This is a genomic window from Brevundimonas diminuta, from assembly GCF_022654015.1.
Lineage (GTDB): Bacteria > Pseudomonadota > Alphaproteobacteria > Caulobacterales > Caulobacteraceae > Brevundimonas > Brevundimonas diminuta_C.
Genome location: NZ_CP073063.1, coordinates 2,069,924 through 2,124,667, shown reverse-complemented (window position 1 = coordinate 2,124,667; position 54,744 = coordinate 2,069,924). Strand labels below are relative to the sequence as shown.

The 54,744-nt window shown below is 61.3% G+C and carries 60 protein-coding genes, 2 tRNA genes and 1 other RNA gene (2 of these 63 only partly in view); 20 read left to right on the top strand and 43 right to left on the bottom strand.

What is annotated here, in order from left to right; all coding sequences use genetic code 11:
- Positions 1–996, bottom strand: the 5' end (the start) of a protein-coding gene (locus tag KAK88_RS10585) for an ATP-dependent helicase (protein WP_242076609.1). Its footprint begins 1,359 nt before the window's first position; 996 of the gene's 2,355 nt are visible here — the first part of the coding sequence; its start codon is at positions 994–996; the stop codon falls past the left edge of the window.
- 121 nt (positions 997–1,117) lie between these two features.
- On the opposite strand from KAK88_RS10585, the gene KAK88_RS10580 reads away from it, so the two are divergent.
- Positions 1,118–1,333 (top strand): hypothetical protein, encoded by a 216-nt coding sequence (locus KAK88_RS10580; protein WP_242076608.1) that lies wholly within the window; start codon positions 1,118–1,120, stop codon positions 1,331–1,333.
- Positions 1,334–1,352: 19 nt separating this feature from the next.
- Here the strand turns inward: KAK88_RS10580 and KAK88_RS10575 are convergent, their stop codons facing one another.
- Positions 1,353–1,577 carry a ribbon-helix-helix domain-containing protein gene (locus KAK88_RS10575; protein ID WP_039243685.1) on the bottom strand — a complete coding sequence of 75 codons (225 nt, stop codon included), beginning with the start codon at positions 1,575–1,577 and terminating at the stop codon, positions 1,353–1,355.
- A complete protein-coding gene (locus KAK88_RS10570; RefSeq protein WP_242076607.1) occupies positions 1,574–1,981 on the bottom strand; it encodes a YbaY family lipoprotein in 408 nt (135 codons plus the stop codon). Before KAK88_RS10570 ends, KAK88_RS10575 begins: the two co-directional genes overlap by 4 nt.
- A 106-nt stretch (positions 1,982–2,087) precedes the next feature.
- On the opposite strand from KAK88_RS10570, the gene KAK88_RS10565 reads away from it, so the two are divergent.
- Positions 2,088–2,972 (top strand): DMT family transporter, encoded by an 885-nt coding sequence (locus tag KAK88_RS10565; protein ID WP_242076606.1) that lies wholly within the window; start codon positions 2,088–2,090, stop codon positions 2,970–2,972.
- A 4-nt stretch (positions 2,973–2,976) separates the two neighbouring features.
- Here KAK88_RS10565 and KAK88_RS10560 read toward each other — a convergent pair whose 3' ends face one another.
- Together KAK88_RS10560 and KAK88_RS10555 are read right to left on the bottom strand one after the other, a co-directional pair.
- The gene (locus tag KAK88_RS10560) at positions 2,977–3,165 is read right to left on the bottom strand and encodes a DUF4169 family protein (RefSeq protein WP_242076605.1); all 189 of its coding nucleotides are present in this window, start codon (positions 3,163–3,165) and stop codon (positions 2,977–2,979) included.
- A 2-nt stretch (positions 3,166–3,167) separates the two neighbouring features.
- Positions 3,168–4,271 carry a patatin-like phospholipase family protein gene (locus KAK88_RS10555; RefSeq protein WP_242076604.1) on the bottom strand — a complete coding sequence of 368 codons (1,104 nt, stop codon included), beginning with the start codon at positions 4,269–4,271 and terminating at the stop codon, positions 3,168–3,170.
- A gap of 305 nt (positions 4,272–4,576) precedes the next feature.
- On the opposite strand from KAK88_RS10555, the gene KAK88_RS10550 reads away from it, so the two are divergent.
- Both KAK88_RS10550 and KAK88_RS10545 read left to right on the top strand, forming a co-directional pair.
- Positions 4,577–4,816, top strand: a complete 240-nt coding sequence (locus KAK88_RS10550; protein ID WP_039243689.1) for a DUF2171 domain-containing protein — start codon at positions 4,577–4,579, stop codon at positions 4,814–4,816.
- A 96-nt stretch (positions 4,817–4,912) separates the two neighbouring features.
- Positions 4,913–5,299, top strand: a complete 387-nt coding sequence (locus KAK88_RS10545; protein ID WP_242076603.1) for a YccF domain-containing protein — start codon at positions 4,913–4,915, stop codon at positions 5,297–5,299.
- Positions 5,300–5,362: 63 nt separating this feature from the next.
- Here the strand turns inward: KAK88_RS10545 and fumC are convergent, their stop codons facing one another.
- Positions 5,363–6,754, bottom strand: coding sequence for a class II fumarate hydratase (fumC, locus tag KAK88_RS10540; RefSeq protein ID WP_242076602.1), 1,392 nt, complete (start codon positions 6,752–6,754; stop codon positions 5,363–5,365).
- Between the two features lie 61 nt (positions 6,755–6,815).
- Here fumC and KAK88_RS10535 point away from each other — a divergent pair, with 61 nt between their 5' ends.
- Positions 6,816–7,469, top strand: a complete 654-nt coding sequence (locus tag KAK88_RS10535) for a peptidylprolyl isomerase (RefSeq protein WP_242076601.1) — start codon at positions 6,816–6,818, stop codon at positions 7,467–7,469.
- The gene (locus KAK88_RS10530) at positions 7,445–7,825 is read left to right on the top strand and encodes a RusA family crossover junction endodeoxyribonuclease (RefSeq protein ID WP_431307217.1); all 381 of its coding nucleotides are present in this window, start codon (positions 7,445–7,447) and stop codon (positions 7,823–7,825) included. Before KAK88_RS10535 ends, KAK88_RS10530 begins: the two co-directional genes overlap by 25 nt.
- A gap of 7 nt (positions 7,826–7,832) precedes the next feature.
- Here the strand turns inward: KAK88_RS10530 and KAK88_RS10525 are convergent, their stop codons facing one another.
- From KAK88_RS10525 to miaA, 3 genes are all read right to left on the bottom strand, one after another.
- Entirely contained in the window at positions 7,833–8,306 is a 474-nt protein-coding gene (locus tag KAK88_RS10525; RefSeq protein WP_242076600.1) for an SspB family protein, read from the bottom strand.
- A 111-nt stretch (positions 8,307–8,417) separates the two neighbouring features.
- Positions 8,418–8,785: a transfer-messenger RNA gene (gene ssrA, locus KAK88_RS10520) on the bottom strand.
- Positions 8,786–8,795: 10 nt separating this feature from the next.
- Positions 8,796–9,596, bottom strand: coding sequence for a tRNA (adenosine(37)-N6)-dimethylallyltransferase MiaA (gene miaA, locus KAK88_RS10515; protein WP_242078585.1), 801 nt, complete (start codon positions 9,594–9,596; stop codon positions 8,796–8,798).
- Positions 9,597–9,742: 146 nt separating this feature from the next.
- Between miaA and KAK88_RS10510 the strand changes: the two genes are divergently transcribed.
- Together KAK88_RS10510 and KAK88_RS10505 are read left to right on the top strand one after the other, a co-directional pair.
- Complete coding sequence (locus KAK88_RS10510) at positions 9,743–10,810, top strand: Mrp/NBP35 family ATP-binding protein (RefSeq protein ID WP_242076599.1); 1,068 nt, start codon at positions 9,743–9,745, stop codon at positions 10,808–10,810.
- Positions 10,811–10,886: 76 nt separating this feature from the next.
- On the top strand, positions 10,887–11,984 hold the full coding sequence (locus tag KAK88_RS10505; RefSeq protein ID WP_242076598.1) for an NADH:flavin oxidoreductase: 1,098 nt from the start codon (positions 10,887–10,889) through the stop codon (positions 11,982–11,984).
- A 19-nt stretch (positions 11,985–12,003) separates the two neighbouring features.
- Here the strand turns inward: KAK88_RS10505 and KAK88_RS10500 are convergent, their stop codons facing one another.
- The 6 genes from KAK88_RS10500 to KAK88_RS10475 form a co-directional block, all read right to left on the bottom strand.
- The gene (locus KAK88_RS10500; protein ID WP_039243695.1) at positions 12,004–12,324 is read right to left on the bottom strand and encodes a YbjQ family protein; all 321 of its coding nucleotides are present in this window, start codon (positions 12,322–12,324) and stop codon (positions 12,004–12,006) included.
- Between the two features lie 9 nt (positions 12,325–12,333).
- On the bottom strand, positions 12,334–12,861 hold the full coding sequence (locus tag KAK88_RS10495; protein ID WP_242076597.1) for a dihydrofolate reductase: 528 nt from the start codon (positions 12,859–12,861) through the stop codon (positions 12,334–12,336).
- Complete coding sequence (locus KAK88_RS10490) at positions 12,858–13,157, bottom strand: phosphoribosyl-ATP pyrophosphohydrolase (protein WP_242076596.1); 300 nt, start codon at positions 13,155–13,157, stop codon at positions 12,858–12,860. The genes KAK88_RS10495 and KAK88_RS10490 overlap by 4 nt, the downstream gene beginning before the upstream one ends.
- Before the next feature lie 4 nt (positions 13,158–13,161).
- The gene (locus KAK88_RS10485) at positions 13,162–14,016 is read right to left on the bottom strand and encodes an alpha/beta hydrolase family protein (protein WP_242076595.1); all 855 of its coding nucleotides are present in this window, start codon (positions 14,014–14,016) and stop codon (positions 13,162–13,164) included.
- An 11-nt stretch (positions 14,017–14,027) separates the two neighbouring features.
- A complete protein-coding gene (locus KAK88_RS10480; protein ID WP_242076594.1) occupies positions 14,028–14,885 on the bottom strand; it encodes a thymidylate synthase in 858 nt (285 codons plus the stop codon).
- A gap of 75 nt (positions 14,886–14,960) precedes the next feature.
- Entirely contained in the window at positions 14,961–15,506 is a 546-nt protein-coding gene (locus KAK88_RS10475; RefSeq protein ID WP_242076593.1) for a DUF924 family protein, read from the bottom strand.
- On the opposite strand from KAK88_RS10475, the gene ilvC reads away from it, so the two are divergent.
- Positions 15,505–16,539, top strand: coding sequence for a ketol-acid reductoisomerase (ilvC, locus tag KAK88_RS10470; RefSeq protein WP_242076592.1), 1,035 nt, complete (start codon positions 15,505–15,507; stop codon positions 16,537–16,539). The two genes, KAK88_RS10475 and ilvC, sit on opposite strands and share 2 nt — an antisense overlap.
- Before the next feature lie 60 nt (positions 16,540–16,599).
- Here the strand turns inward: ilvC and KAK88_RS10465 are convergent.
- A tRNA-Pro gene (locus tag KAK88_RS10465) sits at positions 16,600–16,676 on the bottom strand.
- Positions 16,677–16,877: 201 nt separating this feature from the next.
- Here KAK88_RS10465 and KAK88_RS10460 point away from each other — a divergent pair.
- The 3 genes from KAK88_RS10460 to KAK88_RS10450 all read left to right on the top strand — a co-directional run bounded on the left by KAK88_RS10460 (position 16,878) and on the right by KAK88_RS10450 (position 19,348).
- Positions 16,878–16,951 (top strand) — tRNA-Gln (locus KAK88_RS10460).
- Positions 16,952–17,036: 85 nt separating this feature from the next.
- Positions 17,037–18,740 (top strand): site-specific integrase, encoded by a 1,704-nt coding sequence (locus KAK88_RS10455; RefSeq protein ID WP_161639218.1) that lies wholly within the window; start codon positions 17,037–17,039, stop codon positions 18,738–18,740.
- A gap of 50 nt (positions 18,741–18,790) precedes the next feature.
- Entirely contained in the window at positions 18,791–19,348 is a 558-nt protein-coding gene (locus tag KAK88_RS10450; protein WP_161639217.1) for a hypothetical protein, read from the top strand.
- Here KAK88_RS10450 and KAK88_RS10445 read toward each other — a convergent pair.
- On the bottom strand, positions 19,345–20,235 hold the full coding sequence (locus KAK88_RS10445) for a tyrosine-type recombinase/integrase (RefSeq protein ID WP_161639216.1): 891 nt from the start codon (positions 20,233–20,235) through the stop codon (positions 19,345–19,347). The genes KAK88_RS10450 and KAK88_RS10445 overlap by 4 nt on opposite strands.
- Positions 20,232–20,663, bottom strand: a complete 432-nt coding sequence (locus KAK88_RS10440; RefSeq protein WP_161639215.1) for a hypothetical protein — start codon at positions 20,661–20,663, stop codon at positions 20,232–20,234. Before KAK88_RS10440 ends, KAK88_RS10445 begins: the two co-directional genes overlap by 4 nt.
- Positions 20,664–21,052: 389 nt before the next feature.
- On the opposite strand from KAK88_RS10440, the gene KAK88_RS10435 reads away from it, so the two are divergent.
- The gene (locus KAK88_RS10435; RefSeq protein WP_242076591.1) at positions 21,053–22,810 is read left to right on the top strand and encodes a DNA-methyltransferase; all 1,758 of its coding nucleotides are present in this window, start codon (positions 21,053–21,055) and stop codon (positions 22,808–22,810) included.
- Here KAK88_RS10435 and KAK88_RS10430 read toward each other — a convergent pair.
- The 5 genes from KAK88_RS10430 to KAK88_RS10410 form a co-directional block, all read right to left on the bottom strand.
- The gene (locus tag KAK88_RS10430) at positions 22,761–23,135 is read right to left on the bottom strand and encodes a hypothetical protein (RefSeq protein ID WP_161639212.1); all 375 of its coding nucleotides are present in this window, start codon (positions 23,133–23,135) and stop codon (positions 22,761–22,763) included. The genes KAK88_RS10435 and KAK88_RS10430 overlap by 50 nt on opposite strands.
- A gap of 19 nt (positions 23,136–23,154) precedes the next feature.
- The gene (locus KAK88_RS10425) at positions 23,155–23,586 is read right to left on the bottom strand and encodes a surface-adhesin E family protein (RefSeq protein ID WP_161639211.1); all 432 of its coding nucleotides are present in this window, start codon (positions 23,584–23,586) and stop codon (positions 23,155–23,157) included.
- A gap of 130 nt (positions 23,587–23,716) precedes the next feature.
- Positions 23,717–24,010, bottom strand: a complete 294-nt coding sequence (locus KAK88_RS10420) for a hypothetical protein (protein ID WP_161639210.1) — start codon at positions 24,008–24,010, stop codon at positions 23,717–23,719.
- The gene (locus KAK88_RS10415; protein ID WP_161639209.1) at positions 24,010–24,414 is read right to left on the bottom strand and encodes a hypothetical protein; all 405 of its coding nucleotides are present in this window, start codon (positions 24,412–24,414) and stop codon (positions 24,010–24,012) included. Before KAK88_RS10415 ends, KAK88_RS10420 begins: the two co-directional genes overlap by 1 nt.
- A complete protein-coding gene (locus KAK88_RS10410; RefSeq protein WP_242076590.1) occupies positions 24,411–25,793 on the bottom strand; it encodes a hypothetical protein in 1,383 nt (460 codons plus the stop codon). Before KAK88_RS10410 ends, KAK88_RS10415 begins: the two co-directional genes overlap by 4 nt.
- Positions 25,794–26,550: 757 nt before the next feature.
- On the opposite strand from KAK88_RS10410, the gene KAK88_RS10405 reads away from it, so the two are divergent.
- Positions 26,551–27,279, top strand: coding sequence for a hypothetical protein (locus KAK88_RS10405; RefSeq protein ID WP_242076589.1), 729 nt, complete (start codon positions 26,551–26,553; stop codon positions 27,277–27,279).
- A 43-nt stretch (positions 27,280–27,322) separates the two neighbouring features.
- Here the strand turns inward: KAK88_RS10405 and KAK88_RS10400 are convergent, their stop codons facing one another.
- Both KAK88_RS10400 and KAK88_RS10395 read right to left on the bottom strand, forming a co-directional pair.
- Positions 27,323–28,675 (bottom strand): ArdC family protein, encoded by a 1,353-nt coding sequence (locus KAK88_RS10400; RefSeq protein ID WP_242076588.1) that lies wholly within the window; start codon positions 28,673–28,675, stop codon positions 27,323–27,325.
- Between the two features lie 34 nt (positions 28,676–28,709).
- A complete protein-coding gene (locus KAK88_RS10395) occupies positions 28,710–28,874 on the bottom strand; it encodes a hypothetical protein (protein ID WP_161639207.1) in 165 nt (54 codons plus the stop codon).
- A 480-nt stretch (positions 28,875–29,354) separates the two neighbouring features.
- Between KAK88_RS10395 and KAK88_RS10390 the strand changes: the two genes are divergently transcribed.
- Complete coding sequence (locus tag KAK88_RS10390) at positions 29,355–29,570, top strand: hypothetical protein (protein ID WP_161639206.1); 216 nt, start codon at positions 29,355–29,357, stop codon at positions 29,568–29,570.
- A 485-nt stretch (positions 29,571–30,055) separates the two neighbouring features.
- On the opposite strand, the gene KAK88_RS10385 is transcribed toward KAK88_RS10390, so the two are convergent.
- Positions 30,056–30,223, bottom strand: coding sequence for a hypothetical protein (locus KAK88_RS10385; protein WP_161639205.1), 168 nt, complete (start codon positions 30,221–30,223; stop codon positions 30,056–30,058).
- A gap of 56 nt (positions 30,224–30,279) precedes the next feature.
- Here KAK88_RS10385 and KAK88_RS10380 point away from each other — a divergent pair, with 56 nt between their 5' ends.
- The 3 genes from KAK88_RS10380 to KAK88_RS10370 all read left to right on the top strand — a co-directional run bounded on the left by KAK88_RS10380 (position 30,280) and on the right by KAK88_RS10370 (position 31,533).
- Positions 30,280–30,639, top strand: a complete 360-nt coding sequence (locus tag KAK88_RS10380) for a hypothetical protein (protein ID WP_242076587.1) — start codon at positions 30,280–30,282, stop codon at positions 30,637–30,639.
- A 66-nt stretch (positions 30,640–30,705) separates the two neighbouring features.
- On the top strand, positions 30,706–31,014 hold the full coding sequence (bamE, locus tag KAK88_RS10375; RefSeq protein WP_161639203.1) for an outer membrane protein assembly factor BamE domain-containing protein: 309 nt from the start codon (positions 30,706–30,708) through the stop codon (positions 31,012–31,014).
- Entirely contained in the window at positions 31,015–31,533 is a 519-nt protein-coding gene (locus tag KAK88_RS10370; protein WP_161639202.1) for a hypothetical protein, read from the top strand.
- Between the two features lie 174 nt (positions 31,534–31,707).
- On the opposite strand, the gene KAK88_RS10365 is transcribed toward KAK88_RS10370, so the two are convergent.
- The 12 genes from KAK88_RS10365 to KAK88_RS10310 all read right to left on the bottom strand — a co-directional run bounded on the left by KAK88_RS10365 (position 31,708) and on the right by KAK88_RS10310 (position 47,396).
- Positions 31,708–32,046: a helix-turn-helix domain-containing protein gene (locus KAK88_RS10365; RefSeq protein ID WP_161639201.1), complete on the bottom strand. Its 339-nt coding sequence runs from the start codon at positions 32,044–32,046 to the stop codon at positions 31,708–31,710.
- A gap of 397 nt (positions 32,047–32,443) precedes the next feature.
- Entirely contained in the window at positions 32,444–34,144 is a 1,701-nt protein-coding gene (terL, locus tag KAK88_RS10360; protein ID WP_242078584.1) for a phage terminase large subunit, read from the bottom strand.
- Positions 34,145–34,254: 110 nt separating this feature from the next.
- Positions 34,255–34,530, bottom strand: a complete 276-nt coding sequence (locus KAK88_RS10355; RefSeq protein WP_242076586.1) for a hypothetical protein — start codon at positions 34,528–34,530, stop codon at positions 34,255–34,257.
- On the bottom strand, positions 34,527–34,757 hold the full coding sequence (locus tag KAK88_RS10350) for a hypothetical protein (RefSeq protein ID WP_242076585.1): 231 nt from the start codon (positions 34,755–34,757) through the stop codon (positions 34,527–34,529). Before KAK88_RS10350 ends, KAK88_RS10355 begins: the two co-directional genes overlap by 4 nt.
- Positions 34,758–34,783: 26 nt before the next feature.
- Positions 34,784–35,236: a hypothetical protein gene (locus KAK88_RS10345; protein WP_242076584.1), complete on the bottom strand. Its 453-nt coding sequence runs from the start codon at positions 35,234–35,236 to the stop codon at positions 34,784–34,786.
- Complete coding sequence (locus KAK88_RS10340) at positions 35,233–37,713, bottom strand: tail fiber domain-containing protein (RefSeq protein ID WP_242076583.1); 2,481 nt, start codon at positions 37,711–37,713, stop codon at positions 35,233–35,235. The genes KAK88_RS10345 and KAK88_RS10340 overlap by 4 nt, the downstream gene beginning before the upstream one ends.
- A gap of 5 nt (positions 37,714–37,718) precedes the next feature.
- A complete protein-coding gene (locus KAK88_RS10335; protein WP_242076582.1) occupies positions 37,719–37,925 on the bottom strand; it encodes a hypothetical protein in 207 nt (68 codons plus the stop codon).
- 65 nt (positions 37,926–37,990) lie between these two features.
- On the bottom strand, positions 37,991–40,195 hold the full coding sequence (locus KAK88_RS10330; protein WP_242076581.1) for a phage tail fiber protein: 2,205 nt from the start codon (positions 40,193–40,195) through the stop codon (positions 37,991–37,993).
- Positions 40,196–40,265: 70 nt separating this feature from the next.
- Complete coding sequence (locus KAK88_RS10325) at positions 40,266–44,108, bottom strand: hypothetical protein (protein ID WP_242076580.1); 3,843 nt, start codon at positions 44,106–44,108, stop codon at positions 40,266–40,268.
- A 90-nt stretch (positions 44,109–44,198) separates the two neighbouring features.
- A complete protein-coding gene (locus KAK88_RS10320; protein WP_242076579.1) occupies positions 44,199–46,406 on the bottom strand; it encodes a M23 family metallopeptidase in 2,208 nt (735 codons plus the stop codon).
- The gene (locus KAK88_RS16155; protein ID WP_431307216.1) at positions 46,406–46,828 is read right to left on the bottom strand and encodes a virion core protein, T7 gp14 family; all 423 of its coding nucleotides are present in this window, start codon (positions 46,826–46,828) and stop codon (positions 46,406–46,408) included. The genes KAK88_RS10320 and KAK88_RS16155 overlap by 1 nt, the downstream gene beginning before the upstream one ends.
- 52 nt (positions 46,829–46,880) lie before the next feature.
- On the bottom strand, positions 46,881–47,396 hold the full coding sequence (locus KAK88_RS10310) for a hypothetical protein (RefSeq protein WP_161639198.1): 516 nt from the start codon (positions 47,394–47,396) through the stop codon (positions 46,881–46,883).
- Between the two features lie 49 nt (positions 47,397–47,445).
- On the opposite strand from KAK88_RS10310, the gene KAK88_RS10305 reads away from it, so the two are divergent.
- Together KAK88_RS10305 and KAK88_RS10300 are read left to right on the top strand one after the other, a co-directional pair.
- Positions 47,446–47,898: a surface-adhesin E family protein gene (locus KAK88_RS10305; RefSeq protein WP_161639197.1), complete on the top strand. Its 453-nt coding sequence runs from the start codon at positions 47,446–47,448 to the stop codon at positions 47,896–47,898.
- A 121-nt stretch (positions 47,899–48,019) separates the two neighbouring features.
- Positions 48,020–48,469, top strand: coding sequence for a surface-adhesin E family protein (locus tag KAK88_RS10300; protein WP_242076577.1), 450 nt, complete (start codon positions 48,020–48,022; stop codon positions 48,467–48,469).
- Here KAK88_RS10300 and KAK88_RS10295 read toward each other — a convergent pair.
- The 5 genes from KAK88_RS10295 to KAK88_RS10275 all read right to left on the bottom strand — a co-directional run.
- Complete coding sequence (locus KAK88_RS10295) at positions 48,466–50,658, bottom strand: hypothetical protein (RefSeq protein WP_242076576.1); 2,193 nt, start codon at positions 50,656–50,658, stop codon at positions 48,466–48,468. The genes KAK88_RS10300 and KAK88_RS10295 overlap by 4 nt on opposite strands.
- Positions 50,655–51,263, bottom strand: a complete 609-nt coding sequence (locus KAK88_RS10290) for a hypothetical protein (RefSeq protein ID WP_242076575.1) — start codon at positions 51,261–51,263, stop codon at positions 50,655–50,657. Before KAK88_RS10290 ends, KAK88_RS10295 begins: the two co-directional genes overlap by 4 nt.
- 66 nt (positions 51,264–51,329) lie before the next feature.
- Positions 51,330–52,283: a phage capsid protein gene (locus KAK88_RS10285; protein WP_242076574.1), complete on the bottom strand. Its 954-nt coding sequence runs from the start codon at positions 52,281–52,283 to the stop codon at positions 51,330–51,332.
- A gap of 244 nt (positions 52,284–52,527) precedes the next feature.
- Positions 52,528–53,343 (bottom strand): capsid assembly protein, encoded by an 816-nt coding sequence (locus KAK88_RS10280; RefSeq protein ID WP_242076573.1) that lies wholly within the window; start codon positions 53,341–53,343, stop codon positions 52,528–52,530.
- A gap of 8 nt (positions 53,344–53,351) precedes the next feature.
- A protein-coding gene (locus tag KAK88_RS10275; RefSeq protein WP_242076572.1) for a portal protein crosses the window boundary here: on the bottom strand, positions 53,352–54,744 show its 3' portion. It continues 116 nt past the right edge of the window; 1,393 of the gene's 1,509 nt are visible here — the last part of the coding sequence; its start codon lies beyond the right edge, outside the window — the gene reads right to left on this strand; it ends in the stop codon at positions 53,352–53,354.

Sequence of the window (54,744 nt, the reverse complement as noted above, 5' to 3'; positions counted from 1 at the left end):
CTCGGTCCACAGGGTCTTGCCCAGACGGTCGCGGTTGGCGGCGATCAGGCCGGACGCCGCGCCCAGGATATGACTGGTCGAGCGGTAGTTGCGCTCCAGCTTTACGATCTTGGCGCCGGGGAAATCCCGCTCGAAGCGCAGGATGTTGTCCACCTCGGCCCCGCGCCAGCCATAGATCGATTGGTCGTCGTCGCCGACGCAGCAGACGTTGCCGGTCGAGGCCGTCAACAACCGCAGCCACAGATACTGGGCGACGTTGGTGTCCTGATATTCGTCCACCAGGATGTAGCGAAAGCGACGGCGATATTCCTCAGCCAGGTCCGCATGCTGCGACAGAATGGTGATGTTGTGCAGCAACAGGTCGCCGAAGTCGCAGGCGTTCAGGCTGCGCAAGCGCGCCTGATAGGCGGCGTACAGACCCTGGCCCTTGCCGTTGGCGAAGTCCTCGCCCGGCGGCAGCTTGTCCGGCGTCCAGCCCCGGTTTTTCCAATGGTCGATCAGGCCGGACAGCGACTTGGGCGTCCAGCGTTTGGTGTCGATGTTGGCCGCTTCCAGCAGCTGTTTCAGCACCCGCTCCTGGTCATCGGTGTCCAGGATGGTGAAGCTGGATTTCAGCCCGACCAGTTCGGCGTGGCGACGCAGGATCTGGGCGGCGATCGAGTGGAAGGTGCCGAGCCAGCGAAGCCCTTCAGCCGAGGGCCCGATCAAATGGGTGATGCGCTCGCGCATTTCGCGCGCAGCCTTGTTGGTGAATGTGACAGCCAGCAGCTCCCACGGCTTGGCTTGGCCTGTCGCCAGAATGTGCGCCAGTCGTGTCGTCAGGACGCGGGTCTTGCCCGTGCCCGCGCCCGCCAGCACAAGCACGGGGCCCTCGGTCGTCTCGACCGCCTCGCGCTGCTCCGGGTTCAGCCCCTTTAGATAATCGCGCGGCGCCTCGCCCTCGGGCGCACGAGCGCGCGCGAGGTCGGAAATGCGGGGGGCGGGAAGATCAGTCACAGGCGCAAAACTATCCGTCAGTCAGAATCGAACCGGAACATAAGGTGACCGCGCGACAAAGTCAGGGCCGCGTATGACGAATGCACGGAACCGTGCGGGCGAGGGTCGGTTCCTAGCTGCAATGCAGCACGACGATCACCAGCAAGGGCCGACGCGCCGCAAGCCGAACGGACGGGCGGGCTGGATCGCCTTTGCCTTGGGCATGACCGCGATGTTCGCCATCATGGCGATATGGGTGGCGGTCGTCGAAACGGGCGACGCCCCATCAGATGAGGTGCAGTTGATCAGTCGATCGGAAGCAATAGACGACCAAGGCAGGCGCGGCCGCGGCGACTAGCCGATCTTCCAGGCGCCGCTCACGTTTGACGTCCATGATCCGCCACCCAGTCCAGCGCCAACAGGCGACAGGCGGAGGCGAGCGGACGTCGGCCGCGACCGGCGTCGATTTCAGCCAGAAGCTGCGCCTTGCTGAGGCTGCGGGCAGCCGCGATTCTGTCCAGCACGGCCCAGAACTCCGGCTCCAGCGCCACCGAAGTGGCATGGCCGGCGAGCGCGACCGAACGTTTGGTAAGGCTGCTCAACGCGCGGACTTCAGCACGATCTCGGCCGACGCCGGCGCGCCGTTTGTCAGGATCGCTTGGCGAGTGTCTGTGACAAAGACCAAGGCGCCGGTCGCGTCGCGAACCTCGGCGCGCTCGGCGTAGGTGTGCTGCGGATCGATCTGAGACGTGGGAAAGCCCAGAGTGACGCGATAGGGCGGGGCGCCGGTCAGCGGCTCGCTGGTCTCGGCGAGCACCTTGGCAGGCGCGTCGGCCAGACTGACATCCTCAACCCTGACAGTCAGGACATGGCCGGGCGGCAGCATGATCCGTTCGCGATAGGTGGCGGTCACGGTTACGACCGTCGTTCCGGTCGTCATGTCCGGCGTGGCGGCGCAGGCCGCCAGGACCAGGGCGGCGGGCAGGATGAGGGGGGCGTTTCGCATGGCGATCTCCTTCGCGGCGCCCAGTGTGTCACAGTCAGGCGCAAGACGTGAGGGCGCGTGGCGTCAGAGCATGTTATGCGGGCCATCCACCGCCGGAGGTCAACCCTTGAGCCGCCCCTTTGCGATCGTCGCGATCGCCATCTGCGCCCTGATCTGGGGCACGACCTGGTACGCGATCACCCTGCAGCTGGGGCCAGTTGATTCCATCGTCTCCATCGTCTGGCGGTTTGGTCTGGCGTCGGCGGTCCTCTTTGTCTTCTGCGCCGTGACGCGACGGCCGCTGCATCTGACGCGCAGCCAGCATCTGGCCGCCATCGGACAGGGCGCCTTCGTTTTCGCGGTCAGCTATGGCTTCGTCTATGCGGCGGAGGGGCAGGTGGCGTCGGCTGTTGTCGCGGTGATCTTCGCCGCCCTGGCCTTTGTGAACCTGATCCTGTTTCGGCTGCTGGGCGGACAGAAGGCGGCCCCGGCCGCTTGGATCGGCGCAGTTCTGGGCGTCATGGGCGTCGGGGTCTTGTCCTACGGCCAGATCACGGCGGCGGGCGCCGGCCTCAATCCGGGGCTGGGCGTCATCTTCGCCCTGACCGCTGTACTGGCTTCGGCGCTCGGCAACTGGTTCGCCTGGAAAGGCCAGCAGGCGGGCGCGCCCGTCATGGCCGCCACCTCCTGGGCGATGGCTTATGGCACAGGCATGTTGGCGCTGTACGGCATGGCGACCGGCGTGACGTGGCGGATCGAGCCGACGCCGCATTATGTCCTGTCGCTGCTCTATCTGTCGCTGTTCGGGTCGGTGATCGCGTTCGGGCTATATTTCACAATCGCGCGTCAACGCGGCTATGCCCTGGCCAGCTACATCTCGGCTCTGACGCCGCCCATCGCCATGCTGGTGTCGGTGATGTTCGAGGGCGCGCGGTTCGGCTGGAGCGCCCTGGTCGGGCTGGCGCTCGTGCTGGCGGGGCAGGTCATGCTGATCCGCGCGCCCAAGTCCTGAGCCGTCAGTCGTCGGATTTCGGCTCCAGCTGCTGACCGTCCAACTGCTTCTCAGCGCGATGACGCTCAAGAGCGGACAGGGTCTTTTCGGCCTTGGAGCGTCCGTGCGCCGCGCGGTTGGCGGCAGCCAGCGCCTTGTCCTCGGCCTTGGCGCGGGCCTTTCGCGCCCGGTTCAGATTGATGATCTCGCCCATGACTACGACGTGGGCTTGTCAGCGGGGGGCGCATCGGCCGACGGTTTGGCCGAGGGCTCAGGCGCCAGCACCGCCGGCACTTGAGAATCCGAAATCGTCGTCTGGGGGATGAAGGGCTGGTCCGCCGGGCGCTCGCCCAGCCGTGTCCAGGCATCGGCGCCGCGTCCGCGCTGGCGACCCAGTTCGAACATGGCGCTCATCGTCTCCTGATCGAACTTCAGGCTGGAGGCGGCGACATTGTCTGGAATGGCCGACAGCGCCATGTCCAGCCCATTGCGCCGTGCAAACGCCGCCGTCACCGCCAAATGGATGCGCAGCGACGATTTGCTCATGCTGTCATAGGTCCGCGCCAGGATCCCCGACAGCCGGCCGGGCGTGACCCCGTCGTTGCGGCCAACCTGACCGTTGACGATGACATAGAGGGCGCCGACGCGGCCTTCTTCCTTTGGGCGCGTCCAGAGCATCAGGTCCTCAGGGATGGCCAGGAACGGCGTGTTGACGCCGCCATCGACGTGCATTTCCAGAACCAGCTTGTCGTCGTCCTGAAGCCCGGCGATCAGAACCGGAGGAAAGACGCCGGGAATACTGGCCGAGGCGACCAGCACCTCCTTGAACAGCTCTCGGGCATTCTCGTCGCCCTGGGTCGCCAAAAGGCCCATGTCCCAAATGACGGTTTCCTCGCTGTCCAGATCGGTCGTCGCCACCAGCAGGCGTCTGCCCTTGGCGTGCTCGCGCGCGACGGCCTGCATCAGTTCAGGGGTGACGTTCTCGTCCACCAGATTGCGCAGGACCTGTGACGAGAACAGGCTCGGGTTCAGGAAGGCGGCGAAACTGCGCCAGCTCAGCAAATTGCTGGCGGCGCCGCTGGTGTAGGCGTGCTGAAGTTCGTCGTCCCAATCCGATCCCAGAAAGGCGAACGGCGCGGCAAGCGCCCCGGTGCTGACGCCGGTGACCACGTCGAACGCAGGGCGATCGCCCTGTTCGGTCCAGCCGACCAGAAGCCCGGCCCCGTAGGCTCCGTTTGCGCCGCCGCCGGACAGCGCCAGGATCGAGGTTGGTTTGTCGGGCCGAAGTCGCTGACCAATTTCCTGGGTGAAGGCCTGCAAACGCGCACTGTCACTGGCGCGGATGCGAGGATCTTCCGCCTTGACGAGCGTGCCGTCGGTAATCCGAAGAGGGCCAGTCGGGCGATCTAGGGTTCCACACGCCGACAAGGCCAAGGCCATGAGGACGCCTAACAGGCCTGATCCAATCCGCCGCATGTCTTGAGTTCCGGTTCAGTGTGAACGCCGGCTTTTACCGCGTCCTAGCCAATCCTGTCATCAAGGCGATGAACAAGCGTCGCCGTTTGAAACCGTCGCAGGCCGGGGGTGTTCTCATCGGCAGGACAAACCAACTGCTGGAGATACACATGGTCGACGTTTCGCTCATCAAGGAACACCTCGAAGTCGTAGGCTCGGACGGCGGTCACGTGGGTCGGGTCGATCACGTCCTGGGCGACCAGATCGAACTGGCGAAGCTGGATTTCGCCGGCGGCTTCAAGCACCACATGATCCCGGTCAGCTGGGTCGAACGGGTCGATGACAAGCACGTGCATCTGAGCCTGACCCAAGACGACGCCAAGGCGCGCTGGACCGAGAAGCCGCACTAAGGCCGACCTGACGCCGATTTAATAAAGGCCCCGCTGCACAGGCGGGGCCTTTTGCTTATCTGAGGTAGGTCGCATTGGGCGACATTGGAGCCTGTCTTGATACGCCTGATCCTGAATATCCTTTGGCTCATCTTCGGCGGCTGGATTTCCGGCCTGCTGTGGCTGCTGGGCGGCGCGATCCTGGCGCTGACCGTCGTCGGCCTGCCATGGACGTTCGCGGCGTGGCGCATCGCCAGTTATTCGTTCTGGCCCTTCGGCCGCGAGATCGTGTGGCAGGACACGCATCCTGTCGCTGGCTGTGTCGGCGTTATGTTGAACATCGTCTGGTTCGTCGTGGCCGGCTGGTACATCGCCCTGACACATTTGATCATCGCCGTGGCGGAGTTCATCTCCATCATCGGCATTCCGTTCGCGCTGAAGGATCTCGAACTGGCCAAGCTGGCGCTGGCGCCGGTCGGGCGCACCATCCGCGACAAGGCCTGACCCAAACTAAAACGCCGACGTCAGACGACGTCGGCGTTTCGAAAGCCCCGATCTTGGATGGGATCAGTCCGGCGAGATCATCTTTTCCGGCCGCACGGCTTCATCGAACTCGGCGTCCGTCAAATAGCCGCCGCCGACAGCTTCTTCGCGCAGGGTGGTGCCGTTCTTGTGCGCGGTCTTGGCGATCTTGGCGCACAGGTCATAGCCCAGCTTGCCGTTCAGGGCGGTGACCAGCATTAGCGAGTTGTTCAGGCCGCGCGCGATATTGTCCTCGCGCGCCTCGATGCCGACGACGCAGTTGTCGGTGAAGCTGATAGCCGCGTCGGCGACCAGGCGCACCGACTGCAGGAAGTTGTAGGCCATCACGGGATTGTAGACGTTCAGCTCGAAATGACCTTGCGATCCGGCGAAGGTCAGGGCGGCGTTGTTGCCAAACACCTGGACGCAGACCTGCGTCAGCGCTTCGCACTGTGTCGGATTGACCTTGCCCGGCATGATCGACGAGCCCGGCTCGTTTTCCGGCAGCGCCAGTTCGCCCAGACCCGAACGCGGGCCGGAACCCAGGAATCGGATGTCGTTGGCGATTTTGAACAGGCTGGCGGCGACCGTATTGATGGCGCCGTGGCTGAAGACCATGGCATCGTGGGCAGCCAGGGCCTCGAACTTGTTCGGCGCCGTGGTGAAGGGCAGGCCGGTGATCTCGGCGATCTGGGCCGCAACCTTCTCGGCGAAGCCGATGGGCGCGTTCAGGCCGGTGCCGACGGCGGTGCCGCCCTGCGCCAGCTCCATCAGGGCCGGCAGTGTCTGTTCGATGCGCTTGATGCCGTTCTCGACCTGCTGCGCATAGCCGCCGAACTCCTGACCCAGCGTCAGGGGCGTGGCGTCCTGGGTATGGGTGCGGCCGATCTTGATGATGTGGGCCCAGGCCTTGGCCTTGGCGTCCAGGGCGGCGTGCAGATGTTTCAACGCCGGGATCAGGTCATTGACCACCTGTTCGGCGCAGGCGACGTGCATGGCCGTGGGATAGGTGTCGTTGGACGACTGGCTCATGTTGACGTGGTCGTTGGGGTGGACCGGCTTTTTGGAGCCCATCTCTCCGCCCAGAATCTCGATCGCGCGGTTGGAGATCACCTCATTGGCGTTCATGTTTGACTGGGTGCCCGAACCCGTCTGCCAGACCACCAGCGGGAAGTGGTCGTTCAGCTTGCCTTCGATAACCTCATTGGCGGCCTCGATGATAGCGTCGGCCAGGGCCGGATCCAGCTTGCCCAGGTCACGATTAGTCTCGGCGGCCGCACGCTTGACGATGCCCAGGGCGCGCACGACCGGCAGGGGCTGCTTCTCCCAGCCGATCTTGAAGTTGCCCAGCGATCGCTGCGCCTGAGCGCCCCAGTAGCGGTCGGCGGCGACTTCGATCGGGCCGAAGGTGTCGGTCTCTGTGCGGACGTTGCTCATGCGCGTAAATCTCGTCTCTCAGGCGTGGCGATGGGTTGCGCGGCGGTGTAGCACGAGAGCTATGCAGGGCAAGAAGAGCGCGGATATGAGACGAGGGTTGATCGCCGTGGCGACGCTGTCGGCGCTGGGTGGCTGCGCGACTGTTCAGCCTGAACCGACAATGCCCCGCGTGGCGCTCGACACGACAGCCGGCACGATCGTGCTGGCGCTGGATGCGGCCTCTGCGCCGATCACGACATGCAACTTCATCAGTTACGTCGTGACGGGTGATTACGATGGGGGCACGTTCTTCAGAACCGTCAGCCGCGAAACCAATACCGCCAGCCGCTATCCCATCGACGTGATCCAGGCGGCGACCCCACGGGGCAGCGACGACGCGTCGCGACCGCCGATCACTCTTGAACGGACACGAGACACTGGCCTGCGCCATACGGCCGGCGCGGTGTCCATGGCGCGGGACGGACCGGACAGCGCCACATCGAGCTTCTTCATCGTCACACAAGATACGCCGAGCCTGAACTATGGCGGAGGGCGGAATCCTGACGGGCAGGGCTTCGCCGCATTCGGCGCTGTGGTCGAAGGGCTGGATGTCGCGCGCAGAATCCAGCGGATGCCCGCGAATTCGGAGGAGCAGCTTACGCCGCCCGTAGCGATCCGCTCCGCGCGCTTGCTGAATGCTGCGCCCACCGTCTGCATAAAAGCGATGCGACCTTGACCGCCGGCTGGATCGGGACCGGCAAGGTCAGGGCGCGCGAGGATGGCGATGCGGTCGAGATCGTTATCGACGGCCTGACGACCCAGGCCAAATACTACAAGCCGCTGGTCTATGAGTTCATGCGCAAGGAATGGCGCGGAGCCAGACCATCATGGGGCGACCATGTGGTAGAAATCCGCATGGAGCATGTCGGCGAGCCGCCGTGGATGGACCTCGACAACCTGGCCAAGGCCTTGCTCGATTCCATCAAGGGCTATCTGTTCCACGACGACGCCCAGGTCGCGCGGCTGCTGGTCGAAAGACGCGAGGGCGAGAGGGAGCGGATTCTGATCCGCTCCTATCCGCGCAAGGACTGACTGCGGCTTATTTCTTGCGGAACTGGTCCAGCGAAACGACCTTCGGGCCGTCCGAAATCGGCGGCATGTCCTGGGGCGGGGGCGGCTCGTCTTCGACCTCGTCCAGAAGCTGCGGGTCTTCGAACTGCAGTAGGAATTGGACGCTGGGATCGTAGAAGCGCGTGATCGCGGAATAGGGGATGACAAGGCTCTTGGGCATGCCGCCGAAGCGCAGCTTGACCGAGAAACGCTCAGGCTCGACGCGCAGGTCGTCATACTGGTGCTGCAGAACGACCGTCATCTCTTCCGGATATTTCGCCAGAATGTCAGGGGCCACGCTGACGCCGACGGCGCGTGTCTTGAAGGTGATGTAGAAGTGGTGGGCGCCGGGCAGGCCCTCGGCCAGCACGCGTTCCAGCGCGGCGCGCATCACGCCGCGCAGGGCTTCCTGCGCCAGCTGTTCGTACCGCATCTCATCGACCGGAGGGGCCTGGTCGCTCATCGTCACCTCACATCAGAGCGCGACTGATAGCGGCGCGGGGCCGCAGGCGAAAGGTGTCATGAGGGTAAAGCGCCGGGATTCTGACGCCGGGCTCCCGATCATCTTTTGGAAAGCGCCGGGATTCTGTTGCCAGGCTCCCGACAGGCCCCGCCCAAGGATCTGAACCCCTAGGACTTAAGATTCGAAATCACCCGAACCGCATTACGCGGCGAGAGCGACTTCTCCAGCGAAGTTATCGTTCGCAGTTAGAAAATGGCCCGATACGGTGGGCCAGGACGAGCGAAAGCAATCCTCTTTACACGTCCGTCGATGCTAGTCGGCCCCATGCTGCCTCCGCCGATAACGCGGGGAGAGAGTTGGTGGAGCCGCCGGGAATCGCACCCGGGTCCGGTCCGCTTATTACAAGCGCGTTTATCGCCATAGTCCGGCCGAAACCGGACATGACGAATATAGGCGCAGCTGTGAGGCATTCCAAGCGCCGGATTGCACTCAGGCGCGGCGCCAGTCCGGCGTCTGGTTTCGAAACCACGTCAACTGACGTTTGGCGTAGTTGCGGGTGGCTTGTTTCAGAGCGGCGATCGCGTCGTCGCGCGCCAGATCACCGGACAGATAGGCGGCCAGTTCTCTGACTCCGACCGCCTTCATGGCGGGCAGGGCGGGGCTCAAGCCACGGTCCACAAGCGCTTGAACTTCATCTATCGCTCCCTGATCGATCATCAGGTCCACGCGCTGGTCGCAGTTTGCATAGAGTTGCTGACGCTCGGGCTCCCTGACCCACCCGGTCCATGACCCCGGCGCCAACAAGGGTTGAGTGTTGGCCTTCCAGGCGCTCAACGCGCGGCCGCTGGCGATGAAGACGCTCATGGCTCGCACCAGTCGCTGGCGGTCTCCCTGTTCGATGGCTTGCGCCGCCTCGGGATCGACCTGAGCTAGGCGCGTGCGGAAAGCTGACTCGCCGAGCGCCGTGAAGTCGGCATCCATCTGATCGCGCACCGCGCTTGGCACCGCAGGAATATTGGCCAGGCCGCGTGTCAGGCTGGTGAAATAGAGGCCGGTCCCGCCCACCAGAATGGCAGGCCGGCCTTGGTCACGGATGTCGTCGAGCAACGCCATGACAGCGCGGCTCCAGCGTCCCACGGACCAGGCGTCCCCCGCGTCGGCGACGCCATACAGTCGATGATCGGCCTGCGCTTCATCTTCAATCGACGGGCGGGCCGTCAGGATGCGCAGGTCGGCGTAAAGCTGCTGGCTGTCGGCGTTGATGATCACCGCGCCCGTTTCGCGCGCCATCTTCAACGCCAGCGCCGATTTGCCCGAGGCGGTCGGGCCGGCGATCAGGGTGATTGGGGGCGGCTGGGACAAATCGTGGCTCGCGGGACGGGTTCGAGGGCGATAGAACGCGCGCATCATCGCCTGCAAGTCCCTTGGAGACCGCCTTGGTCGAACGCACCGCCGTCATCGCCGCCCTCGACGCCGTCATCGATCCGGTTTCCGGCCAGGGGCTGGTCGCCGCCGGTCTGATTCAGGGTCTGGTCGTGACTGAGGATCGCGCGGGGTTTGCTCTGGAAGTCGATAGCAGCCAGGCGGCCGCCTACGCGCCGGTTCGTGACGCAGCGGAGGCCGCGCTGAAGGCCATTCCCGGCATGGTGCGCGTCTCGGTCATTCTGACTGCCGAGACCAAGCCTGCTGCTGCGCCGCGCACGGTGGGCCTTTCCAAGGCGGCGGTTGATCAGGGCCGCGCCAAGGCGCCGGTCCCCACAGATCGTCCCCCCCATGTCCGCCGCGTCCTGGCCGTCGCCAGCGGCAAGGGCGGAGTGGGCAAGTCCACGGTCGCCGTAAACTTGGCCGCTGCGCTTTCGTCGCGCGGGCTTTCGGTCGGCATTCTCGACGCCGATGTGTATGGGCCGTCGCTGCCGACCATGCTGGGCATCAGCGGCCAACCCGCCTACGAGGACGGCGCCATCGTGCCGCACGTCGCCTACGGGCTGAAGGCCATGTCGGTCGGCCTGTTGACCAAGATGGACGACGCCATGATCTGGCGCGGACCCATGGCGTCGCAGGCCATCACACAGATGCTGACCCAGACGCGTTGGGGGACTGCTGTTGCGTCGCTGGACGTGTTGGTGGTCGATCTGCCGCCGGGCACGGGCGACGTCCAGCTGACCCTGATCCAGAAGACGCCGCTGGATGGAGCGGTAATCGTTTCGACGCCGCAGGAAGTCGCTCTGGCCGATGCGCGACGTGCCCACACCCTGTTCCAGCGTGTCAATGTCCCGACGTTTGGCCTGATCGAGAACATGAGCGGACCCGTCTTTGGTGACGGCGGGGGGAGGGCCGAGGCTGAGCGTCTATCCATCCCGTTTTTGGGGGCCTTGCCGCTGGACGCCGCCTTAAGAGAGGGCGGCGATGCCGGACGACCGCCTGTCGCAACCGATCCGCAGGGCGATATCGCCGGCCGCTTCGCCGAAATCGCCGCGCGCGTCTCGGCGGCGCTTGGGCTTTAGAAAAAGCGGGGCCAAGGGGTTTTCAAACGCAACTCTGTTCGCCACCTTGGGTGCTACAGATACCCAAGGAGATCCCATGAGCCTCGATGCCCTGTTCAGTCCTTTCACGATCAAGGGGTTGACCCTGCCGAACCGCATCGTCATGGCGCCCATGACGCGGTCCTTCTCGCCGAATGGCATCCCGACCTCCGATGTCGCCGCCTATTATCGTCGTCGCGCCGAGGGCGGGGTGGGACTGATCGTGACCGAGGGCACGGTTGTCGAGCGGCCGGCGGCGCGCAACGACGCCAATGTTCCCGTCTTCCACGGCGAAGCGCTGCCGGAGTGGAAGTCCGTGGTGGAAGAGGTTCATGCCGCTGGCGGCCTGATCGCGCCGCAGATCTGGCACGTGGGCTCGGCGCGGGGACGCGGCGATGACTGGGCGCCGCTGGGCAAGGTGGACAGCCCGTCGGGCATGACCATGCCGGGCAAGACCAAACTGGAGCCGATGACGGAGGAGGATGTCGCCGACACCATCGCCGCTTTCGGCCGGTCGGCCCGCGCGGCTCGCGAGCTCGGCTTCGACGCCGTCGAAATCCATGGCGCCCATGGCTATCTGATCGACCAGTTTTTCTGGAGCGGCCTTAATGCGCGCGAGGACCGCTGGGGCGGACCGACCATCGCCGACCGCGCCCGCTTCGGCGCCGAGGTCGTGAAGGCGGTGCGTGAGGGCGTCGGCGACGACATTCCCGTCATCCTGCGCCTGTCGCAATGGAAGCTTCAGGATTACACGGCCCGCATCGCCGAGACGCCGGAACAGATGGTCGAGTGGCTGACCCCGCTGTCCGACGCCGGCGTCGACGTCTTCCACTGCTCGCAGCGCCGTTTCTGGGAGCCTGAGTTCGAAGGCTCGGACCTGAACTTCGCCGGCTGGACCAAGAAGTTGATGGGCAAGCCCACGATCACCGTTGGGTCCGTGGGCCTGGACGGCGAGTTCATCGCGGCCTTCGGCGGGGAAGGTTCAAAGCCCGCTTCGCTGGACGGTTTGTTGCGCCGTCTGGAGAACGAGGAGTTCGATCTGGTCGCCGTCGGCCGGGCGCTGCTGGCCGACCCTCAGTGGGTCGCCAAGATCCGCGACGGCCGCGAAGATGAACTGCGCAACTTCGAGCGTTCGGACCTGATGACCCTGTCCTGATCGGGAAACGTCGAGCCGGTTACGCCGGCTCGACGATCACGCCCGTGCCGTAGCACAACACCTCGGTCACGCCCGGCATGATCTCCGTCGCGTCATAGCGGACGGCCAGGATGGCGTTGGCGCCGTGGGCCTGGGCGTGTTTGACCAGTTCGTCATAGGCTTCCTGACGCCCGGCCTCAGCCAGCTTAACATAGGCGCCGACGCGGCCGCCCAGCATGGACTGGACCCCGCCTATGGCGTCGGAAATGGCGTTGCGAGAGCGGACCGTGACGCCGCGCACCAGGCCGATGTGGCGGGTGACGCGAAAGCCGGGCAGGTCGTTGGTCGTCGTGACGTACATCAGTGTCTCCTAGCGGCGTTCCAGCACGCGAAAGGTGAAGGCGTGGTCGTCCTTCTCGCCCGCCGGGTGCGATTCTGAAGATACCTCGACCCATACGGTTTCGTCGAATGGCGGAAAGACGGCGTCGCCTTCGGGCGAGGCCTCGACCTCGGTGATGTAGAGGCGTTTGGCGCGGGGCAGGGCCGCCTCAAACAGGGCTGTGCCGCCGATTATGCAGATCTCCTCGGCACCATCGTCCTCGGCCGTTTCGCGCCCGATCTCGATGGCCTCGTCCAGGGTGGCGCAGACCAGCGCTCCCTTCGACATGCCGTCGCTTTCGTAGGACTCGTCACGCGTCAGCACGATGTTCAGCCGACCCGGCAGAGGCTTCAACGGCAGGCTCTCCCAGGTCTTTCGACCCATCAGGCAGGGCTTGCCCACGGTGATGGCCTTGAACCTTTGCAGGTCCGAGCGCAGCCGCCAGGGCAGGTCGCCGTCGCGGCCGATGACGCCGTTGTGACCGCGGGCGACGACCAATGCGATGATAGGAACGGTCATACATTCGGCTCCAGCCACTTCAGCCATTTGCGCTGCATGGCCTGATCCAGATCGACACCCGCCCGCGCGCAGTAGATCAGCAGCATCCCCAGCACATCCGCCGCCTCGTCACCCAGCGCCAGGGCGTCAGGCGCGCCTCGTGCGCGGCTGGTCAGACGCAAATGCTCGGCGGTCAGTTCGCCAAGCTCTTCCTGAAGCTTGAGCAGGGCCCAGTCGCGGTCGCGGTCGATATTGTGTTCGGCGGCGTAGATGTCGGAGATGCGAATCACCGACGCGGACAGATCGCGCAAATCCATCCGTTCAGCGACGCTCGACGCTGACGCCATCCGCCGCGAAGGCCTGAAGGCGCGACCGGGCCTCGGCGTCGTTCAGCGCATAGGCGTCGAGGAAATTCTCCGACGTCCGGATGATCTGATCAAACTGCTCGCCTTGCGCTGTCCCCGGCAGCTGGTGGTCTGCGCCCGCGAAGATCATGAGAGTTTTGTCGCCGGCAGGACTGTTGTCGAACGGCGCGCGATGATCGCGCCAATCGCTGACGAAGCCGGGCACCAGATCCTGATCGCCGGTGATCAGCAACAGCGGACGGTCAAGCGTGCGGTAGCTGTCGGAGGTGACGAGGCCGGGGATGGAGCCGGTCGAGGAAAAGGCGATTACGCCTTTTATCGCCGGGTCGCCTGCGGGCCCGGCAGCCGTGACGGCGCCGCCCTCGATCACGGACATCAGAGAGCCGAACGAATGCCCCGCCACGATCAGCGGCTTGTCCGAATGCGCATGAGCGGCGATGCCGCGTGCGACGCCCAGGTCGATCAGCCTGGTCGTGAAGGCGGCGCGATTGTCATATTTTTCATGTTCGGGATGGCGCAGAGAGTCGACGTGCAGCGGTGCGATTACCGTGAATCCATGCGTCGCCCAGGCCGACAAAATGCGGGCATAGGCCGTCGGCGAGCCGTTATAGCCGTGGCTGAACACCACCACGCCGCGTTCGACCGGGGCGGTCCAGATGCTGATCGGGATGGCCCGACCGTCTGGCGCCGGCACGCTGATTTGTACCGGTGTGATCTCGGCGGCTTCAACAGCGGATGAGATCGGCTGAGCGATGGCTGACGCTGCCGGCGTCGCGAGCAGAATGAGACCAAGAGAGAAAGCGCGGATCATCGTGAATGACCTTAAACGGCGACGGCGGCCTTGATGTGCGGCCAGGCTTCATAGCCCTCGAGGGTGAAGTCCGAGAGGTCAAAGGCGAACAGGTCGGTCTTGGGCGCGATCTGCATGACGGGCAGGGGCAGGGGCTCGCGGGTCAGCTGAAGCTCGGCCTGTTCGAGATGGTTCAGATACAGGTGGGCGTCGCCGAAGGTGTGGACAAAGTCGCCCGGCTCCAGCCCCACAACCTGGGCCAGCATCATCGTCAGCAGGGCGTAGGAGGCGATGTTGAACGGCACGCCCAGGAAGACGTCGGCGCTGCGCTGATACAACTGGCAGCTCAGTTTGCCGTCGGCGACGAAGAACTGGAATAGGCAGTGGCAAGGCGGCAGGGCCATGTCGTCGACATCGGCGGGATTCCAGGCGGTGACGATGTGGCGACGGCTGTTGGGATTGGTTTTCAGCCCATGAACCAGCTTCTCGATCTGGTCGATCACGCGGCCATCCGGCGCAGTCCAGGACCGCCATTGCTTGCCATAGACCGGACCCAACTCGCCCTCGGCGTCGGCCCATTCGTCCCAGATGCGAACGCCATTGTCCTTCAGATAGGCGATGTTGGTCTCGCCACGCAGGAACCACAGCAGTTCGACGATGATCGACCGCAGATGCAGCTTCTTGGTCGTCAGGACCGGAAAGCCCTTGGACAGATCGAACCGCATCTGGCGGCCGAAGACGCCCAGGGTGCCGGTGCCGGTGCGATCGTCGCGACGGACGCCATTGTCGAGGATGTCTCGCAGCAGGTTCAGATACTGCCGCTCGGGATGATCGGCCGGCGCCGCGGCGATGTGAGCCTGAAGTTCAGCGATGGCGACCTGAGCGTTCATGGCATCAGCTTCCACCCGAATCGGTCTTTCGCCAATCGGCCGTCGCCGCTCGCTATCTGATCGTTGTGGATCGAATCAGCCGCCGCCGAAACCGCCTTCGTCGAGGAAGGCCTGTTCTTCAGGCGTCGTCTGGCGGCCTAGTGCGGCGTTGCGGTGGGGGAAGCGGCCGAAGCGGACGATGATGTCGCGGTGCAGCTTGCCCCATTTCTCCAGCTCTTCATCGCCGGCGACCAAGGTCATGTAGCGGTCCTGATCCTCGATCCGTTCGGAATGTTCGAAGGGCAGCAGCAGGAAGTTCTTCAGCGCCGGCTCGACCGCCAGATGCAGATCGCGGGCCACGGCTTGGTTTGCAAACATCAGGGCGAGCGGGTCGGTGGCGAACTGGTGCGCCGTGCCGCGAAAACTGTTTCGGGGATACTGGTCCAGCAGGATCAGCAGCGCCAGGGCGCCCTCGGCCGTGTCCATCCAACCGTCCAGTTCGCGGCGCGCGGCGGCCCAGTGGACCGCGCGACCGCGATCCCGGAAATCGGCGTCGAACGCCTCGTCCTTGGCGAACCACTTTTCGAGCCCAGCCTCTTTCCAGAAGGCGACGACGGAGGAAGGGGTTATGAAGATGGCCATGACCCAGACCCTACCTAATCCGCTGCCCGTCTTCCATGACCGCGACTGCGACCTTTCGATCATCCGCGGCAAGCGCGTGGCCATGATCGGTTACGGCAGCCAGGGCCGCACCCATGCGCTAAATCTGCGCGATTCGGGCGTGACCGACATCGTGGTGGGTCTGAAGGCCGACTCCAGAACACGCGACCTGGCGCGCGCCGACGGATTCGTGGTGATGACGGCCGCGCAGGCCGCGTCGGGCGCCGACGTGGTCGCCGTCATGACGTCTGACGAGGCGCATCGCGATCTGTGGCGCGACGAACTGGAGCCGAACGTGCGGCCGGGCGCGGCCCTGGTCTTCGCCCACGGCCTGTCGGTGCGATTCGGGCTGGTCGAACCGCGCGCGGATCTGGACGTCATCCTGGCCTCGCCCAAGGGGATCGGGCCGCGTATCCGCGATCTGTACGAAGCCGGAGAGGGGGTCTTCTGCCTGTTCGGTGTGCAGCAGGACGCAACCGCCGGTGCGCATGCCTTGGGCCTGTCCTATGCGGCGGCGCTAGGATGCGGGCGAAAAGGCATTCTGGAAACGACGATGCGGGACGAGTGCGAAAGCGACCTGTTTGGCGAACAGGTGGTTCTATGCGGCGGCATCGCCGAACTGATCGACGCGGCCTTCACGAAGCTGGTCAACGCCGGCTATCCGCCCGAGGTTGCGTGGTTCGAATGCTTCTATGAGACCAAGCTGGTGACCGACCTGATGTACGAACGCGGCATCGCGGGCGCATTCGCCAAGATTTCGAACACCGCGGAATACGGGGCCTATCTGACCGGACCGCGCATCATCGGAGCCGAGGCTCGCCAGGCAATGGATCAGGTGTTGGCGGAGGTTCAAGGCGGGGCGTTCGTGCGGCGTCTAATGGCCGACTACGACGCCGGATCGCTCGATCTGACCGCGCGCCGAAAGGCGCTGGGCTCAAGAACCATCGAGTCGGTTGGAGCGCATTTGAATGCGGTCGCGCGCCAGGCGATGGAGACGGCGGCGAACGACGACTGACGCGGCTCTGGCAGCGGGCGAAGACCCGCTGTCGCATCGTCAAATATTCTGAAGAGAAGATGGTCGGAGTGAGAGGATTCGAACCTCCGACCCCTGCGTCCCGAACGCAGTGCTCTACCAGGCTGAGCCACACTCCGACCGTGGGGGCTGGCCTGGCGGCGTCGCCCCGAAGTGAGGACGCGGCTTATAGCCATGGGTTCGATAGGCCGCAAGCGCCCATTTCGACCCATCTTCACGGTAAGCGAAAATAGTCCTGAAAGAGGGTGTTGCATCCCAAAACGGCTTGGCGTATCTGACCGCCTCCGCCGCACAGAGTGCTTCGGAAACGCCGGTCCTGCTGGGGAATGGTGTAATGGTAACACTACGGTTTTTGGTACCGTCATTCTAGGTTCGAGTCCTAGTTCCCCAGCCATCCGCTCCTAACCCCTTTAAAAGCTTCAGAAACCCCGCCATACAAGGGTTTCACGCCCGACCTCACTACAAAAGGTCGCTACAAAATGGGTCGGAAGCTGCGGTCAAATTCCACCAAGCTCAAAGGCATTCGTCGGTCAGGGCCGCAAGGCAACTGGATCGCTCGAAAGGTCATTCCTGCGGACCTTCAGGGCCACTTCGGCAAGAAGGAATTCTGGGCGAGTCTCGGGACCACGGACGAGAACACGGCCATCGCGCGGGGCGCTCCGCTGCTGTCGGATTGGGCCGGTCAGATCGACCGCGCGAGGGCTTCGCGCAATGTGCTGGTGCCTGCTTCGGGTAGCCGTGCGATCATCCAGCGTGACGAAGCGCTGCGCGCTATTGAGCGTTGGCGCATCGCCACGATCCGGCAGGCCTACGACGACCACTTCAATGACTTGGTCGAGATACCTGCGCCGCTGACGCCCAAACGGATCGCCCTATCCGATCTGCGAGAACGGCTGACCTTCCATCGGTTCGATGAGATCACTGATTTCTATGACCGCTTCGCGGATGCCCTGCGGTCTGGCGGTGTTGCGGCCGATGCCGGGCATCCCGCCTTGCCAAAGATGCAGAGGGAGTTCGGCGCCGCGTGGCTGAACGTCGAGGCCAATACCGAGCGATTCCGCTCAGGCCTGTTTGATGTTCCCGTGCCTGAAGCGCCAGCACCAGCGCCGGTCGTCGCGACGGCCCCGGCTAGACCGGCCGGGATGAAACTGCTGGCGCTGTTCGATCTATGGGAATCGAGCAAGGGCAGGAGCGAGAAGCGCCATCGCGGCTATGTGCAGCGGCTGTCGGAATATCTCGGTGATCCTGACATCGACGCCATCACGCCGCTGCAAATGGATGCATTCCTCGTGGAGTTGCGCCGGTTTCCAAACACGAAGCGACCTGTCGATGATGTGCCGTTCCTCACCCTGATCGAACGGGCGGAGAAGTGGGATGACTATCGGACGCTGCATGTGAAGACGGTTTGGAACTGGATCGTCGTCTACAAGTCGATGTTCGAGTTCGCCGTAGACCGCGATCTGATCCGTAAGAACCCGGCTGCAAAGACGATGCGTAAGCCATCGGCAGAGGAATCGGAGGAGAGGTCGCCATATGAAGCCGACGACATCGCCACGATCTTCTCCGCACCGCTGTTCACCGGCTTCAGCGGCAATGGCTATCGCGAGAAACCCGGCTCGACAGTCATCCGCGATCACAAATACTGGCTTCCGATCCTCGCTCTTTGGACGGGTGGCCGGGTGGATGAACTCGCGACGCTCGATGCGAGCGAGATCAAAACGCAGGATGGCGTCAGCTTCATCGACTTGACAGAGCGCCCGCTGAAGGGACCGCGACGGGTCAAAAACAGGTCGGCGCGGCGGGTTATCCCCGTGCATGACTGCCTCGTTCAGTTGGGGTTCCTGAAGCATGTGGCGGCGGCAAAGGGCGGGCCGCTGTTCAGCGAACTCGACATGACCGACGATAAGGTCAGCGCTGCATTCACCAAGTGGTGGGGGCGGTGGTGCGAGGTCAACGCTCCGGTGAAAGGGCAGGGGATCGACGACCCTGCGAAGGTCTTTCACTCGTTCCGCCACGCATGGAAACGCACGGCTCGAATGTCAGACGCCAAGGAGGAAATCCACGATCTGATCAGCGGCCACACTGATGGCAACTCCGTAGCGCGGGGCTATGGTCGAGGCGTTGATCTGAAGACGCTGAAGGCTGCGATGGATCAGATCGATTTTCCAAGCTTCAAACTTTGACCTGAAGTAAGTCCAGTCTAGGTTGGTGCGGTAATATACCGGGAGGCGATATGTATGTCGTTCTAGGATTAGTTCAGGCGGCGTTCGCTTTGGTGGCCCTGCTCTGGGTATGTCCGCTGATCGCAAATCCTCGCCAAAATTACGAGTTCTATTACAAACGCGAGGATGCGATGAGCCGCGCCGAGCGATGGCGACACTACCTTCGTTGGGGATGCGTCTTCATTGGGCTACTGATCCTGTTTTACCACGCATCCGGCGCGCTTCTGTCGTGGATTCCTTACTCTTGGGGGAGTCTTGATGAGGACGGCGAGTGGCAAGCGCTGGCTCCATCAGCCCGAGGACTGGCGGCTTTCGTTGGCGCTGGATGTTTCATGCAAGTCTTCGAAGCTCGCGTAGAGTCTGCTGCGAAGCACGTCGTGGAAGAGCATGCTTTGATCGAACTACTAGACACACTTTCGAAGCCGGTCTGGCGCGACGAGACCGCTGAGACTTTGCGGGAGCGACTACTAAAAACTGCTGGTTCTGCCCTGACGAATACGGATCGCGCACATCTCGACGGCAAGGGGGTCCGGGATTATCGCGAATGGCTCGGACGCCGCATCCGCTAAGCCGCGACCGCATCCACCATATCGACCAGATCATCAGCCGTGAGGTGTCCGTAGCGGTCGGCGGTGATCTGGATAGAGGCGTGACCGGCGAGCTTGCTCACCTTCGCCAGCGGAAACCGCTTCATCGCCTTCGTCAGGGTGGTGTGGCGGCAGGAGTGATAGCGCACGAGGCTGAAGTCATGACCGCGCCTTGCCATATCCGATCGGATCGCCTTCCACATCTGCCATAGCTGGCTGGGTGTGAACGGAAACAACGGGCCATTTCCAGCCTGCATCCGCAGTTCGGGCAACAGCGCCGCGATCTCGGCTGTGAGCGGCACGATACGGGGCTTGGTCGATTTTGTCGTGTAGCGCTCGAAGATAACGAAGTGTCGGTCGCCTCGCCGGTCTATGTGGCCGGGATGGATGCGCAGCGCTTCACCTCTGCGGCAGGCAGTAGCGAGCAGGAAGCGGATCAGGGCGTCGAACCGGCGCCAGTCTCGCTGCGGTTCTTCCTCCCGCCGCTTGGCGATCACCTCAAATAGGGCTGCGGCTTCTTCATCGCTGATCACGCGGTCCTGAATGTTTTGGATCACGAAAGTGGGGAAGGTCGGCTTCGCCAACAGCAGCGGTTGGCCCTGATCGTCCGTCATCTTGGTCGCGAGAAGGAGAGCCGCGCTCAGCGTCTCCATGCGCCGCTTTACGGTCGCGGGTGCGAGCGTCTTGCCGCCACGCCCCCGGCTCATGTCGTCGGCGAGTTGCTTCAGACGGGTGTAGTGAAGAGTCGCGATATCCTCGTCACCAATCAGGCGGCGCAGGATGCGGAGGTTGCTGCGAAGGGTGTCGAGGCTGCGATGTCCGCGCCATTCTTCCTTCTCGCACCTGTCGAGGAGATCGCTGACCTTCATTCTGTCTCGTTGAGAGCGGCGGCGAGCTTTCTCGCGACCGCTTCTCCCGACGGCGTCAGACGCAGCACCTTGCGGCGGGCGTCAGTGGGGTGGGGCAGTTGCACGATCCAATCCAATGCATCCGGCTCTTTGTCGGTCGGTGCGAGTAGAACTTGATAGCTGCGGTTGATGCTGGGGCCGAAGATCGGCTGGCCGCTGCTGTCGTCGCCCGCCAGCCCAGCCAGATCGGCCACAATCACCTCGTGTCCCAAGCTGACCTTTTCCGCGATCAACACGAAGGCGAGCACCTGACGCAGGCTGGTCCGTAGGGGGATTTCACGCGCCAGCACGATCATCGCCTGCGCCATACGCGTGTAGGTCCACGAATCGCGCAGCAAGCTCGCCTTCGGCTTGATCGTTGTCGGGACGGGCGCGGTGCGACGGGCCATGATTCTTCTCCGTATTGAGGGAGAAGAATGCGCTGATGCAGTGGGTGCATCAATGAAGAGATCGAGGTTCACGATCTGTAGTCGCTATCTTTGATGGCCGACCAGAAAACCCAGATGATGAACAGGCCGACCACGTGTCCGATTTCCACCTCAACCTCCATAGCTGCATTAATGCAGTATTGGCGCCGATGCATCGATTATGCAAGGGGGCTATCACTGGCGGGCGCGGCTTCGAGAAAAAACTTCAAAAAGTTTTTGGAAAAATTTCCGGAGACCACACCGCCATCGAGACAGCCGAACGCCCTACACTTGACAAAACAAGTCAAGATGTGCTATAAGGCGTTAGGTGTCCAGTATATCTGGTCGTAAATGGAATGGAAGGAGCCAGCTTGTTTGGTGTCACTGAGAAGAAGATGGAACAATCGAAGTCTAAGCGCGGCATGCCGCATGTGGTTGACCCGGCGCCCGTCGAGGGCAGCAGCGCTACGCTGGTGACGGCAGACTGTCTGACTTGGCTGAAGGATCAACCTGACGCTTCGATTCCTATTTTCTTTTTCTCTCCGCCCTTCAACAAACGCCGGGCCAATGCCACGCCGACCGGCAAAATCTGGCCCTCCAAACTCGCCGATGGCTACGCGACCTATCACGACGCCAAGTCCCACGATGATTACGTCAGTTGGATGCACGAGCTTCTGACCGAATGCTGGCGCGTGCTCCGCCATGACGGCGCGATCTTCTTCCAACACAAGGATCAACCGCACCTCGCACGTTTGCTTACGCCGGACGAGTTGATCCCTGCCGAGGTCTACGCCCACCTCCGTCAGCGTATCATCTGGCATAGGCAGGCCGCGCACTGCCCAAACCGCAACTTCCTGAACCCGTCGTTTGAGTTCATCCATCTGCTGGCGAAACCCGGATTCAAGTTCGCGACCGCTGGCAAAATCTGTGACGTGCTCCCCATCCGGCCGACCGCGAAAATCGACAGCGATCATCCTGCTCCCATGCCCGTCGAGCTTCCGCAGCGCATTTTTGAACAGCTTGGCGCGGAGCATGGCGTGGTGTGCGACATCTTCAGTGGGAGCGGCACGACGGGTGTCGCGGCGCGTGCGACTGGCCACGACTACATCGGTATCGAGATCAACGAGGGCTACAACAGCCGGGCTGCGAAACGTCTGGGGTGCGCCGACCCCCGCGCGGCGACCCTTTGGCTGGGTGACGCGCTGGAACGTATGCGGGAAATCCCGGACGGTTCTGTCAACCTGATCGCGACCGATCTTCCCTACGGCCAAACCAAGTGCGCGTGGGACCGCGAGCTTCCCTCGGAGCAGTTGTGGTCGGAGTTCCGACGCATCTTGAAGCCGAACGGCACGGTCGTGATGACAACGGCAGGCCTCTTTTCTGCGAAGCAAATGATCGCTGGCGGCGACCTCTACAAACAGTCGCTTGTCTGGGAGAAGAACCGCCCGACGTGCTTCATCCACGCGTCGCACCGGCCTTTGTCCGCCCATGAAGATGTTCTCGTCTTCAGCAAGGGCGGTGTCGGCATCCGCGCTACCCACCGCATGACCTATAATCCGCAGAACCTTCAGGAGCTTGCCGCGCCCAAGGTGTCGCGCAACGGCGGGAAGGGCGCGGCGGTCTACCGGACGGCCCCGTTGAAATACACGTTTGATCGGAAACAGACCCACACGAATTATCCGCGCTCGATCCTGAAGTTCGCCTCCGTGGCGAAGCCGCTGCATCACACGCAAAAACCGGTCGAACTGTTTGATTGGATCGTTCGGACCTACTCGAACCCCGGTGATGTGGTGTTTGATCCGTGCATGGGAAGTGGGACGACCGGCGTCGCCGCTTTGTCTTCTGGGCGCCGGTTCATCGGTATCGAGCGCGAGGCTAAGTTCTTCGAGATCGCTGAGAAGCGGATCGGAGGCACGGCCGGGATTGCGGCGCCGCAGGCGTCGGTTGCGGTTGAGGCGGAGTCGATCTGGACGCCTGCGGAACAGGCTGTTTGGGATGAGAGACGTGCGGCGTTAAGAGCGGCTAGGGCGAAGGCAAAGCCAAAGCCTGAATGTCAGATTGTCACTCTCTCTAACGCGCTTAATCGGCGGTCGGACATTCAGCCGGATGATCTCCCGATGGTGGCGTAGCGGCCTCCCACGCGGCCACCGCCCGCGCCGCCAGATCGTCGAACGACCCGTCCGCGTCGCAGAAATTTTTCTCCAAATATTTTTTCAAAAAGTTTGGGCGGACATGGTCGGCGGGATAGGCGGTCTGGAATACCGCTAGCGCTTCAGGCTCGATCCAAACGCAGATCGCCGGGATCGTAGGGGCGTCGGCGTAGTCGTGCGCCGTGACAGTGGTGCCGAGAGCGGTCGCCAGTTCGATCAGATCCGATGTCGGGAACAGGACGTGGAGTTTGACGGTCGAACCGTGGAGCGGGGCGAACTCAATGACGTATGGGGCAATAGGCATCACGCCTATTTATGCGCGCCTACTTTGAGTAGGCCTCGGCAAAGTCAAAGGAAGAGCCATAGAACGGCCCCGTGATGTTGGCCGGGCTGCATGCCGCAGTCATAACGCCATAGCCCGTCGTGTCTGGGATCATCGGACTTGGCTCACCGGGAAGAGTGCGCGCGTCTACCTGCCTGTTGTCCATGTAGATCGCGACGTAGTTCACGGCCTGTGTCTCCTCGGCGCAATCGAAGACCCGGCGTTCCACCCTGAAGGTGTATTGCATTCCGGCGACTGTCTGGGGTGTCGGATAAACCGTTGCGACCCACGCAGTGGATCGATTGCCAACCTTGCGAACCGTGGCCCGGTCCATGCCAACGTTGATGACCTCGCCGGACGCCACCCATGCCCATTCCCCTGCAATAGTCGGCGTGGCGAATAGGCTGACTGCTGCGATAAGTGCGAGTTTCATGATTTCCCCTACACGCTTGTGATGCCGCAAGCGCTGCCGCGTCGCAACCCCAGATACACCATGTCCAATCTGAGCAGTCACAGGACTCGCTTCGCATTATCGAGGTCTCACGCACAGATTTGGACGGCAGTCATTCGCCGTCCTTCAGCGCCTTCAGCGCTGCGATCAGAGTCTCGGCAGATACCGGGGCTTCCAGCAGGCTGGTGCGATAGTTGCGATATCGCTCGCGCACCTTTTCGGCCAACGGGCTGACATTTCGGTAGATTTGCTCTGCGCGGAAAGCATTGGCCCGTGCTTCAATCGAAGCGGCGAGATCAGCGTCTGCTATGCATTCGTATTGCCGCACGAGGTAGGTGGTGCAGGCTTCCATCATGGTGTCGAAGGCCGCGATCAATTCGTCGGCCGCATTCAATGTGGTTTTCATCAGTCTCCTTCATGACGCCCGTTAGGGGCGGACAGTTCTTCTTCAGTGGTATTTATCTTCGCGCGACGGGCCTCGGCTTGAAGCTGGGCGATATGGCTGCGGACGATAGCTTTGGATTCCAGCACTAAAGGCGCGTGGTTCCGTGGTTCGAAAGCCGATGGCGGTTCGCAAGTGACCGGTCCCGCGAACGATAGCTCGAACGCCACCAGTGACTTTTCGTCCGGGAATGTCAGGCGGACGGAGGCGACATCGAGCGGAGCGAATAGCAAACGATGACCAGAGACGGCGGATCGCATCTCGTTTCTGATGAAACAATCGACCAAATCGACTGCGATGTCGGCGAAGTATGACTGGTCGGCGATGTCGAGAACGGCGTTGGGGTGGATGTAGCGGGTCTCCGTCACGCTGCCTCCGCTTTCTTACGCTCTCGGTAGGCCTTGCAGCGTTCCGCTGCTGACTTGCGCGGCCGATCTGGCTGCGGCTTAGGCCCGCGTTTCTGCTTCGTCTTCTGTGCGCCGATGTCGTGATGCGCGAGGGTGATCGAGAACGGAAAACCTGCGGCGGTGAAATGCTGGGACAGAAACTCCGCCTGCTCGATGTCATAGACATTCAAGGTCACAGCGGCGGTGCTGGCGGGGTCACGCAGACTGCTGCGGAAGACGATCTGGATCAGGTCTTCAAACTCGCGGTCTCTGCGGATGTCGTCGAAGGCAATCGTTCCACCGGCGAGATCGGCAAAGACGCGCGCTTCGTTCGTCGAAGCCTTCGCCGCGTAGAGGGCCGAGCATTCGTGGAATGCCGCATAGGCGTTTGATCCGGCGATCTTCGGCGAAATCCGGACGCCGGGGATCGCGCCCATCGCGAAGCTGAGGTTGGCGCACCAATAGTGCTGAGATGACACCAGACGGCTGACCCATGCAGACCACCTCGCTACGATGTCGTGACCCTGCTTTGTGTTGGCGAGATGGTTCACGGTCGCCGTGTGATCGGACGCCACGTAGTTGATCCGAACGGCGCGGGGTGCCCAATCCTGCGAACGGGTGATCGCGATAGGCCTTAGCTCGACGTTCGGAGCCGAAATCCTGATCAGCTTGGCGGTCAACAACTGGTCAAACGAGTTGGCGAGGATGATGACCCGGCGATAGATCGCGAGATCGGTCACATCCCAGATCGCGAACCACGTCAGGCGCTGGGTCAGTTGATCCCAGTCCGTCAGTTTGACGGTCACCTTTGACCGGCGAATGCGGTCATGAAGAGCGGCGATGGGACGGGTGAGGGCGTCACGGCCGACTTCATGAAACGACGGGGCGCTCGCCTTTAGACGGATGGCCGAGTAGCCCGCGAGATCGTCGATGGGTTCGAGATTATAGGTGGCGTCCCAGAAAGGGCGGGAAGCGCCGAGGTCAAGGACATCCGAGGTCCAGAGCTTTGGGTCTTCGTCAATGATCAGGGTCCAATCGGCGCAAACGCTGTGATCGACCAGTTTCAAGGCTGCATGCGTGATGATCAGAACGGCGTGGCTGAACTGGCTGAGGGTTTCGATCCGACGCGGAAACTCCTGAACGACGCTGAGCCCGGCCGCGCTCGATAGGGTTGTGATGAACGGCGTAGTTTGGGTTCTTTGGGCCGCCGCGCTAATGCGCTGGGTCCGAACCTCGAACTCCTCGATCCGATCAACCGCGTATAAGTAAAGCGAAGGTTTCGCTGCCATCCATTCGACGGCCCACTGAGTCTTTCCAGCGCCGCATGCAGCAGCGCTGTATTCAATAATCTGCTTAGTCATAGTTCTCCCAACGAGCGCGGATGATTCCGCCGAACTTATTTATCATTGTGGAGAGAATCGGCCCAAATAAATCGTGTGTCGAAATGACCGACACGAACTAATGCATATGATGTGACACGCTATTATCTTAATTACAAAGAGAACTATGTGTCGGTGTCATCCCGAATGGGTTAGCCGAAGGCCGAGGCGGGAGATGGCGCGCCATCGACTAGCGAGGCCGAAAGGCGTCACGAATGCCGAAAGGCGTTCGGGACCCTGATTGCCCAGATGACTAGGCAGGGGATTGCACGGCTCACAGACAAGCTGTGATCCGGCGACCGATCTCGTCTCGCGATCCACGGATCACTCGTCTCGCCATCGGCCGCATTCGTCGAATATTTTTGAAGTATTTGCGGCTTGGCAAACGTCCTCAATCCGTAAGCCCACCCCCTTATTTGAGCATCCGCCGAAGGCCAGCATTAGTCCGTGTCGGCCACTCTCGCGCGGGAGCATGGTCATCCAACGGAAAGAGCCCCGCCCGACAAAATCGGACGGGGCTCCATGAAGAAAGAACCATCAAAGATGACGATCGCTTTGTGGGGTGGCCCACATCGTATTTAGCCCCGGCGATGACAGGATGATAAATACCTCTGAAATCTCCCGACAAAGGTTTCATAGTCATAAGAGGGCTGACCATCACTCGCATACGATGGTCAGCCTTTTTCGTTGGACGATCCATCTACCCAGCGGCATAACCGGCGCAATCTGGGAGGGTTAAATGGGCTGGTGGATTCTATTTTTCATCGTGGTGGTTGTGGGAAGCCTCTTGGCAATCGGCATCAGTAACGCCGATGCAGCGGCAGCCAAATTTCTCGCGCGTCGAAACGAAGTGCAGGAGCAATATCCCACCGACGAGTTTTTCATGTCCGAGCTAGACGGACATTTCATCGGCTTCTCGTTTGAGCGCGGCGTCGTCCTTCTCGGCGATATGATTTTCGCAAAAGAGTATCTCTTTTCCGAAATCTCGTCGGTCGAGATCATCAAGAATGGGTCTTCCGTCACCACGACAAATAGGGGTTCGCAGCTTCTCGGCGCGGCAGTCGGTGGCATCGCACTGGGCGGCGTAGGCCTTTTGGCCGGTGCGCTTACAGGTTCGAAAAAGACCAATGAGCGCGTGGTCGATATCTCACTGAAAATCACAGTCGATGACAACGTGCGCCCGCTTCAAACTGTGAAGCTATTCCAGTCGATCGATCCGAAAGGCACAGAACCAACTAGTGTTCTGATCCAGCCAGCAATCACGCAGGCCGACCGACTGAATGCGCATTTTGTAAACGCGATGCGAAAGGCCGATCAGCAGCGCGAGCTACCCGCGCCCGCTGCGGTTCCGCTGCTGGCGTCGTCCTATGGCGATCAGGTCAGGCAGTTGTGGGAACTCCATCAAGTCGGCGCCCTGACCTTGGAAGAATATCAGGATCAGAAAGCCCGGCTTTCTCAATCCGCATGACGAAAGGCCCGGCACGTGCCGGGCCTTTTGCTATCAGCCGCGATCAGGCGACGAACGCCTCTTCATGATCGACCCACACGTGCGGAAAGTCCGCGCGTAGCTCTTGCTCCATGGCGCGCAAGAGATCGGCTTCCGTCACTGGATGCATGTTGTCCGCGCTATCCATCGACGGTGCTGGCACCTCGGGAAAATGCCCGGCTTCCCATGCCGCCATCGCGGCCCTTTCCAGCGACACGCCGTCCGGCCGAACAAGGCGACGACGGAACGGCGCCTCTAGATGCCAGCGGTTTAGATCGCGGGCGGATAGCTCGCCGCCATCATCGCAAACCCCCCGGATCGACAGGAACTCGCAAAGCGATGGATCTCGCCGAGGATGGAATGGACGCGGACGGGTAGGTGAGGGCGGCTTAGGGTCTGTGTCGTCGTCATCATGGTCGATTTCCGGCCCGTGCAGCGGCTTCGAGAGGTCCGGAAGGCAGATGACGCCATCGGCCCTGAAAGGGGCCTCTACAGGCTTCGTATAAACTGCGGCCTTATCAGCCAACTCGAACAGGTAATCGCAGGCCGCTTGTGCCTTTGACGCGGCGGTGAAGATCGCGCGCTTGTCCGCCTTCAAAACCTTCAGCCATGACGCGAGATAAGAGGCGTGATCCTCGCGAGTCTCGTTCTCAATCCCAAGGCGGGCGCAAGAGAACGCCGCGCCCATTTCGGCGACCAATTCCTCAAACGCATAAGCCTTGTCGCCGAACCGCTTGCCAAACTGGCGATCAAGCCGGGCCTTCGCGCCGCTCCAATGCGTCAGTTCGTGGGCGAGGGTCGAATAGTAGCGTTCCGGCTCGCCATACGCCGCGAAGGGCGGAACCTGCACAAAGTCACCCTTGGGCGAATAGAAGGCTTGCGAGCCGCCGTGGCGAATGTCGGCGCCCGTCGCGACCGCCCATGCATCGGCCTTCGCGATCCGGGTTTCCGAAGGCTCGACCGTCGGCGGTTCATAAAACGAGGCGGGCAAGCCGTCGATTTGTTCGACGTTGAAAACCGCATAGCCCTTCGCGAACAGGCGCGCTTTGCCGTCGTCGCCTTCGTCCGCGTCATCGGCTTGAGCCTTGAAGGTTCCCCAATACACGACAGGCGATGACCGCTCGCCTTTGCGGACGCATCCGCCTAACGCCTTGGCCTGATTGAAGGTCATCCAAGTGTGGTGACGATAGCCCTTCATTTCGGCCGCGCCCCACAAGAGCGCGACATTGATGCCGCGATAAGCCTCGCCGCCGACGCGAGTAGGGATGACGGGCAGGCCGCAGGCCTTCGCATTGTGACCGGGCGCCCAAGGCTTCACGCCTCTTTCCAGCATGGCGATGATGGAATCGGTGACGGTTTGATAGATGTCAGCTTTCATAATGTTTGCTCTGATGCAGTGATTAGGTGATGGGTTAGCCGACGACTTCGAAGAGCCAGCCGTTTACGCGGAGCGGTTCGCCGGTCGCATCGCAGATTGCGTCGAATGCGCCGTCTAGATCGGCATCAGGACGAACCCAGACAGTTAGATCGCAGGCCGTCGAGGTCAGATCGATCAGTCGGTTGAACTCGGAAGTCATCGTCTATCCTTTGCGCTTATGCAGTGATTACGCCGGGCCTCAAACCCTTCGCGTTGATGCAGCTATCTAGAATCCGACCCGGAATCGTTGTCAAGCAAAAAAATGCATTAATGCATCTATCTCGACGAAAACGGCAGGCCGAAACGAAAAAATCCGGCGCGCCTACGTATGCGCGACCATGCGCCAGATCGTCGGCTCGCGATCACCCAGACCGTCCGCCTGATCGTGGCGCAAACGGTTGATTGCCGGTTGTAGTGGCAATGTAACGAAATGAATACAATGCGTTGACGCGAGCCTAGGTTTCAGGATCGCTTCAGAAGGCCCTCGACATCGTCATATAGACCCCCATGCCCCCGAGGGTCGAGGCGAACCGGCCGGGCAGGGCGCCCCCCCACGGGGGTGGGGCCAGCGGCGGCACGTATATTCCCTACTTCGGATACGCGACCCAAAATCAATTCGGGCATCCAGCGCGCCTGCGGTATGCTTCTCGCCATGACGGAAAATATCAAAGAACAGATGGTGCGCCGCTGGCGTGAAATGGCTGAACGGGACCGCGAGACCCTTGCGATCTGGCGTCAGCACGACTTTCGCACAGGCGAGGATGGCCGCGACACTACGGACGAGGATCGCCAGCGATTTGAAGAAAGCATCCTGCGCCTTGAAGACATGATCGCTCGGGTAGAGGCGTCCAGCTAAGATCGCAGAGTGACTTTCGGCCGTGCATGGTCTAACAACAAAAAGGACGGCCCCGTAAGGAGCCGTCCCAGTGATCCGGTCATTTGACCGGCTAAGCTGTTGTAACGCTGCGCCAGACCATGGCGACACCTCCTATCTGGCTTAGGCTCTGCGGGCCTTCGCCGGGGATGGGTAGAGACTTACGAAGCCCCCGGCCCGAAAGGTTCGGGGGTTTTTCGTGCCTGAACGGGTCAGGCGAATTCCGTATACGACCGAACCGCGATATCGACAAGGGGGTCCGTGAAGTATTTGTGGACAGAATGGCGCACGGATATTGGGCGGCGTTGCAAGCGACAAGTCGTGCTTGATGAGGTTGGGTGATTATCACTGCTAAAGTGAAAGTCCTGTCCAACTCTGACGTTGTGTATGATGTTTTCGTTGTCGTGCTTGATCTGATACTCGTATCGATAGGGCGAAGTATCATACTGTGTGCATGGTCGTAGTCGCTAGCGGTGCTTTCCACCGTTCTGTTCCAACTGTTCGTCGAAGTGTTGGTCCAATGATTGGTCGAAGCGTTCGATAACGTTGTCGAACCTGCTGACGGTGCTGGCGGTGATGCGATCCCACGCGAAGCTGGCGCTGGCATTGCGGGAAGCAACTTCCCAACCGCCCACAGATCGTTTCGCCGGTCGTCTTGAAACCGGAACGAAAGCGGAACATTCCTCCCGTGATGCGCTCACGTCCGGAAAGCGAATGGCGAGATTACAACGTCACGGCGCGTGACCTCGTCGCCGATTCCTCGATTTACATCCTGTTCGATTGTCAGGGTTGTCGCTCGATGCGCGAAGCATCCGTGTGGAGGATCGGCGCGCGCCTAGCCGACGATCCGATTCAACGCCTGCGGTTTCGCTGCCAAGCTTGTGGCGTCTATGCGCAGACTGTCCGCGTTGCTCGGCGGAACTCGTCTGCGAGCGACAAGCTGCTGACGATCCGGCTGAACCCTGCGTGCTGGGATGATGGCCATGAGACTTTGCAGCGTCAGGCGATTGCTCGGGCTGCGAAACGGTGGGTGGAAAAGGGCGGCCGGTAATCGCGTGGGTTCGGTTGCGTCAGTGTATCAGTACGGTAGAAGCCAAAGGGCTTCGGGAGGGAATCGATGATTCGTTTAACTAGCGCCGCTTTTGCGGCTGCTTTGGTGCTTTCAGGCTGTGCTTCTATCGGCACGAACTACAATCCTGCTGTCCTCGCGCAGTTGACGCCCGGCATGACTGAGGCCGAGGTGATTGCTCGAATGGGCACGCCGAACAGTCGAACCGTCCTCCACGACGGAACCACCTCATTGATGTGGCTTCATTCGTCAGCGACCGCCTTCGGCACTGGTGGCGCGAAGTCTGCTGCAATCCTGCTCGACCGCGATGGTCGGTTCGTCAGGGTAATCACCACCACCGAAACGAAGCTCAACTAGATGCGCAACCGATCGATCTATCTGGGCCTGATGGCTGCGACCATGATGTCAGCGTGTCAGGCGAAGTCTGAAGAGACGACACCAGTCGAAACTGTTGCGGTCACGCCTGCACCTGAAGTCGCATCGGCCGCAGCGGTCCCGACCGCCTCAGCCCAAATCGATCCTGATAGTGATGCCGCTTTAGCCGAATACGGGTCGCACATCTTCCCCGATGCTGGGTGGGATGTTTCGCTCAAACAGCTGCGCGATTGGGCATTTGATCACCCTAATGGCTACGCCCGTTTCGGTATCGACGATCAACCCGTTGGTAGGGTCATTTTTGTCGGTTTGGAATGGCAAAGAGACGACGGAAATCTTGCCGACTATGGGTTCGTGTTCCGGCCCAACAGTCAGGACAACCGCTTAGAACTCGTGCTCGGCTTCAACGGCGAGCGGCGTCTTTCCAAACAAGATGCTGACGAGGTGTTATCCGGCATAATCCTCGACATGTATCATCAAGGCTACTTCGAGCCGGGGTGAGTCACACCAGCCGCATGACCTCGGCCGAAGCATAGAATCCATTCGGTCCCATTTTCGGGAGGATGGCGAAGCCTCGATTCACGACCTCATAGAGGTGAGCGACGAGCGTATCGAACGAAACCGTAGCGCCGCAGTATAGCGTTGCGGTTGTGCTGTCACGTCGGAAGCGACGCGCTAGCCTTTTGCGAATGTTCTCACCATCGCGACGACGGCATCGCGCTGAGGGTCATCAATCTGCGCCCATAGCTTCAGGATGGCGCGTTCCGAGGCTGTCAACGCCTTCGGATCAGGATCGCCATAGAGATCGGCGACATGGCACTTCAACGCCTCGGCGATGCTGAGAAGAGTGGCGGCCGACACTCGGTTCACGCCACGCTCGTATTTCTGAACTTGCTGGAAGGTGACGCCGATCTGAGCGGCTAGCTGGGCCTGAGTGACCTTCAGTGTTTCGCGGCGCTGGCGGATGATCTGGCCGATCTGAATGTCGATGTCGGAGGCGATTTTGGTGCGCATGGAAGCGGCTTACCGATTTCACGCATCTAAACCTAGCTGCTTTGTCGAACTTTTCAGATCACGCGCGTCGCGAGACTAACCTGCTGTGATTGCCGCAAGGCGATTCGTCCCCAGCCTCATCTCCCGAATTCTCGTGGCATTTCCACCAGATGTAGCGATCATGGGAATTGTGATCGCAACATAAGGCGATTTGGGCTTGAGGATGCACAGGTGTTTGGTGTTGTTCGATGATGAGTTGAACAGAGAGCACTAGCCGCCAATGCTAACGAACCCCGACCTAAACGATGTAGTCGTCTACCTAACGATTGCGAAGATCGTCATCCCGCCCGTTGTCAAGGTGCTCAGGCGCATGGTCAACAAGTCCATCACCGTGATCGTCATTACGCGCGATAAGTGATCATCTCTTCCACGGTCTGCCGGGCGCTCGCGTGCGACCCTTTTTATTCAATAGCTGACCAATGGGCGTATCGGCGAAATAGCGCTTCTCCCATTCTCTATCGAGTTTCTTGAGGTGTTCAGCTTCAGCCTTCTCGTCATCGACCGCCATATACGTCTTCCAGTATTCGACAGCCTGCGCCAGCACGTCGATGCGGTCATCGTGCTTCAAGGCGCCGCGCTGCGAGGTCATGTGGGTCATCTGGAAGAAGCCTGACCGGACGCGGTCAGAGATCAAATCCTTCTTCACTACCTCTCGGCTGAAGACGAGACGGTGGCGGCGGATCGCAGGCTCTAGCGCGCCTATGATGCGTTTCTCCTTTTGCCCCGACACCGTGATCCCTTCGATGCCGCATCTCCATTTTACCGAGAAGCGTTTTTGAAGGGTCGGCGTCAGCGCGATTTGCCACGAGCCACCTCCGTAGTTGTTCTCGATGATCACGGTATTGACGCGGTGCTCCTTGGCGATGTCGGCGAGTTTCTCGTGGGTTTCGATTGCCACCCCATCAGTGAACCCGCCCCATGCGCAGACGAACACACGTCCATTCAGGAACTTGGTGACAACGTAGGCCGTCTCGTCCGCACCGGCTCCCGATGGGTCGATGTGCATGACGCTGCCGGTGTAGTTGGCCCAATGCTCGCTGACATTGAATGGGGCGTAGAAGCGATCACCCGTGAAACCGAAGTTGTGGAAGCCGGGGTCGCGGATTTGTTTCGCGTCATCGCTCGCGTAGCTGATTGCGACAGGCGCCCGGTCAGGGTCCACATCCATCACAATCAGATCCGATGTCTTAAGCGGGAAGCGCTCGGCGTCGGACATCGTTGTGTCCAACATCATCTGGAGCATGAACTCGGCTGCGGTCCCGTCGAGTTCAGATTCCAAGAGCTTCTGATCGGTGAAGCGGGCGGGGTCAGTCGGCGCACCCCCTAGGGTGCTGAGGCCGGTTGGGTCGCATAGCTTGGGATTGGCCTCGATATCGGCGAGCAGCATCGGTGACAGGGTGTCGCCATAGCTGGGTAGTTTGGCGCGCAGCGGATATCGCGATGTCCAAACCCGCACGGTGTAACCGCGCTTGGTCAGGTCATTGTAGATGGACTCTTCGGTCTGCGGTGTCCCCAAATAGATAATCTCGGAATCCGCCTTCGGCGTGAGGATTTTGCCGAACTCGGATGTGGCGTGCCGCAGCTTGTCTCGCTGGTCTTCGGTCGCAGAATTGCGTTGGTTCTCAACGTCGTCTGCGATCAGGATGTCGGCTCGGTTGCCCGCAAGTTGGCCCGTGATCCCAAGACAGGAGACTGACGGCTGTCGGTTCGGTCGCGCTGGACCAACATCAAACGCGAGCGTCGAAGAGCGCTGATCACGGCGGGGACGGAGATGAGCCCAATAGGCATCTCCTGCCTCGTGCTCGATGATCGCCTTGATGAGGTTGGCGTTGTTGACGGCGCCTTGCTCACCGGCGCTGACGATCAAGACCTTTTTCTGAGGGTCTCGCCATAACTGCCAAACGACGTAGGCGCAGGTAATGAAAGACTTGCCGAGGCCCCGGTAGCCTTCGATGGCGCGTCGGTTTGGCCCCCCAGCCAAGAACCGTGCGATATCGAGTTGGACGCGGGTCGGCTTTGGAAGTTCTAGAACGTGCTTCCAGAGATAGTGGAGGAAGATGCTGAAGTCGGACTTCAGAAGCTCTTCGAATGTCTGCTGTGTCTGGTTTTCCAGAGGCTCCTTTGGTCAGCAGCCGCCCGATGGACGGACGGCTGCGACAGAGTAGGGGGTTAGTTGGGCTGAACGCCCGTGACCGACTCTAGGTCGAGGTCGAGATCGGCGAGTTTCGCCGCCAAATTTTCTGCTCGTTTCGCCGTGGCGGGCGCGGTGACGCCAGCGTTGGAGAGGAATTTCAGAGCTTGGGAGATGAGTTGCGGACTGACGGCCTGCGAGGCATCGCCGGGCGCCATCGTGGCGCGGTAGGCGGCGCGGTCAAGTTCGTTCGCGATCAGCACGGCGACTTGCGCGTGCAGCTTGTCGAGTTCGGATTCTGTGGCGCGGCTCATGGTAAAAACACCTTCATCAGGAAGCTGACCACTCCGCCGAGAACGGCGGCGGCGCCGAGCAGCCACGACTTCGAGTTTTCGACCTTGCGCACGCGATCTTCGAGGCTGTCGTGCTTCGTCTGCATCGACTTCATGAGGTCGATGTATGTGCCTAGCTGGCCTTCGATCCGTCCCAGAATGAGGACGAGGGTAGGATCGGGATTGGGTTGATTGTTGTTTGGGTCCATTGGCCCTTTCAGTTGTTGGTGATGCGTTAGCTCACGTCGCCAGCGGTGTATTGGAAGTCGAGCGTAAGTTCGTAGACCCGCCCACCGACGACAACGGAGCAATATGCTTGGCCGGTGTTTTGGTAGGTGAAGCCTTGGGTTTGGTAGGTTGAGCCTGTGAATACGGCGGTCGATGCCGTCCCGGACACATCGTTGCCCCACGTGTAGGAAGACGGCGCGAGATAGGGAGTGACTGAGATGCCGAAGGTGATCCGGTCATACTGCTGCTCGTTCCATTGGCCCCAGTTTGTCCGGACCTGTTCGAATGACTGGATCACGAGACTGACCGTTCGCGCGGATTTTCCGCGTAGCTGATCGCTCGACCACGGGGTGTTCAGCCCGGCCGCCGACGACACCTGCGATGACGTGAATGGAGCGGTGAAGCGCCATTCCGTCCGGACTTGTTCGGAGGTGAACGGGCCGCCAGTAGGTATGGTCATCTGACCTCCTCAAGCTGGGCGATCCGCTGGCGTAGCGCCTGAACCTCAGCGATCAGAATTGGAATGTAGCCGGTCTGATCCAGAGACAGGATCGCGTCGCCATCTTCGTGAATATCGGCGCCCTCGCTGACGAGGATCGGCGCGACCTCGCGGGCCTCCTGCGCGATCATTCCGAACATCCGACGACCGCTCTTGGTGAACTCGTAGACGCGTGTGTCGTCGATGATCTGCGAAGCCTGCGATAGCGGGATCGGAGTGATGTCCGTCTTCAGGCGTCGGTCGGATGTCACGGTGAACGACCCCATCTGGACCTGACCGCCTGTGACGATGTTTTTGTCCTGATAGGCTCGCATCCACGACGCATCGACCATGAACCAGCCACCGCCGTGGTTCTCCCAGTAGATGCCGTTGCCTGAGCCACGCACTCGAAACCAGTGGTCGATACCCGAATAGATGTTCGCGCCGAACGTGGTGTTGTTGTTCTCTAGATCGATTTCCAGAGGCCAGCCGCCGCCCGTGCTCGCCCAGCCTTCGGAGTCAGTTCCGGAGCCGCGCAGCACGTAGAACCGGTTGGCGTTGACGTGGATCATCCCCGAGCGGTTGTCGGTGTCCCGCAGGACGATGGTCGGGTTAGCCCCGCGCAGTTGCAACCGGTTGCCAGCCTCGATGTCCTCTCGGACAAACATGCGACCGCCGTTGTTGATCTGGACAGTCCAAACGTCCGCGTTGTTGCGCCACTCGTGGCCGTCCTGCGACTTGTAGTAAGAGCGGCCATTGCTCGCGAAATAGAAGCGGTCGTTGGCGTCGCGGGTCTGAATCCAGCCGTCGTTATATCGCTCCATACGTGTGAGAGGATCGAAGTTCTTGGTGGTCCAGAACTCGTTGATGACGGCGCCATCGGACCAGCCACCCCAGCCCCAGCGGCCGTTCTCGAACATGCCGAAGTATGTCCCCCAAGCGCCCGGCCGGTGGAACTTCATCCACGCGCCGTAGCCGCCGCCCGCGCCTCGAACTTCAAGCAGCGCATTCGCGCCGTTGTCCTGCGGGTTCATTACCGATGGGAACGTCAGTTGCTTCGCCATCACTTGTTCGGTCCCCGCATGGGTAATGACCGAACCAGCCTGCGAGCCGTTGTTTGAGTTGGCTTCGATGGTCGGGCCGACGATGACGCTGCCGCCGCCGCCGTGTGAGAGCCACAAGCGCCCGTCCGTTTTCGGGACCGAGACGCGCGCGTGGAAGTCCGTCGTCGCATCGGTTGAGAAATCAACGTAGGGGCCGTAGCCCTCATTCCGAAGTTCGAGCCAGCCCTTCTCGACGTTGACCCGGTTTGCTGCCGTGGACGCCCCGACGATAAGGCTTCCCATCGCCTGCATGTTGTAGTTCGAGTAAATGTTGCCGTTTAGGCCGTAGAGCGTGCCGTCAGCATCGAAGCGCCAGTAGCGCTCCGCTCCCGCCGCCCCCGTCTTGATCACGGTGTGATTGCCGTCCGGATAGAGCAGTCCGGTGTTGAACGCGTAGCTGTGTGCGCCGACCTCGCCGTTCACGCTGATCGCCGTGCTGAAGGACGCGTTGGACTTCGGAGCCAGACCGTCGAGCGCCGATTGCAGGCCAGCGACGCTGGCGATGTTGCTCGGGTAGAATGACGGCTTGTCCGACACCGAGTCCCACGCTGGGGTGATGTCTGCGAGCACGGTGTAGCTCGACGCCACAGTTTTCGAGCCGGAGCCGGAATAGACGTAGCGGAAGCCGTCTGTCGTGGTGACGATTGAACCCCGGCCGATGTCATTCTGCTGGGCGGGCGTCAGGTTTGCGAGACCGCCCGACGATACGAACTGAAGCTGCGAAGGCAAAACTGGAATGCGGGCGATGTCGATCACGCCGGTAAGACGGGACGCCGAAACCGTGTCGGATTTCTTGTCATAGAGAGCCGGGTCGAATGTTGCGGCCAACGCCGCTGACGCTGCTGCATCCGAGGCGTCCTGCGCGACTTCACCGGCGTGGATCACCACTTCACCCGCAAGCTGTTCGACGATGGCGCGATCTTCGGATGTGCTTTCGCCTTTCGACTGCGCGAGTTCGGCCCAATAGCGGGCGTTGGCCTCATGCGTGCCTGCATGATTTCGGTGCTCTTGGGCCAGATTGCGGGCGTCGATGGCGGCGCCACGTGCGGCTTGCGACAAGGCCCGATTGTTCTCTGTTTGGTTTGCGGCGAGATCGACCGCACTCTTTGCCGCAAGGGCTTGGTCTCGTGCAACCGCAGCCGCAGCAGCCGGTCCCGTCACCATATCGGTGAGGCGGGCCGGGGAGGGCAAAAGGTGTTCCTGCCCCAAGGCGTCGCTCAGTGGATAGCGACCGTCATTGTTTGGCCCGCCTATAGCGGAGCCGCCAATCCACCCCCGGAGCTTTGCGTCTCGGGCTTCGGTTGACTGGATGAGGTCGGCGATCTGTTGAGCGAGCGCGGAGTTAGTCACGCTCATTCAAATCACTCACCTTTCGTGCTGGCTTCGGCGTTCGCCGTAGCTGCGGCTTGGGCGATCTGCTGGGCGATCTGAACGCCGCGTAGCGCGGCCCGAACTTGGCTCAGTGAGTTGGTGTTTTGCTCCAACTGGTCATGGAGGTTCGCCCGTTCAGCAAGCAATTGGACTTCATTGGTTTGCAGTTGGGCGATGGGGTTTGGGGTCTCGGACATGGGTCTTCCTTTCGGGGTTTCACCTTTATTTATTCGTGGTTGTGGAAGCGGCCGAAGCCGCTTTCTCAGGTTATGACGGGTTGGTCAGTGCCGGGGTCGTTCGGATAGAGGCCACCGCCGCCATCACCCCCTCCACCGCCGCCTCCACCACCTCCGCCAGAGCCGCCACCGCTTCCAACGCCAGCGCCAGAGCCGGTGCCGACACCGATGCTGCTGGTGTTGTTCTTCATCTCGATCACCTTGCCGTAGCGGGCAGTGACGGATTGCGTGGACATGTTGCCGACGTTGAAGAAAATTTGGACGTAGTAGTGCCAGTTGCCGGTCTCGTTCGGCCGGTCCAGATACATGACCGGGACGGCGCCCTGCCACGTATCGTTGGCCATGCCCGAGCCGGTGATGTTGAACGACTGGATGACTGTCCCGCCATCTCCGCCGCGTGAGCGAACGAGTTGGACGGTCGCGACGAAGCTGCCTGACGCGTTGTGCGTGAAGGTCGCCCAAGAATTGAAGGCGATATCGATAGGGCTTTTCGCCTTCTCGACGTTGATCCAGACGCCGTGAATCCGGGTCGGGGTCGAGTTGTTCAGGCCAACGGTCTGCGGGTTGTAACCGGCTTCGACGCCGGTGACGGTGTTGTCGGTCAGCTTGGCGTTGTTGATCGTGCCGGTGACGAGCAGATCGCCGTAGATTTCGACGTTGGAGTTGAAGCGGACCTTGTTCGCGACGACGCTCATCACCTTGATCGGCGTGCCGCCGTTTGGAGCCACATAGCTCACCTCATCGGCGACGAAAGCGAGCGTCCCATACTGGCCGTTGTTGTTCGCGGTGATGCCGGTGATGTGGCCGTTCGAGTTCAGCGACATCGTCCAACGGGCGTTGATCCCGTTCGTGACTTGGAACAGTTGGGTGATCGAAGCGGTGTTGCCGCCCACGGTGTTCTGAACTGTCTGAAGGCTCTGCGAGAGGGCATTGTCGCCGTTGATCCGAGCGGTTCGCTCTTCGACGACAGCCGCCGCCGCATTGCCGACCGCGACATCAATCCCGCTAAGGCGAGTGCCGAGGCTGAACCCCGCGCCGACTTCCACCCGGTTTAGGTCGAGAACGAATGCAGCTTGTCCATTTCGGAATGCACCGAGGACGGCGAATTGCTGAGCGATAGACCCGGCCAGCGTCGAGCGAGCCGTAGCTTCATTCTGGATTGCGGACGTGTTCTGACCAACGGTCGTCGCCAATGATTGGCGGGCTTGGCTTTCAGCAAGGTCGGCCGCCGCTCGCGCATTCGTCTCCACGAGCACCGCCGCTGCGATGTCATTGGCGATCTTGGCCGACAGAGCTTGGCGCGCCGCAGCCTCCGAGGAGATCGCATTGGTGCGCGTCGTCACCTCATTGGCGATAGCGGCTTCATTCGCGCCTATACGGCTGGCTTGTGTCGCCAGCGTTTGGGTGAAGGCTTCCAGCGCAGTGACGCGGGCGTTCTGCTCCGTCTGGATCAGACTGAGAGCGTTCGCATTGGCCGCATAGATCGCGTTGAACCGTTGGGCCATCGTCTCGGTTGGACTGGCCTTGGTCTTGTTTAGATCGAGGATGAAGGCGGTGTTGTCGCTGCTCTTGGCTCCGATCAGAGCGAGAGTGGAGGCGAGGGCGGCGTCACCATCGGTGCGCTGCTGGGCTTCGTTCTGGATGATGGTGGCGAGGCCAGACCCATCTTCTAGGTTCGCCAGCGCGTCCACGACCGCCGTCAGGTTATCGAGACGGAAGGCCTGATTGGTGAGGCTGAGTGTCGTGTCGATAATCCGTTCAGCGTTAAGGTCGATGTCGCTGAGCGCGCCTCGAAAGCGGTTCAGCAGATCGTCGCCGAGTTCGCTCGCCCAGAGGAGTTCATTCACGATTTGCGTGGGGTCGGTGCTGATCCCGAGATTCTCGCCGACGCGGATGACAGCCTGATCCAGAGCGGAAGTGACGGTGTCATCCTGCTCCTGCATTCTGAAGAGCAGTTGCCAGACCGCCCGGTTCAATTCTTCCTTTGTGAGATTGGATCCATTTTGGAATTCGACCAGCGCTTGATCGATCGGTGTCTGGCGACGGACCAGAACGACCGCTCCATCGGGCGCCGTGTTCCTGAGCCGGAAGCGACTGTCGTTGACCCAATCGACATAGGCGCGGGCGCCGTTGACGGTGACTGTGATGTGGCTGCGATCCAGATAATTGACCGCTAGGTCGAACTCGCGTTGGCCGTTTTCGACGACGTATTGGTATTTCGTATTGTGCATCCGTCCTTTCTGTGTGGGGCATGGCGAAGCGCCCGACCGCTGTTGCGGCCGGGCGATCACCCGTAGGTTTCTATTGAGCGGTGAAGCTCTGCATGGCGTCGAGATCAGCTTGGCTGACGCCGTAGCGACGAGCGTTTGCCTGCGTCTGCCATTGATCCCAGCCCTCGTGGGCCGCTCTTTCTTCGGCTTTCGCTCCGCCCGTGCGGTTGACCATAGAGCGGAGTGCGGGGACCGCACCCGATCTAACGGAGGCATTCGCGAAACGGCGATACCGGCTCACCAAATCCTTGATCTCCTGCGCCCGTTGAGGGTCCGCCATGTCACGATAGGCAGGCGACTGGATGAGAAAGCCTAGGGCCTCATGCATGTTTCGACCTGACATCGGATCACGCCAACCTTGCCCCTGATATTCTAGGAGCGAAGCGTGTTCGCGAGGCGTGATCTCCTGCTCATTGAAGCGAGCAGCCGGGCGTTGAGCCATGCGGAGTTCAGGGTCGATGGTGCTCAGGGCCGAGACCTCCAACCTGACTACGTCCTCAACATTCTCGCTGATCCGCGTAGGTTGAATGAGGCCTTCAAGCAGACCGCCGTCCTTGTCCTGACGGATTATCGGCAGACCCAGCCAATCTCTGCGTTCAGGCAGTGATTGCGACAGCGTCGGAATGTTCGCCTGAACCATCTCAAGGAGACCATTCGCTTCACGCATCACCGGGTCTTGCGATTGCGCGAGATTGCGAACGACAGCCGGGATGGCCGAGCTAGCGATCTTCTTCGACACCTCTTTGCCGAACCGCTGACCACGGTCAGTATCCCCGGCCGTGAAGCTGGGGTCGATCATGTCCCAGAAATCGCCGATGCCTTGCAGCGCTGCCTTGTTGACGATGTTGTTCACGATGGCGGACAGGACGCCGCCCGCGATCCCTTCCAGCGCGTCGCCATCATTGATGTTGTGATCGCGGAAGGTGCGGCTCATGTCGGCGACCATGCCGAGCATTTCAGCCACCGGCGACAGCGTCGAGTATTCGACCCAACGCCCGCCGATGCGGATGCTATAGGACTTCACGCCGTCTTCCTCTTCGGCTGCGGATCGCTTTCCGACGAGATCGCCGTTTGCGAACAGAAGCCCAGCGGTCGCCATGAAGCCGATCCCAGTGACCATCCGCGCCATCGCCAAGTCGGCTTCGGCGCCACCACGTTCGAGCGATTGGTCGAGGCCACGCAGCGCCGCCGTGTAGTTGGCGAACTTCTCTCGGTTGCCCTTCAGCATGCCGAACAGGACCGGGTTGCGGTCAAACATCCCAGCACGAACGAGGTTGATCGGCGTCCGGAGGAACGGGACGAACAACGCTCTGAAGAGACGGTGCTGGCCCAACGCCTGCTCCCATTTCTTCAGCACCGGCCCGCTGTTTTGGAATGTCATCAGGCGAGCGTAGTCATCCGCCATGCCGTGAAGATCGACAGCCGCCAGCACGTCAGCCGCCTGATAGAGGGTCTGATCTGTGCTGTAGCTTTTGGCGGCGTCGTATTGTTCGCCAGCCAACTCGAAAACCTGCTTCGCACGATAGACGGCGGCCGAAGTCGGGCGGTTCGCAACGGCATCCATGACGCGGGTGAATTCCTTCTTTGCGTCATCGCCCTTCAGACGAGCCGAGCGATAGGACGCCTCGCGCACCGACAGAGCGTTCAACTGCATGCGATGGGTCATCGCTTTGGCAAACTCATCCACCGCAATAGAGGGTCGGTGGCCGAGCGTGCGCAGGGTTGAGAAGACCGCCGCGCCCGCCATGTCGGGGATGGAGGTCAGCGGATTGTTCTTCCAGCGGGCTTTGCGTTCAGCATTGATCGCGAAGGGTTGGTTGAACGCCGCATCGCCTAGGCTGGATTCTGCATCCCTAACTGGCGCCGCTGTCTTGAAGGCTTGGAAACCCGCACGGCTGGCGTCGAAGAATGACTGGTAGATGCCCGCGACATAGGCGTTGGCCTCACGGAACGTGACGCCTTCGACCGATCCGCGCGAGCCTGAGAAGGCGCGGCGAAGGGGCGTGGTGACACCGGCAGCGACGTAGCGTTCCCCAACCGTGAGACCGGCGTGGAGGACCGAGCCGATAGCGTTGCGGACGGCGGTGGCGGGCGTCGTCAGGTAGCCCATGACGACGTAGTAGCCGATGTAGTCGGACAACCCCATTTTGTTGATCTTGCGGATTTCGTCCTTGAAGCCCTTGGCTCCCTTGGTCTTGTTCGCTTTCAGCAGTGCATCGAGGGCCGCGCCCATGTCGTCGGTCTTAGCGCCGCCCAGTGCTTCAGCCAGACCATCAATGCTGGTTTGCAGATCGTTGAAGGTGCGAGCGCGCTGCTTGGTCGCCTTCATGATATTGAGGGCGCGGGCGATCTCCGATTTCGCTCCACCAGCCATCGCATCAAACATTTGCGTCGCTTGGAGGTGGGCGGCGAGGTCGGCCACGTCCTCCGCAGTCGCCTTTCCCGAAGCCATCTTGGCGCGAACTTCCGTCACCTTCGTCACAAGGTGATCGACGTGCTGCGCTGCGATAGTTTCGAGCGCGTGGATTTTGGCCGAAACGCCATGTTCGGAGGTGATGTCGGCGTGAGCCTTCACGACATCCGAGGTCGCTAGACCGAACGTCTGCTGACGTTCCTGAACCGACTTCCACGAGCGAGGCGCGTCACCGGCTGCGTCATAGAGCGGCTTGAAAATCTCGCTCATGACATTCGCCAGTTCCTGAAAACTGTCAGGATCGTTCACGAGCTTGTCGAAGTCGAACACGTCGGCATTCCAATGGCTCGCGCCATCGACGATCTCGTCACCTTGCTTGCCGAGCCACCTGACGAAGCGATCAACCTGATCCGGCTTCACGAATTTCTTCAGACTGTCGAGGTGAGCCATCGCGGCCTTCGCGCGCTCCGGTGATCCGGCCAGTCCCCAATCGACACCGTTCCAACGTTCATCCGCATCGGCCTTCGCACCGGCCTCGGCACGACCCGCTTCAGCTTCCAGATCGTCGAGAGACGGACCCTTTGCACGGGGTTGGTCGATACGAGCGGGGAGCGACGAAACCGGACCCTGCTGGGTCGGACGGAAAGTCCAATCATCCATGCTGAGAACGGGTAGATTGATGCTGTCGCTTATGTCGAGTTCGTCGCGCAGGACATGATCGAGTTCGACGGCCGATGGACGTGGTTCGCCTTTTGCCACCCTACGGACCAGCGCTCCGCCGCCTTCAAGCAATCCAGTGAACCCGGCTCCTGCGCCGATGTTTAGCGCCGTCTGGCTGAGGTCGATCTGATCCTGCGTGCCAGCCGAAGTGGCATCGCCTTGAGCGAGCAGATCGGTTGCACCGGCCACGAGGCCTTGCACGCCCATCTTGGCCCAGATCGATGACCCGCCAGAAATGTAGGATGTCGGATCGAGGGCGATGCCGCTGACCGATCCCAAGAGCGCCGCTGCGCCATGCATAGATTTACCTACGAGACCGCCGTCAGCTTCCCAGAAGGGATCGGCGCGGGAGTCGGCTTCGAACTCCTGACGACGCTGAAGCTCGTTGGCGACCGCCCGATCTGACGACCGACGCGTCTTGTCGGTGTTGTTCGTCATATCGGTCAGCACGCCCGCCGAACCGGCAAGGCGCGAGACAAGACGCACGGGATTGAGGGTGAAGCGACCGGCTATGTCTGCGGCTTCACGATTGTTTCCTCGCTTTGATGCATCAATGTAGTCGGCCGTATCATCCTGACCGGCGCGCCAACCTTCTGCGATGAAGTTTCGGTTCCAGAAGTCAGACGCCACGTCCATGTAGCGTTCGCCGACTGAGCGCTTCTCCCGAGGATTGGCGACCGCACTGGCGGCGGCGCGGCGGTCGCGCTGCTGTTCAGCGGCTTGGCCGTAGTGGCGATCCATTTCGCGTTCGATGACGCTGTTCGGGGTTCCGTCTGGAAACGAGATGACGGCCCCATCAGGCCCTCTAACGGTTATGCTCATTCAGTCCTTTCATCTGACAGGGACGAGGCCCTGACCGGGGATGTATTGAAGTTGGGCGGCCTGCTGGCCGTTCGTCTGCGTGGCGCCGGGCGCGCGGCTGTTGCCGGTGCCAGCCGGGGCCGGGGCGCTGTTCGGTCCTCCGCCGCCGCGAAGGAAGTTCGAGTAGTTCCGAACGATGGCGTCAGCCGCCTGCATGGGGTCTTCCCCATTTGCGAGACGACGTTCGAACTCGTTCTCCGCCTGCGTCACCAGTCGCAACATGTGCGGTTGAACTGCCGTGCCACCGCTGGCTTGCGTGACCTGAGCGCGGAGGGCGCCGCTCACATAGCTGCGGGCGTTTCCGACGATTTGGTTTTGCGCCGGATCACGGCTGGCATCCCCACGCGCACCACTGGCCGCACGGGTGCGAAGGTCGATGTATGCCCGCGTTGCGGCGCGGCCGGTTCCGAGCCGACCAGCACGATAGTCGCGATCCAGTTGAGCGGTGATGCTGCTGTAGCTGGGATTGTTAGCCGCGAACTTCTCGCCATAGCTGAGGATGACATCATCGTTGGCTTCACCCTCAAGGGTGCTGTCGCGGAGGGATCGGAATGCATTCGATGTCGTCATGCCTTCGGACGGCGTGAGGACGCCACGGCGCACCGCCTGTTCGATGGTGTCGCTGACATCCTCGCCACGGCTGGCGCGGCGCCATAGGTCCATCGTCAGTTCGTCCATGGCCGCCTGACGAGCCTGTTCGGTTTTGCGTTCGCTGTCGCCCTCGATGCTGTCGATGGCGTTCAGGATGCGGACCTGTTGAGCAGGCGTCAGGATCGAACGGCCGGGGACGCGTTCGCGCCGTGCCGGTTCGATTTCCGCAGCCGGTTTGACTTCGCCTTCCGGTGTCTCGTCCGCAGCCATCGCCTTTGTCTCCGATCCCACGATGGTGCGGGGATCATGGCGTTCGCCTTTGGCGTCACGGTAGGTCCAATGGAGGTGAGGGCCGGTGCTGTTGCCGGTGTTTCCGGAAGCGGCGACGTTCTGTCCTTGCCGGACCGTGTCCCCGACCTTCACCCCGATGCGGTCGAGGTGAGCGAAGCCGGTTTTCGAACCGTCAGCGTGGCGAATGATTAGCTCTTTGCCGCCACGGCCACGGACGCCAGCCACTTCGACGACGCCATCCGCTGGGGCTGAAACTGCGGTTCCGACCGGCATGGCGATATCGACGCCACCGTGGTTGGTCGAAGCGCCGGGCAGGGGAGCACGCCGTGCGCCCATGCCGGACGTAACGCGATCCATATTGGCGACCGGCGCCGCATAGCTTTGGCGGGTCGCGGTCGGGGCGGGCGCCTCGGAAGGTGCAGCAGGAGCCGCGACCGGAGGAAGGGGCTGACCCTCAATCGTGTTTTTGAAGGCGACGACTTCGGGATCAGTCGGATCACGCTCATCCAGCAGGTTTTGCAGAACGGACGTGTCGCCGGTCTCCTGCGAATAGGCGACGATGCCATTCACCAGCGCTTCTTGAACGGCTTCTCCGTTCAGCCCGGCTTCGGTCAAACGCGTGCGTTCAGCGCTGAGGTTCAAGGCGTCGCCACGAGCGAGGCTCGCGACCGCATTGGAGACCGTGTTGTCGATCAGTTCCTTATCGGTCTTTTCCTTGAGCACGGCGCTGGCACGGGTGTTCGTCTCCTGCGACCAGCGCATCAGACGCTCACCGACTTGGCGTTTCACATCGGGTAGCTCGTAGGTGTCGGCGGTCTCTGCGATGAACTCGCGCGTGCTTGCCTGCATGAACGCTTCGATCTCTTCGACCGTCGAACCGCTGTTGATCATACGGTCCATTTCCTGCGTCGTTTCGGTCTCGAACTCCGTCTGACGCTTGGCCGCCACGGTGCTGTGGTAGGCGCGCTGATAGGCGACTGCCTGCTGATGCAACGGGTCCATCTCACGGCCAGCCGTCGCGTCGGTCATCCCGTCCGCGTATTCGACTTCAGCCGTCTTGCGGGTCTGCGCGATATCGGCTTCCCAGTAGGCTTGGTTCGTCTGTTCGAGTTGCTTGAAGAAGCGGTTGATCTGGTCAGCGCCGCCGTCACCGCGATAGGCGGAGCGCATGTCGGAGCGCACCTGAGCATCCGCGACGCGCGTTTCACGACGGGTCGGAGCTATGGCGTCACGGTTCTCGGTGACGCGGTCTTGCGCATTCCTGCGCTGGTTCGATCTCGATAGATCATCTGCCATTAGCGTGGCCCTTTCGCTGCATCAGCCTTGGCGATCTGAAGCGACTTGCCGCCGTAGTAGGCCTGCGCTCCCGATGTCGCGATCCGCAGCCCGGCGCCCAAGATCGTCGGGCGGGTATTGCGTGAGTGCATTGAGTTGGCTTCCGCGATGGCGGCGCGCTCCTGCGTTTCGGCGTTCAGATTGGTTCGTTCGGTGGCGAGGTTCGTTTGCATGAGGCTGTCGTTCAGCATCGCTTCCACGCTGCCACCAATATTTAGCCCCTGCTGCCCGGCCGCGACCCGGATGCGCGCGGCTTCCTGACGGGCGACGCGCTGGCGCTCATTCAGTTCGGCAGTCTGGGCGGTTCTGATTTCTTTCTGGGTCGTCGCAAGCTGCGCATCAATGGCGCGCTGCTGGTGTTTGGCGGATTGAATCTCGCCGATGACGCTGGTGGCTTGGCCGACGACGGCGAGCGCTACAGACGCGGTAATGGGGTCACAAATCGGATGGTCCCTCCCTTGATATGCTGAAAAGGTAGAAGGGGCGCTGCTCGCGCCCGTGGTGCAGATCGACGGCTTCGATCTGAAAGCCCGACCACAGGAGCCATTGGAGGCTCTGACTGTTTCGGGCGTCGATGTAGTTGTAGAGACGCGGCCATTCTTCGAGCAGATCGGCTACGTAGGATTGTGTGTGACGGGCGACCGCATATCGGGCGGTGCGGCTTTCCATCCCCGGCGTTCCCAGCATCCAGATGATGCCGTCGTTTTTATCATCCGGGGCCGCGCCGAAGATGCAGAACGGCTCCCCATCCCGGCATATCACCCATGCGAACCGAGACATCATCAGGGATGCGGTCAGCAGCACGAGAGGATCGGGATCGCCTAGAGTGAGGAGGGGATTGGTCGCCCGCATCTCATCCCAATCGCTGGGTCTGAGGTTGGCGGCGATATGCGCGAGCCACGCCAAAGTCTGCTCGTCCGACGTGTCGGCGAGGTTGTGAAAAATGATCATGCTTCTTGGAGGATCGCTGCTATAGGGCGACCAAAGTTGGGGGAATGGAATGAAGCTTCTAGGTTGCGCTACTCTTGCGCTAACTGTGATCGCCGGGACGGCTGATGCAGGTGACTGGCGTTGGTTCTATACGAGCAACAACACGCTTTATTTTGTCGATGCAGCGTCCATCAGAGAGGTGGACGGTCGCAAGCTGGCGTGGATGACATACGCTTACCGCAATGTATCACCCGGCCAAGCTGACTACCTCGTCGCGCGAATCGAGTTCGATTGCGATGCGGAGGCAACTCGTACTCGTAACGCCACCGGTTATGACAAAGAGGGGAATTCAATTGGTTCTGATCAGAGCTTGCGAAGCTTTGAACCAGTTATCCCCGATACTGCCGGGCAAGCAGCCCTAAACGCGGTTTGCCTAAACAGCTTTAGTGATGTGCAAGTTGAAACACCCTATTTGGTCTATCAAACCGCCGTCACCTACTGGCAAGGACAAGACGACGAATAAGACCGCGCGCGGTTATGATACTTCGCCTGCAATCTGGCTCGGCTGACGTGTCGGCGAGGTTGTGAAAAATGCTCATGCTTTCGGGGATCGCTGGTATAGAGCGATCAGGATGGGGGCTGGAATGAAGCTTGTGGGTTGCGCCGTGCTGGCGCTTTCGTTGATTGCCGGGACGGCAAATGCAGCGGAATGGTCGCTATTATATGCGAACAAAGAAGTCGCCTTCGCGTTCGATGCGGCCTCGATCAAGCAAGTTGCGGGGCGCAAGCTCGCTTGGGTGGCATTCATCTATCCTGATAAGAATCTCGGGTCGGATTATTCGCTGGAACGTTGGGAGTTCGACTGCGCGCGCGAGATGACCACGGTCACTAGTTTCGTGGCCTATGATATCGAAGGTCAGGTAACGACTTCGAACGATCAGCGCCAACGCACGCTTGCAGCAGTCCCCGAAAGCCCCGGCAAGATGGCTCTCGATGCCGTTTGTGACATCGAGAACTATCATGACCCCGACCCGAGTTCGGCTATTCGCGATCTGGTTCGCGGGTATCGACTATACGTTGAGTCCGCCGATTAGGACGACCGCGAGCGGTTGTGATACTGCGCCTCCCATTCCGCAGTGACGAATGTCGATGCGACGTGGGTGTCATTGACGATCCTGATGATCGCCGTCGTGTTCTGACCCCACACCTGAAACCGATAGGTGCCCGTGTGATAGGCGGGCTGGTTTAGCTTCAGGCTGGACGCCCCAAGCACCTTGCCGGTGAACTCCGCCAGCCGTGAGGGCACGATCTCTTCGACCGTGGCATCGAGACCGTGAGGACTGACGATGGTCTTGAAATAGGCCGTGTCCGCGTAGGAGATCGAGAAGGTGCGCAACTGGGTGCGCCCCGTTGTGATCGCCTCATTGCGCTGATTGCGCACATACTGGGTCGAGAATTGGAACTCGAACGAATAGTTCGCGCCAGCCACGATCGCAGCCTGCTGGTGCTGGCCCGGTACGGCGACGACGTTCGTATCGATCCAGACATATTGGCTGGGATCGATCAGGGTCTCGCGCTGGCCGCCGAAGCCATCTCCTCGCACTAGGCGGAAAGACGGGCGATCCGGGACGTAGGGGAGGGTGAACTCGGTGCGATCAGCGACGCTCGAATAGACGCCGGTCACGACCGTCTGACGATCCAAATGGATCTGATTTTCTGTCGCCGAAGATTTCGCACCCGCCTTCAGGTTCAGCCGTTCAAGGAACAGGCCGTCAGCCCGCTGGATCACCAGATGTAGGACGCCTCGCAGATACGCCGAAGAGACGATCCGAACGCCTTCACCGAGGGACCACTCATGCCAAGCCACCTGTGCTTTCTCGTCCGCTGAGGTCCAGTGGAACTGGTGAACGAACACTTTGTGGGGTGCGCCATCCGTGAGGACGAAGAGCGCCGACAAGTCGTCAGCCGGAACGATCTGGCTGACACCGGCCGGGATGTAGCTATCGACGTGGCCGGTGATGTCTCCGGCCGTCGTGGCGTCTGATCCCGCCAGACGCGTATATTCGCGGATCGTTGCGAACTCCGCACCATCGACGCTGAAGTAGATTTCAGAGCCGAGGGGTGCGAGGCCCGCACGGGTGTTGACGGTGTAGTTTGTGGTCGGCCGGATCGCGAGCGAAGAGGCCGTGACGCCGAGTTCGCCAAAGCTGAGGCTGAACTGGGTTTGATCGCTGGTGAGCAGGATGCCGTCATTGAAAGTCACCGCATCCTTCAGCAGCGAAACCCTTGTGGAGGTTGCGCTGATGTCGATCACGTCGCTCTCAAGATAGTCCTGCTGCGACATTCGCCAGAAATTGCCGAACTCGCCCACCACACTCATCGCGGTGTTCTCGTCGTAGATCAGCGCAAGGCGGTTTTGGAAGAAGAACACCTTGCGGATCGTGCGACCGATGAAGCCGGGGTTCGGGTTGATCGATTCGTCACCTACCCGGCGCGGCGCCCAAGAGAACGGTGCGAAGGTGAATGTCCCATCGGCCTCTGAGATCAGAGCGTGGGGCATGGTGAGCGGGTTGATCGCATTCACGAGACCCGGCTTCACGCATTCGTCCCAGACGCCCTGTGTGCGACGCACGTAGTAGGGCGAGTTGTTCGAAGTGGTGCTGCCTTGGATGCGATAGATCGCACCTTCCGGCGCGGTCTCGGGCAGTTTGTCGAAGCGCTGCACCGTGCCGGTGAGCGATCCCAAGACGGGGTTCGGCTCATACTGGTAGGCGGTGCCGGGGCCGAACTCGACCCCGTTGGCGTCCGTGCCATTTCGACGGCTGAGCCAGATTTGATAGTCGAGATCGGCTTGCGTATCCGCCCCCAGAGGAGCCATCCCGCAGACCTTCGTCCGGTTCGTGATGAAGCTGTAGTCGGCCACGGTCGCGGCTGAGATTTCGGTTTGATAGTCGGTGATCCCGGCGAGGTAGCCCCAGCCGCCCGGTGCGTTCACGACCCGCTCCGCGCCCGTTTGGGTATCGAAGACCTTGATCGTGCCGTTCGCGACGATGACGACGTATTGCTCGGCGGTGTCGCGGTTGATCGTGTGGACGTGGGCGTTGCCCGGCGTCGTCCCCATCAACTTCTTCACATGCTCGGTCGGAGCACGCTTCGACAGGCCTCTGGCGATGCTGGACCAACCGTTGATCTGCGCTTCAAGCTGGTCGGGCGAACGAACTTGAGCCGACTGCTGCGAAACACCCCCGATAAGGCTGGGAATGCTGCGCACGAGGAGGCTCAAATGGACCTCCAAGCCCGGCGACGGTTTGTCTTCGCGGCAAGTTCTGCGCTGGCGCGGAATGCGTTGATGTCGGCGGCGGCGGTCTGGCTGCGCAGGAGTGCGATCCATGCGCGCTGCTCGTCCGCTTCGAGCATCCGGTTCATGGCGGGATCGCCAACCACTTGAGCTTGGAAACGGCGGCAGGCGGCGGCGGTGGCGTAGCTGCGAGCGGCTTCCGGCAGGGCTTCAAAATCAAAGCTCCACTTCACCTTCACGCGCACCGGCTGGCCGATCTCAAATGTGTGGTTGACGGCGTCCCAAAGCGCTTGCGCCGAATGATCGGGATGCTGGCGCGGCGTCAGGTCTTGGCGCGGCTCGGATGGATCGACATCCATTGCGCCGAGCGGGATGAAGACCAAGCCATCGATCGTAGGGTTGAGGACGTAGCCGTCGTCTGTGTTGAACCGAAAGCCCCATTGGCAGACTTCGCGGACCACCTTCCGGAGGGTGTCGAGCGCAACATTCTGATCATGAAGCTGAGGGGTGATGGCGTTTACCGGCGACTGGCCGATTGCCAGCAGCATCGAGTTGACCGCCGCGAGTTCGGTGATTGGAGTGGCGAACATCGGCCTCCTTGGTTGAAGTGAAAAAAAGGCCCCGATCCGGAGATCGAGGCCTTCGTTTTGGTCGGCTTAGGCCGGTGCGCCGGTGCGCAGTTCGACCGCATTCGAGGCGCGGAACGTATCCGAGCCGCTCATCTGGCGAGCGAGGATCAGCGTGCCTTGCTTGCTGATCTGCTCTTCGGTTTGAACCGACATCGCTTGGACTTCAGCGGTCGCAACCGCATCAGGAGTCCAGACAGCACCAACGGTCGTCGCCATGTTCTGGCGGTAGCGCGTCGGGATATTGGAGTTGGCCGAGTCATTGACCCACGGGCACAGGTTCGATTTCAGAATCTGAACACCGTCGATAGTCGTCAGCGTGTGATTGCGGATCGAAGCGTCGCCACCGTTGTAGTCGCGGTTCAGGTTCTTGTCCGACTGCGCCATCAGATACCAAGCGGCGGTCTTGAACAGGGCGTAGACGGGGACTTGGTCAACGCGGACGAAATTCTCATCCAGCGTTTGCTTTGCGGTCGAGACGGCTGCGAACAGCTTGGTCACGTCGGTATCGAGACCGGCGACTTGCACCGGCTTGGCGACCGGACCGCCCAGAAGGTCGTTCGTGCGAGCAGCTTTGATGACGGCGCGCATGACGTTCTGGTCGAACTGGACCGCAAGGGCTTCAGCCAGTTGGCGGGTGTATTCGCCGCGAACGTCGAAGTGGTTCAGGATTTCGTGGATGTCGGCAACGAACACGTCCGAGATCAGCTTGTCGTCGGACGACAGAACGATCTCATCGTGGTCGATCTGCTTGCCGAGGATTTCAGTGCCCGGCGTGTGGTAGCTGGCAGTTGCACGGCCAACACGCGGGAAGCGCAGGGTCTTACCGTTCTCCAGTTTGAAGATGCGGTGCTTGTCGCGCATGATCGTCATGCGCTCGTAGGCGGCTTGGATTTCGCCACCAAAGATTTCGAGCAACAGCGCGGTGTTACCGGCTGCGCCACCGGCCTTAAAGCCGGGATTCGAGGGGATAGAGTTAGCCATTAGGCTCCTTTGATTAGGGTTGAGTTCCCGATCATTCGGAGTCCGCTGGCGAGCGAGGTTATCGAGTTACCGGCCTCATCGCAGCCGGATCGATCCGTTGGATTTTGGGATAGGGGTTGAGCCGGGCTTTCACCGGCGCCCGTAAGGACGGTCAGATCGCGTTGCGCTGGATCAGAGCGGCCCGGCCGTCCGGTCACGATGACGCGGCGGGCTAGGTCTTAGGGGCACGGGATGCGAGCCGGTTTTACCAGTTCGCAATCGAGCGTTCGGCTTTCTCTGCGACCTCGCGCTGATAGGCGGTGTCGGTCTGATACTTGTCCGATTTCATGGCGTTGATCATTTCCGCACGAGAGCGGAAAACGTCACCTGTCGCGGCGCCGCTCTGGCCCTGCACGAAGTTGCCCTCATTTGGCTGCGCGGCTTTGAACCGGCCGACCAGCCATTCGACGCCTTGGCGCTGAGTGGCAGGATTATCGACCAGCGCATTATAGGCTGCGCGGTCTTCATCAGAGAGGCAGTTCTCGCCCCATGCCATCGCGGCATCTAGCGTCTGCTCATCACCGGCTGCGGCAAAGATGCTCGCGGATTGTTCACGACCCAGCGCGGCAAGGCCGTCCATGTAGGTCTGAATGATGGTCTTGGGGACGCCAAGTTTCTCGATCTTGGCGATGGCGTCTTCACCCGGCGCGCCATTCGTTTCGGCGTAGGTCTGCGCGAAGGCTTCGAAAGCCGTCGTGATCGGATTTGCTTCCGCTTGTGCCTCGCCATCCGCCTTCTCAATCTTGAGGTCGAGCGGCTTGTCGTCGTCCTTTTTCGCACCGGAGAACTTCTGTTCCAACTCGGCGTAGGATTTGACCAGATCATCGGTTTTGATCTCGCCCTTGTCGGCGTCCCAAAACTTTTCTGGAATGTGCGCGGGGCGCGCGGCCTTGGCGGTTTCGGTAGTCGCTTCGGTCTTATCGAGGCTGGCGCGGTATTCGTCGGCCGTCACACCCTCGGGGAGGGCGCTGGCCGGGAGATCGATATTTTCGGCCTCAATGGCCGGGGTCTCTGTTGTCATTCAAATCCTTAAGAGGGTTGGTCTGTTGCGGCTTTCATTGCCGCGTCCATGAAGCCGGGAGCCGCCGCTTGGGTGGCCTGCGCCATCATGGCTTGCTGCTGTTCCTGCGCCTTTTGCTCATCCGATTTCAGAAGAGCGTCCAAGCCAAGAACGCCGTGTTCGACGCCCAATCGGGTCAGCAAATTGGTGATGTTGAATTCCTGCGCGACGGTCGGGTTCGACAGCATCGCAGTGGCGTCGGAGATGAAGTTCCGCAGACGGTTCACCTCAGCGGCGCGACCCAGTGCGGCAAGGCCGGTGAGTATCTTCGGCTTGATAGCGTCGGGGACATCCGGGATGCGACGCTGTTGCGCGGCGATATAGAGATAACGGGTCGCGATGGGCTTCTGAAGCTCGCTTGCCAGCACGCTGAACGTGCCACCCAAGGTGTTTTCCAACTCCTCTGACGAGGCGCGGATTTCTTCAGCCGTGACCCGCTCTGCGTTGCGGAAGTTCTGGACGAGGAAGCCGCGATTGACGCGGTCTTCTGTCTTGTCCGCCACGGTGACGACGAAGCCAAAATCTTGGCTCTTGTTCAGGCCGAGAGTGCCGAAGTCCTCTTCACGACCGAGGATGACATCGCCCGAGCTTGCGGCTGCAAACTCTGCCGGATCGGCGGTCGAGTTGGGATCAATCGTGAAGATGGTGCGGCTGGCGAGCGCCGCCATCTGAACCGTCGATTGATAGAGGTCTTCGAGCGACATCAGGTCGCCCATGTATTCGGTGACGTGGCCGCGTCCGTAGTCTGAACCGGGAACGGCGAGCCAGCGCGGCGCCAACCAGCCCGACTTGTCTTCAGGCGCACGGCCTTCGGTGCCGGGGAGGCGCTTGCCTTCGATCTCCTGCCAGTGGGTGACAGTCCCGTCGCGCTTTTCAACGACGGTGTAGAGATCGACTTGCCGTTCCGATTTGTCCGGGTCGATCTTCACGCCGATCAGGGCGCGGATTTCGTCCGACAGGGTCGAGGGATAGACCTTCTCCTGCACGACGATATCGACCCACTGGCCGTAGGCGTCGCGTTTGATGACGAACTGATCCAGCCGATACAGCTTCGGTATGCCGTCGAGGGGGAAGTAGACGACGACGTTTCCGGCAACGATCAGTTGGCGAAGCACCTCCGCCATGATCGGTCTGACATTCCGCTCCTCCATGAGTGCGGCGGTCGACTCACTGACCTGCGAAAGGAGGGCGTCGGTCTTGGCCTTGTCGGTCTGAAGACTGGCTGCGGCAAAGGCATCCAACTCCAAGCGGAAGAAGGGGACCGAGACCGGAAATAGGGTGGAGTGAAGGCGGGCGGCCAGCGATCTCAAACCGTTCGCGCCGACGCTCTGATAGGGTTGGGTCGAGGTGTAGTGTTCGTTC

What these genes read in the sequence shown, in the direction of transcription:
- KAK88_RS10580 (WP_242076608.1), top strand. Translation starts at nt 1,118, where the DNA reads ATGCAGCACGACGATCACCAGCAAGGGCCGACGCGCCGCAAGCCGAAC.
- KAK88_RS10570 (WP_242076607.1), bottom strand. Translation starts at nt 1,981, where the DNA reads ATGCGAAACGCCCCCCTCATCCTGCCCGCCGCCCTGGTCCTGGCGGCC.
- KAK88_RS10560 (WP_242076605.1), bottom strand. Translation starts at nt 3,165, where the DNA reads ATGGGCGAGATCATCAATCTGAACCGGGCGCGAAAGGCCCGCGCCAAG.
- KAK88_RS10550 (WP_039243689.1), top strand. Translation starts at nt 4,577, where the DNA reads ATGGTCGACGTTTCGCTCATCAAGGAACACCTCGAAGTCGTAGGCTCG.
- fumC (WP_242076602.1), bottom strand. Translation starts at nt 6,754, where the DNA reads ATGAGCAACGTCCGCACAGAGACCGACACCTTCGGCCCGATCGAAGTC.
- KAK88_RS10535 (WP_242076601.1), top strand. Translation starts at nt 6,816, where the DNA reads ATGCAGGGCAAGAAGAGCGCGGATATGAGACGAGGGTTGATCGCCGTG.
- KAK88_RS10525 (WP_242076600.1), bottom strand. Translation starts at nt 8,306, where the DNA reads ATGAGCGACCAGGCCCCTCCGGTCGATGAGATGCGGTACGAACAGCTG.
- miaA (WP_242078585.1), bottom strand. Translation starts at nt 9,596, where the DNA reads ATGGCGCGCGAAACGGGCGCGGTGATCATCAACGCCGACAGCCAGCAG.
- KAK88_RS10505 (WP_242076598.1), top strand. Translation starts at nt 10,887, where the DNA reads ATGAGCCTCGATGCCCTGTTCAGTCCTTTCACGATCAAGGGGTTGACC.
- KAK88_RS10500 (WP_039243695.1), bottom strand. Translation starts at nt 12,324, where the DNA reads ATGTACGTCACGACGACCAACGACCTGCCCGGCTTTCGCGTCACCCGC.
- KAK88_RS10495 (WP_242076597.1), bottom strand. Translation starts at nt 12,861, where the DNA reads ATGACCGTTCCTATCATCGCATTGGTCGTCGCCCGCGGTCACAACGGC.
- KAK88_RS10490 (WP_242076596.1), bottom strand. Translation starts at nt 13,157, where the DNA reads ATGGATTTGCGCGATCTGTCCGCGTCGGTGATTCGCATCTCCGACATC.
- KAK88_RS10485 (WP_242076595.1), bottom strand. Translation starts at nt 14,016, where the DNA reads ATGATCCGCGCTTTCTCTCTTGGTCTCATTCTGCTCGCGACGCCGGCA.
- KAK88_RS10480 (WP_242076594.1), bottom strand. Translation starts at nt 14,885, where the DNA reads ATGAACGCTCAGGTCGCCATCGCTGAACTTCAGGCTCACATCGCCGCG.
- ilvC (WP_242076592.1), top strand. Translation starts at nt 15,505, where the DNA reads ATGACCCAGACCCTACCTAATCCGCTGCCCGTCTTCCATGACCGCGAC.
- KAK88_RS10475 (WP_242076593.1), bottom strand. Translation starts at nt 15,506, where the DNA reads ATGGCCATCTTCATAACCCCTTCCTCCGTCGTCGCCTTCTGGAAAGAG.
- KAK88_RS10455 (WP_161639218.1), top strand. Translation starts at nt 17,037, where the DNA reads ATGGGTCGGAAGCTGCGGTCAAATTCCACCAAGCTCAAAGGCATTCGT.
- KAK88_RS10450 (WP_161639217.1), top strand. Translation starts at nt 18,791, where the DNA reads ATGTATGTCGTTCTAGGATTAGTTCAGGCGGCGTTCGCTTTGGTGGCC.
- KAK88_RS10445 (WP_161639216.1), bottom strand. Translation starts at nt 20,235, where the DNA reads ATGAAGGTCAGCGATCTCCTCGACAGGTGCGAGAAGGAAGAATGGCGC.
- KAK88_RS10440 (WP_161639215.1), bottom strand. Translation starts at nt 20,663, where the DNA reads ATGGCCCGTCGCACCGCGCCCGTCCCGACAACGATCAAGCCGAAGGCG.
- KAK88_RS10430 (WP_161639212.1), bottom strand. Translation starts at nt 23,135, where the DNA reads ATGCCTATTGCCCCATACGTCATTGAGTTCGCCCCGCTCCACGGTTCG.
- KAK88_RS10425 (WP_161639211.1), bottom strand. Translation starts at nt 23,586, where the DNA reads ATGAAACTCGCACTTATCGCAGCAGTCAGCCTATTCGCCACGCCGACT.
- KAK88_RS10420 (WP_161639210.1), bottom strand. Translation starts at nt 24,010, where the DNA reads ATGAAAACCACATTGAATGCGGCCGACGAATTGATCGCGGCCTTCGAC.
- KAK88_RS10410 (WP_242076590.1), bottom strand. Translation starts at nt 25,793, where the DNA reads ATGACTAAGCAGATTATTGAATACAGCGCTGCTGCATGCGGCGCTGGA.
- KAK88_RS10405 (WP_242076589.1), top strand. Translation starts at nt 26,551, where the DNA reads ATGGGCTGGTGGATTCTATTTTTCATCGTGGTGGTTGTGGGAAGCCTC.
- KAK88_RS10400 (WP_242076588.1), bottom strand. Translation starts at nt 28,675, where the DNA reads ATGAAAGCTGACATCTATCAAACCGTCACCGATTCCATCATCGCCATG.
- KAK88_RS10395 (WP_161639207.1), bottom strand. Translation starts at nt 28,874, where the DNA reads ATGACTTCCGAGTTCAACCGACTGATCGATCTGACCTCGACGGCCTGC.
- KAK88_RS10390 (WP_161639206.1), top strand. Translation starts at nt 29,355, where the DNA reads ATGCTTCTCGCCATGACGGAAAATATCAAAGAACAGATGGTGCGCCGC.
- KAK88_RS10380 (WP_242076587.1), top strand. Translation starts at nt 30,280, where the DNA reads ATGCGCTCACGTCCGGAAAGCGAATGGCGAGATTACAACGTCACGGCG.
- bamE (WP_161639203.1), top strand. Translation starts at nt 30,706, where the DNA reads ATGATTCGTTTAACTAGCGCCGCTTTTGCGGCTGCTTTGGTGCTTTCA.
- KAK88_RS10370 (WP_161639202.1), top strand. Translation starts at nt 31,015, where the DNA reads ATGCGCAACCGATCGATCTATCTGGGCCTGATGGCTGCGACCATGATG.
- KAK88_RS10365 (WP_161639201.1), bottom strand. Translation starts at nt 32,046, where the DNA reads ATGCGCACCAAAATCGCCTCCGACATCGACATTCAGATCGGCCAGATC.
- KAK88_RS10355 (WP_242076586.1), bottom strand. Translation starts at nt 34,530, where the DNA reads ATGAGCCGCGCCACAGAATCCGAACTCGACAAGCTGCACGCGCAAGTC.
- KAK88_RS10350 (WP_242076585.1), bottom strand. Translation starts at nt 34,757, where the DNA reads ATGGACCCAAACAACAATCAACCCAATCCCGATCCTACCCTCGTCCTC.
- KAK88_RS10345 (WP_242076584.1), bottom strand. Translation starts at nt 35,236, where the DNA reads ATGACCATACCTACTGGCGGCCCGTTCACCTCCGAACAAGTCCGGACG.
- KAK88_RS10340 (WP_242076583.1), bottom strand. Translation starts at nt 37,713, where the DNA reads ATGAGCGTGACTAACTCCGCGCTCGCTCAACAGATCGCCGACCTCATC.
- KAK88_RS10335 (WP_242076582.1), bottom strand. Translation starts at nt 37,925, where the DNA reads ATGTCCGAGACCCCAAACCCCATCGCCCAACTGCAAACCAATGAAGTC.
- KAK88_RS10330 (WP_242076581.1), bottom strand. Translation starts at nt 40,195, where the DNA reads ATGCACAATACGAAATACCAATACGTCGTCGAAAACGGCCAACGCGAG.
- KAK88_RS10325 (WP_242076580.1), bottom strand. Translation starts at nt 44,108, where the DNA reads ATGGATCGCCACTACGGCCAAGCCGCTGAACAGCAGCGCGACCGCCGC.
- KAK88_RS10320 (WP_242076579.1), bottom strand. Translation starts at nt 46,406, where the DNA reads ATGGCAGATGATCTATCGAGATCGAACCAGCGCAGGAATGCGCAAGAC.
- KAK88_RS10310 (WP_161639198.1), bottom strand. Translation starts at nt 47,396, where the DNA reads ATGATCATTTTTCACAACCTCGCCGACACGTCGGACGAGCAGACTTTG.
- KAK88_RS10305 (WP_161639197.1), top strand. Translation starts at nt 47,446, where the DNA reads ATGAAGCTTCTAGGTTGCGCTACTCTTGCGCTAACTGTGATCGCCGGG.
- KAK88_RS10300 (WP_242076577.1), top strand. Translation starts at nt 48,020, where the DNA reads ATGAAGCTTGTGGGTTGCGCCGTGCTGGCGCTTTCGTTGATTGCCGGG.
- KAK88_RS10290 (WP_242076575.1), bottom strand. Translation starts at nt 51,263, where the DNA reads ATGTTCGCCACTCCAATCACCGAACTCGCGGCGGTCAACTCGATGCTG.
- KAK88_RS10285 (WP_242076574.1), bottom strand. Translation starts at nt 52,283, where the DNA reads ATGGCTAACTCTATCCCCTCGAATCCCGGCTTTAAGGCCGGTGGCGCA.
- KAK88_RS10280 (WP_242076573.1), bottom strand. Translation starts at nt 53,343, where the DNA reads ATGACAACAGAGACCCCGGCCATTGAGGCCGAAAATATCGATCTCCCG.